Genomic DNA, 44,777 nt, shown 5'->3' on the forward strand with positions numbered 1-44,777 from the left:
CCGTCGGACCGGTCACGGACGGCGGACGGGCGGTCACCCACGCCGACCAGTGGGGGGCGGCGGCGTTCCTCGACGGTCTCGACGGCGACGCCTACGGTACCACGCCGGACCGTCTTCGGGAAGCGCTCGATGCGGTCGTCGCTCGCGAGCGCCTCTGGGTGTCGCCGGGGATCCCCTTCCTGGTCGCGTTGTTCGCGGGGCTCTGTCTCGCGCTCGTCTACGGCGACCTACTCTATACGGTCGTGGACGCGCTCGGTCTTCTGTGACCGGCGACCGCCACGGGAACGTTTAAACGGCGGCTTGACCTACGGCCCGCCGATGAAACGAACGCGTCGCACGGCGACCCCCGCCGGGGCGAGGCGGGGACGGGACGAACACGCGCCGGCCTCGCGGCCAGCAGTCGAGCCGCGGGCCCCTCACGGACTGTAGATGGAAGAGAGTATTTCGGGATTCAAGGAGCGGGGTGGATGGCACGACATCGTCGAGCACGGCGAGCGGATCACGAACGCGCTCGTGGAGTTCGGTGCCGGCGACGGCGAGGCCTTCACCGAGTGGGACGAGTGGCGACCGAAGAACCACGAGCGCCTCGACGAGGACGTCAACGAGAAGACCGCCGAGCAGGCGAGCATCGACGAAGGGGCGGGCGAGCGCGCCGGCAAGGACCCCAACGACGACCTCCGGAGCGCCGGCGAGATGCTCTCGGCGTCCGCCGCCAACATCGACGAACCGGACGAGGTCGCCGAGTCGGTCGTGGACTCGGTCGAGTACGTCGCGCGCGCGGCGGACTCGGTCGGGCGGAAGGCGATCCGCACCGTCGAGGACACGGTCTATCGAAACGTGATGACGCAGGTCGCCCCCTACTACTTCGACAACGAACTCGTGAGCGCGAACCTCCAGCGCACCGACGGCGCGCGCGACGGCGAGTACGCGGGCTACGTCTTCGAGGTCAACGTCAACGACGACGAACTCAAAGAGGAGGTCTCGGAGCGCCTCGCGGAGTACGAGGACCGGGTCGACCGCTGGCACGTCACCACCGAGAAACGGACCGAGATGGCCGAGGCCGCCGAGGGTATCGAGGCCCCCGAACCCGAACGGGACACCGACTTCACGACCAACTAATCCTCGCCGACGTCGGCTTCGACCTGGTTGGCGTCCGCCTCGTCCATCTCCGATTCGGGTAGTCGATGGACTCGTGCGGTGGTGATCCGGGTGTTCTCGACCGACTCGACGGTTATCTCGACCGCCTCGTACTCGATGGTCTCGCCCTCCTCGACCAGCCGGCCCGCCCGGTTGAAGATGAAGCCCGCGATGGTCTCGAACTCCTCGCCCTCGGGGAGTTCGATCCCGAGCGCGTCGTTGACGCCCTCGATGTTGACCTCGCCCGCCACGAGGACGGTGTCGTCGTCGATCCGCTCGATGGGTTCGCGTTCGCCGCCCTCCAAGATCTCGCCCACGATCTCCTCGATCATGTCCTCGACCGAGACGATCCCCTCGGTGGTGCCGAACTCGTCGATCACGATCGCGATCCGGAGGCGGTCGGCGCGCATCTCGCGCAGGAGTTCGTCGACGTTCTTGGACTCGGGGACGTGGAGCGTCGGCTCGATCAGGTCCCGGAGTTCGAGGTCGCGCGACTCGCCGTAGTTGTCCTCGCGAACCAGGTCGCGGATGTTCACGGTGCCGATGGCGTTGTCGAGGTCGCCCTCGTAGACCAGGATCCGGGCGTGACCGCTGTGGATACACGTCTCGATCGCCTCGTCCACGGTGGAGTCGGCGTCCACCGCGGTGACGTCGAGCCGGGGCGTCATCACCTCCTTCGCGATGGTGTTGTTGAATCGGAAGATCCGCTGGAGCATCTCGCGTTCGTCCTCCTCGATCACGCCCTCGCGGCCGCCGGTCTCGATCATACCCTGGATCTCGTCGCGGGTCACGTAGGAGGTCTCGATCGCCGTCCCGCCGCCGGTGATCCGGTTGATCTGGCGGGTGAGGTAATCGAACAGTATCACCAGCGGGAGGAGTACGTACTGGGCGTACAACAGCGGGCGCGAGACCGTGAGCGCCCACGATTCGGGGTGCTCGACCGCGTAGGACTTCGGCGTGCTCTCGCCGAAGAGGAGCACGAGCGCGGTGATCCCGAACGTCGAGACCGCGACCGCTGCCCCCTGTGAGAGGTAGATCGCGAGCAACCCCGTCGAGATTGAGGTCATCGCGATGTTGACGAGGTTGTTCCCCACGAGGATCGTCACCAGGAGTCGATGGGGGTCGGACTTGAGGCGTTGCATCGTGTCCGCTCCCGGCTTTCCCTCCTCGACGACCGCCTCCACCCGGTGGGAGGCGAGCGAGAACATCGCGAGCTCGGACGACGAGAAGAAGGCCGAGAGCCCGATCAACACCACGATGACGACGACGCCGATCGCCGTGAACGTCGTCTCCGACATGGAGAACCCGAGGATATCGACCTGGACCGGAACGGGTGACACGGACGGCACGAACCGGGTGAAACTCATCAGTGTCGCGGAGTTATCCGGGCCGGGGATTAAACGTTCGCATGGCTGAGGCGAAGGGCTTAGGCGGGTCTCGTTCCAATTCGAAGCCATGAGTCAGCCGCAGGCGACCGACCCGATCACCCTCTATCGGCTCCAGGCGTGCCCGTTCTGCGAGCGCGTCGTCCGTCGACTCCAGGAGCTCAACGTCGCGTACGAATCCCGGTTCATCGAACCGCTCCACTCCGAGCGCACGGTCGTCAAACGCGTCAGCGGCAAGCGGACCGTCCCCGCGATCGACGACCCCAACACGGGCGTCACGATGTCCGAGAGCGCGAACATCGTCGAGTACCTCGACGGCACCTACGGCGAGGGAGCCGCCTGATGCCCGACTTCGACGTGGTCGACCTCGACCCCGCCGACAACCCCGAGGCGGGCGAGGCGGCCCCCGACTTCACCCGGCCGCTCGTCAACGCGGAGTTCTGGGAGGACCGCGCGCTCTCGGAGCTCACCGACGAGGGACCACTCCTCCTGCTCTTCCACTCGATGGACGGTGCGTTCCCCGCGACCTACATCTGGAACGAGGTCCGGGACCGTGGCTGGACCGACGCGATCACCGTCGTCGGCCTCTCGATCTCCTCGCCCTACGAACACAAGCGGCTCCTCAAGGACCGCGCCGCCGACGCACGGCTGTTCTCGGATCCCGGTAACGAGGTCGCCGAACGGTACGGGATCGTCAACGACCTCGACGGGATGGCGGGGATCGAGGAGCCACGTCCCGCGGCCTTCGTGATCGACGGCGAGCGCACGATCCAGTACGCCTGGGTTGCCGCGGAGTGGCCCGACTTCCCCGACTACGACGCGATCGAGGCCGCCATCGACGACGTCTGATGGACCCAGAGCGAGTCGAACGTGCGGCCGAGAGCGCCCGGAGCGGGGAGCTGGTGGTCTACCCGACCGAGACCGTCTACGGCCTCGGTGCGGACGCGCTCTCGGAACCGGCCGTCGAACGCGTCTTCGAGGCGAAGGACCGACCGCGCGACGACCCCGTCTCGTTCGGAGTCGCGAGCGTCGAGCGCGCGGTCGAACACACCGCTCCGACCGAGCGGGAAGTCGAGTTCATCCGGGAGTTCCTCCCCGGTCCCGTCACCGTCGTGGTCGAGGCGGGCGGGGCGATCCCCGAGGCGCTGACCGGCGGGCGAGAGCGCGTCGGGATACGGATCCCGGACCATCCGGTCGCGCTCGACCTCCTTCGGGAAGCCGGCCCGCTGACCGCCACGAGCGCGAACCGGAGCGGAACCGGGAGCGCGCGAACGGTCGACGAGATCGACGACTCGGTTCGAACCGCGTGCGGCGTGGTGCTCGACGTCGGCGAGCTCCCCGGCACCGAGAGCACCGTGGTCGACGTCTCGGCGGGCACGATCCACCGTCGCGGGGCGCTCGCCGACGAGATCGCGGCGTGGATCGACGGCAACTAACCGAACCCGAGCAACGAGCGGAGCGAGCGGGTCTTCACACCGCAGTCGCCGCGATACTCACAGGACTCGCACTTCTCGGTATTGGCGAGACGCGGCGGCGGCCCGTCGATCGAGTCGAGCACGTGAACCGTGGCGCGGTAGGCGGCCTTCCGCCGGGTCGTGAGTCGGACCTCCCGGATCGTTCCGTAGGTCGGATATTCCACGAACGCACGCTCGATCGGGGTTTCGCGCTCCCACGCGAGGGCTTTCGCCGCCGCGACGGCGTGGACGATTTGGGGATGCCAGACGCCGTCCTCCGGTGGACTCCCGGCCGAGACCAGCGACGGTACCGGGGGGTCGAGGTCGAGGACCTTGTGCGCGATCCCGTGACACTCCTTGCCGTCGAGGAACACGTCACGCTCGGTGGGACGGCAGAGCTCGTCGAAGGCGTCGAAGCGGGCCTTCGCACAGGAGAGGTTCGTCCGAAACTGGGTCGGCGTGACCGCAATCGGCTCGGTCGCCAGGTCCGCCTCGTCGAGCAGCTCCTCGTATCGGAAGGCGAGTTCGCGACGCGTCTCGACCTCGGGCGGCGGGTCGCGGTCGTCCTCCTGGCGACGATAGTAGCACTGCCGCGGACAGTACGCCGCGGTCCTGAGGTCACTGAACGCGTGTTTCGACATACCGCGGGTGGCCCCGGTATCCGATATAAATCCTCGTCCACGAGTCGGCCACCGGGGACGGCTCGCGGTGTGGCGACTGGCGTCTCTCGAAGGGGGTTTGAACCCCGACCCCCGAGTCGGGGTATGAACACACGCGAGGACACCGTTCGCCTGGCGACGCGGGGCTCGGACCTCGCGCTCCGGCAGGCGAGCACCGTCAAGGACCGACTCGAAACCCGCCGCCGCACGGTCGAGCTCGTCGAGATCGAGACGACCGGCGACCAGCTCCGTGACGACCTGATCCGCCGACTCGGGAAGACCGGTGCGTTCGCCCGCGCGCTCGACGAGGCGGTCCTCGACGGCGACTGCGACGCCGCGGTCCACTCGATGAAGGACGTCCCGACCGAGGACATGGACGACCTCGTGGTCGCGGGGATCCCCGAACGCGCCGCGCCGGGCGACCTGCTCGTCACGCCCGACGGAACGTCCTTTTCCGACCTCCCCGAGGGGGCCACCGTCGGCACGGCGAGCCTCCGACGGAAGGCCGAGCTCCTCGCCGCCCGGCCCGACCTCGACGTGCTCGGGGTTCGCGGCAACGTCGACACGCGGATCGAGAAACTCCTCGCGCCGCATCGCCAGCGCGAGCACGAACGACGGGTCGAGGCGGCCGAAGAGAGCGAGGGGAACGACGACTCGGACGGCGACGACGGGAACGACGACCCGGTGGACTTCGAACGGACCCCACAGGAGTGGTTCGAGGACCTGACCGAGATCGAGCGCCGCTCGCTCGAACGCGAGGTCGAGGACGAGTTCGACGCGATCGTGCTGGCGGCGGCGGGGCTCGAACGGACCGGTCTCGACCGTCACGTCCACACGGAAGCACTTCCCCCCGAACAGTTCGTGCCGGCCCCCGGTCAGGGCGCGATCGCGGTGACGGCGCGCGACGACGCGTTCGCGACGACGCTGAACGACGCGCTCGACCACCCACGAACCAGGGTCGAGACCACCGCCGAGCGAGTCGTACTGGAGGAACTCGGTGGCGGCTGTGTCGCGCCGATGGGGGCCTACGCGGTGCTCGAAGGCGGCTACGTCCACACCTCGGTTCGGGTACTCAGCGAGGACGGCACCGAGGAGGTGGCGGCGACGCGCGACCTCCCGGTCGAACGCCATCCGGAAGCCGCGCGCGACCTCGCGGCGGAACTGGCCGACGACGGCGCGGCCGAACTGATCGAACGCGCCCGCGACGCCGACGAGGAGGCGAAACGGGCGACATGAATGGAACTGTCCACCTCGTGGGGAGCGGCCCCGGCGACCCCGAACTCCTCACGATCAAGGCTCGCCGACTCATCGACGAGGCCGACGTGGTGCTCCACGACAAGCTCCCGGGTCCCGCGATCCTCTCGACCATCCCCGAGGGCAAACGCGAGGACGTCGGCAAGCGCGCGGGCGGCGAACGCACGAGCCAGGAGTACACCAACGACCGGCTCGTGGAACTCGCCCAGGAAGGGAACGAGGTCGTCCGACTGAAGGGCGGTGACCCGTTCGTCTTCGGGCGCGGCGGCGAGGAGATGAGCCACCTCGCCGCGAACGGGGTCGATTTCGACGTCGTGCCCGGTATCTCCTCGGCCTTCGCGGGCCCCGAACTCGCCGGGATCCCCACCACCCACCGCGACCACGCCTCCTGTGTCTCGTTCGTGACGGGCCACGAGGACCCGACGAAGGACGAATCCGCGGTCGACTGGGGCGCACTCGCCGCGACTGGTGGTACCATCGTGGTCCTGATGGGTGTCGGCAAACTCCCGGACTACACCGCCGCGCTCCGCGAGGCCGGGATGGATTCTCAAACGCCCGTCGCGCTGGTCGAGCGCGCGAGTCGCCCCGAGCAGCGGGTCGTCACCGGCACGCTCTCGACCATCACCGAGGTCGCCGCGGAGGCCGAAATCGAACCGCCCGCCATCACCGTGATCGGCGGGGTCGTGGGCGAGCGCGAGACGCTCGCCACCCGCTCCTGACCATGAAGGTCGCCATCTTTCGACCCGCGGACGACCGCCTCGCCCGCGCGGTCTCGCTGCTCGACTCGCTCGGGGTCGAGCCCGTTCCCGACCCGATGCTCGCGGTCGAGGCCACGGGGGCCGCCCCGCGCGAGGACAGTGAATTCACCGTCGTGACGAGCAAGACCGGTGTGGAGCTCGCTGCCGCGGCAGGGTGGGAACCGTCGGGAACGGTGTGCGCCATCGGCGACGCCACCGCCGCGGCGCTCCGCGCGGCGGGGTATCGAGTGGACCTCGTCCCCGAGGAGTTCTCCTCGGTCGGACTCGTGGCGGCGCTCGAAGACCGGGTCGCGGGCGCGCGGTGTGAGGTCGCCCGGAGCAACCACGGCTCGCCGGTGCTCACGAACGGCCTCGAACGCGCCGGCGCGTACGTCCACGAGACGGTTCTCTACGAACTCGTCGTTCCTCCCGAGGCGGGCGAGTCGGCGACGCTCGCGGCGGCGGGCGAACTGGACGGCGCGGTGTTCACCTCCTCGTTGACGGTCGAGAACTTCCTCGCGGCGGCCGACGAACGTGGCGTTCGCGCGGCGGCGGTCGCCGGGCTGGAGGACTGTGTGGTCGGCGCTATCGGCGAGCCGACCCGCGCGACCGCCGAGCGTGAGGGGGTCTCGGTGGACGTCGTGCCGGAGTCAGCGGATTTCGAGGTACTCGCGCAGTCTGTTGTTGCGCAACTTTCGGAGTAGCAGTCTCGTTCGTTCGGGACCGTTCGTTTTTAATCCAAATCTGGAACGATAATTAATTCTCTTTTGACAAATCCCGACACAAATGAGAGACCGCCACCGCACCACCCCGCACCACACGCCTCCCCAACCGATTGCGCTCCTCGTTCGTTCGCTTCGCTCACTCCCTGCGGTGCTCATCCCTCGCACAGTGTTCGCGGTCGGTGCTCACTGTCGTTCGCACACGACCGCGAGGGCGCGCCACCGCGGACCGTGAAGCTGAAGATTTCGATGTGGAGATACGAACCGGGACCTCAGGCCGAGAGTTGGTTCTGATTCACGCGGTAGATCGTCACCGCGTCCCACCGTTTTTCGACGCTGACGCCGTCGAGACCGCTGAAGTCCACGTCGCCGTAGGCGAGGCGTTCGTTCGGGCCGACGTAGATGTAGCGGACGTCGTACTCGTCGAGGAGTCGAGCCCGTTGGGCGGGGGTACCCTCGTAGATGGTCCGGACGTCGTCGACCCGCTCGAAGTAGGCCGTCTCGCCACGGTAGCCGACCTCGTGGTCCCAGCCGACGACCGTCGGGACCCCGGTGAGGCTCGACGGCGCGTTGACCCAGTGGTAGTCCGTGAGCGCCTCCTCGTCGTTGCAGTAACAGGAGGGTACCGAGACGATGGTCGGCTGGCCCGGGCGGGCGTCGAGCCACTCGATCGCGTCGGCCTCCTCGGGGTGAGTGGTCGAGACGAACGCCAGCGCGTCGATCGTCGGGTCGTCGACCTGGGAGACGCTCTCGGTGCTCGTGAAGTGGGCCGTGAGCGCGAACGCACCGTAGACCGACGCCAGGACGACGACGAGGCCGACCAGAACGCGGCCCGCGAGCCGCCAGCGCCCCGTCAGCGCCTCGCGGGCGGCCGTCGCGTCCGGGCGGTGGGCGTCGACGAGCCACGCGCCGACCGCGCCCGCCGCGACCGCGAACAGCATCCAGACCTGGGCGTAGGTCTTGAAGACGGTGTTGAGCCGGCCCGGCCCCGCGTTGCCCTGGATGTAGACGAACTCCACGAGCAGGAGGACCCCGACTCCGGCCACGATCAGCACCGTCTCGAAGCCGACCGCGGGGAGCGGGTCGGCGTCGGTCCGAACGCCGCCGTCGGACTCCGTCGGTCGACGGTCGCTCGCGGCGGTTGACGACGGGGACCGTCCGGTATCGTGCCGGTGGACGAGCACCAACCAGCCGACGACGAGGAGCGGGGCGAGGAGCGCGAGCGCGGCGGCGTCGGCGAGCCACGCCACCGCGACCAGCCCGAGGACGACGACGAGCACGGCCTGCGTGGTGGCCGTATCGAGCAGCCGTCGCCCGCGGTCGAGGAGGTAGGGGACGAACAGCGCGAGGAACGCGCCGTGGACGAGGAGGAGCGCGCCGAGCGGGCTGCGGTCCGGGAGGAAGGCAATCGCGCGCCCGCTGGCGGAGTCGAGCCAGAACGGGACCGACCACGCGATGCCGACGACGAGGACGACGGCCGCGACGACGAGCGCGACACCGGTTCGGAGTGCCTCGCGCTCGACCCGCGACCCGCCCGTGGGGAGTCGGTCGCCGACCCGCGGGATCAGGGTTCTGGGATCGCTATCGGCGAACGTCATCGCGAGCCAGCCGACCCCGACCGAGGTGGGGAAGCTCCAGGTGTTGACCACCGTGAGGAGGCCGACGATCGGGGGCACGGCACCGAAGACGAGAAGCCGACGTCGACGGAGCGCGGCTTCGGGGGTGCGGTAGTAGGCGAACCAGCACGCGGCGGCGAGCAGCAGGAACGGTGTGCTCAGCATGTGGGCGTGGAGGTCGCCGTTGAGCCACGCGAACAGCGGGAATTCGTTGATCGCGCCCGGGATCACCCGGCTGGCGTCCCAGTAGCTGAACGCGCCGGGCGACGCCGCGAGCCCGGCGAGTTCGACGTCGAGTCGAGTGGCGACGGCCCGCGCGAGCCCGTCGGGAAGGACGAGCAGCACGGCACGGCCGGGGGTTTCGAGGTTGCTGGCGAAGCCGACGAAGAAGGCCGCGAGCACGCCCGCGACCGGGGCCGACCGACCGCGAGCCGCCGCAACCGCCCCCGCGAGACCGTAGGCCGCCGTCACGACCGCTCCGAAGAAGCCCGCGAGCGCGAGGTTGTAGGCGTAGCGTGCGGGGGTGAACGTGACCTTCATCAGCAGCGCCGTCAGCAGGTGGCCGCCGTAGTAGTACTGGACGGGTTCGCCCGCGAACCAGAAGTCCTCCGGGGGGAGTGCCTGCGTCCGAAGCAGGGACTTGAGCAGCCCGAAGTCCAGGAATTTCTCGCCGCCGCTCGGGTGTACCGCGGGGTCGACGGCCCGGATCGCGACCACGAACAGGAACGCGACCGCGAACACGACGACCGGTCCGACGAAGCGGCCGAGCTCGAAGTCGGTGCGGTCGAGGTCGCGGAGCGAGAGTGCGGAGAGACCGACGAGGACGAGGAGGCCGGCGACGAGTCCCGCGTCGAGCGAGAGGTGGCCAACCCAGTAGGCCACGACACCGACGACCGTGAGCGAGAGCGGGATCGAGAGCGTCGCCCCGCGGTCGGGGAACCCACGGAAGAGGCGGGCGGCGAGCGGGAGGGCGACCACCCCGAGACCGAGGAAGACGACGAGCCAGAGCGCCACCGGACCGTACTCCATAGCGACACCGGGGAACCGGCGTATATCCGTCTTGTGGGATTCGGTCGTCCCCCGTTTCGAACCCCTTTTACCCGCGCCGTCGGTGCCTCCTGCATGCAGCGGTCCGTCGGGGTCGTCGTGCCGGCCTACCGGCCCGACGTCGAGCGACTCGTCGAGTACGTCGATAGGATAGCCGAGCGGCTCTCGCCGGCGACGATCCGGGTCGAACTCGATGCCCCGCGCTCGGAGGTCGTCGCGGCGCTCGCCGACACGCCCGCGACGGTCGCCACGGCTCCCTACCGTCGGGGGAAGGGCCGCGCGATCACCGCCGGCTTCGAGGCGCTCGACACCGACGTGCTCGCGTTCGCCGACGACGACGGCAGCACGCCCGCGGACTCGTTCGCCGCGGTGGTTCGACCGGTTGCGGAGGACGAGGCCGACCTCGCGGTCGGGTCGCGCCGCCATCCCGATTCGCCGATGGGCCACCACCGGACGTTCGGCCGACGGCGGCTGGGCGACGCGTTCGCGTGGCTCGCCCGCCGCCTCGTCGAGCCGAGCCTCTACGACTACCAGTGCGGCGCGAAGGCCGTCTCGCGAGCGGCGTGGAACGAACTCCGCGAACACCTCTACGAACCGGGCTTCGCCTGGGACGTCGAACTCGTCGCGATCGCGGGCGCGCTCGACCAGCGCGTCGTCGAGGTTCCTGTCGAGTGGCACGACCAGCCCGATTCGACGGTCTCGCCGGTCGGCACCTCGCTCGCGCTCGCCCGCGGCGTACTCGCCGCGCGGCATCGTGCGGGGCTGATCCACGAGAGTCGACTCCACGGCGCGATCGACGCCCGGCGGGCCGAGCAGTCGAGGCTCGTCGAAACCCACGGACCGGACCGACCATGACCCACCGGGAGTCGCGGTCGTGAGCCCGTCCGGGCCGCTGACCGCCCTCCGAGCACGGCTCGCCAGGGGCGGTCGGCTCTCCCAGCGCGTACTCGCGTTGCTATCGGCGGTGCGGTTCGGGAAGTTCGTCTCGGTAGGCGTCGTCGGCGCGGTCTTCGACGTCACGACTTCGACGGTCCTCCGCGAGCTTGGGGTGTTCCCCGAACTCGCCGTCTTCGTCGGTATCGAAGTTTCCATCGTCGTGATGTTTCTGCTGAACGACGTCTGGACGTTCTCGGGCGAGCGGACGGCCGGCGGGTTCGCACGCCTCCGACGGCTGGTGCGCTCGAACCTCGTCCGCACGGGTGGCATCCTCGTCCAGCTCGTGACCTTCCACGTGCTCTATCGGATCGTCGCGGTCCAGCTCACCCTCCTCGGGATCGACGGCTGGTTCGTGGTCTCGAAGCTCGGCGGGATCGGGCTCGGGATGGTCGTCAACTACGTCGCCGAGAGCCTGTTCACGTGGCGTGTTCACAGGGGCACCGAGGATAAGTGAATCACAACCCTTAACCAGCAAACTCGGTTACGAAGAGGTAGCGGGATAGGATAGCCAGGAGATTCCGGCGGGCTCATAACCCGCAGACCGGTAGTTCAAATCTACCTCCCGCTACGTTTCTCGAATCCAACCCACGAGCGAGGAGCGCCGCGACGAGCGAGTGCTGGATTCGAGAACGGGCGACGAGTAGATTTGAAGCAGACGACGAGCGACAGCGGGAGCGACGTTGGCGTGGTTCAAATCTACCGGCCCCCACCTTTTGCTGCAGTCGCTCGCTTCGCTCGCTCCCTGGCAAAATGTGGATCAAAAGCCTCCTCCTTCCTTCCAGTCAGTCGTCGGCCCGCTCGCTCCCTCCGGTCGCTCGCGGTGCAACCTAACCTTACCGTACCGCCACGCACAGCACCGCCGAAGCCCTCGCGCTCCCTGCGGTCGCGCTCGCCCTTCATCCACCAGGAGAGCACAGCTCTCCTGAGCCTCGGCTCGCTTCCGCTCGCCGAGACGCCAGGACCGCATCCGCCACCGTGACCGCACTGCGGCCACAGCCCCATCGCCGCTATCCGTCCAGTTCGGTTGAGTAGTCCGTCAGGCAGACGCGTCGACACCCAACTCGTCGAGCAGTGTTTCCGCAGCGGCGGCCGACGACCCCGGTCCACGGGCGGTGACGAGGTCGCCGTCGACGGTCACGCTGGTGTCGGCATCGAGTTCAGCATCCCAGTTCCCGCCGGCGGCTTTCACCTCGTTCTCGACCCAGTAGGGGAGCTTTCGGCCGTCGGGCATTCGATCCTGGTCGTCGACGATGCCCTCCTCCCACTCGTTCGGGAAGCCCGTCACGTCGCGGCCGTCGACGACGTACCGGCCGTCGTCGTCGTGGGCGAACCCGAGCAGGCCGACCGCGTGACAGACCACGAGCGCCGTCCCGTCCGCGCCGGCGACCGCGTTCGCGAGCAGGTCGCGGGCGTGGCGGTCCTGGTTGACGTCCCACGCCGTGCCGTGGCCACCCGGGAACACCACGGCGTCGTAGTCGGCGGCGTCGACCGAGGCTATTGGACTCGGGTTGTTGAGCCGTTCATCCGTTTCGTCGACCTCCCGAACCCACGCCGCGGTCTCCTCGCCGACCTCTTCGGGGTCGGCCGAGCGCTCGTCCATGACCGGTGGGTCGCCGCTCGGCGTCGCCACCGTCACCTCGACGCCCGCGTCGTCGAGCGTCGTGAGCGGTTCGATACATTCCTCGCCCCAGTAGCCCTCCTCGCTGACGACGAACAGTGCGGTTGTCATCGCTATCGACTACTCTCTCCGGACCGAAAAGCCCCGTGCCGTGCGGTCGAAGGTAGTTCTACCCGTCGCCCTGCGGGTCGACGATGACGACCTCGCCGTCCTCGACGTCGACGTTGATCAGCGTCTTCACGTCGTACTGGCCGTCCTCGAGTTCGTTGCCGCCGCCGACCTTCTTGATCACCGCGACGACGTCGGCGACCTCCGCGCCGATCTCCTCCAGCGCGCCGGTGATACCCCGAAGCGTGCCGCCCGTCGAGAGCACGTCGTCGAGCAGGAGGACCTTGTCGCCCGGGTCGACGTCGTTGACGTACATCTCGTTCTCGGAGTAGCCCGTGACCTGCGAGAGCGCGACCTCGCCGTCGAGGCCGTACTGGCGTTTTCTGACGACCACCAGCGGGATGTCGGTCATCAGCGAGACCGCCGTCGAGAGGTGGATCCCCATCGCCGCGGGCGTGACGATCTTGTCGACGTCGACGTCGGCCTTCCGGATGATCTTGATCACGATCTCGCGGAGGAGGCTGGGTTCGAGCATCGGCACGCCATCGCTGATCGGGTGGACGAAATAATGATAGCCGTCCTTTTCGATGATGGGTGCCTCACGCAGCGACTCCGCCAGCTGGTTCATGCTCCGGGTATAGCCAGTCGTCGCTAAAGCCTGACGGTCCATCCGGCGAACCCCCTCGGGGGACGGCTCGACACGCTCGAAACCACCGAGGCGGGACGACTCGTGAATAGTACCTAGTCGACCACAATAAACATATGTTCTGGAGCGCGTTGGTTCGAGTATGTCTTCGTCGGATGATGTGAGAGGACCGGTTCGTGTTCTTCACGTCGACGACGAACCGGGTTTTTGCGAACTGGTCGGGCTGTTCCTCGAACGCGAACACGACGCGATCGACGTGGCGACGGCGACGAGCGCCGAGGCGGGGCTCGAACGGCTCGACGCGGCCGACGAGCCCGTCGATTGTGTCGTGAGTGATTACGATATGCCGGGGATGAACGGGCTCGACTTCCTCGAACGCGTTCGGGAGTCGAACCCGGACCTCCCGTTCGTGCTGTTCACGGGGCGCGGCAGCGAGGAGATCGCGAGCGAGGCCATCACCGCCGGTGTCAACGAATACGTGGAGAAACGCCACGGCACCGAACAGTACGCCCTGCTCGCCGACCGTATCGACCACCTCGTCGGCGAGTACCGTGCCGAGCGCGAACTCGAGGCCACGAACGAACGGCTTCGGAAACTCTACTCGGGGATCACCGACGCGGTCTTCGCCCTCGACACCGAACGGCGGTTCACCTACGTCAACGGCCGTGCCGAGGAGCTTCTCGGCCAGTCCGAGGAGGAACTGGTCGGCGGGGTGGTCGAGGAGGAGTTCTCGGTGCTCGCCGACACCAAGTTCGAGACGGAGGGCAAACGGGCCTACCGCGAGAACGAACCGGTCGAGTTCGAGGAGTACTATCCGCCGCGCGGCGCGTGGCATCGGGTTCGTGCGGTACCGACCGACGACGGGCTAACGGTCCACCTCAGCGACGTCACCCAGCGGCGGGCGCGCGAGCGAGCGGTATAGCGCCGGCGACGGCCCCCGAGCGAAGCCGACCGAGCGGGAACTTTTTGCGCCGAGCGTCCCAACCCGCGCTATGGCACAGACGACCGAGCGGTACGGCGACTGGCCGCTCAAGCGGCTGATGACCGAGGTGGTCGGCTCGGGGCACAAGTCCGCCGACGACATGACCCGCGAGCAGGCGCGCGAGGCGTTCACCCGGATCCTCGACGGCGAACCCGACCACACCACCCTCGGGGCGTTCTGGCTCGCGAACCGCTGGAAGCGCAACACCCCCGAGGAGCTCGCGGCCTACATCGACGTGATGGCCGAGGAGTCGGTCGAGTTCGCCGCGCCCGACTGCGACCCCGTCGATTGCGGTGCGAACTACGATGGAAAAGGCCGTTCGGCGATCCTCGGGGTCGGTGCGGGCCTCGTGGCCGCCGCCGCCGGTACCCCCGTGGTCACCCACTCCGGCGACCGCGTCCCGACCCAGGAGCAGGACGCCTACAAACACGTCCTCGACGAACTCGGCGTTCGAACCGACCTCGCTCCCCAGGAGAGCGCCGAGATGGTCGACGAGACGGGGTTCGGCTTCTACTACCAGCCCAACTTCAACCCCGGCATCGACGCGATCTCGGAGCGCCGTGCGATGATGGGCGTCCGGACGTTCGTCAACACCATCGAGACCCTCGCGAACCCCGCGGAGGCGAGTGTGCACCTCGGGAGCTTCTATCACCTCCCCTACGCCAAACGCATCATCGACACCTTCGCCGAGAGCGAGCACTACGACGTGCCCCGCGTGGTGATGTTCCAGGGGATGGAGGGCTACGACGACATCCGGCCCGGTTCGACGACGGTCGCAGTCGGTGAGGACGGCGACCTCGACGACTTCGAGATCAAGACCGCCGAGTACGGCATGGACTTCGACGCCGAGGACCTCGGGGTCGACGACGTGGCCGCCGACTCCGCGACCATCACCGAGGAGGTGCTCGCGGGCGAGCGCGACGACCAGTTCGCCGACGCGGTCGCGCTCAACGGCGCGTTCCGGATCTACGCCCGCGAGGACTGCGACTCGCTCGACGAGGGGCTCTCGACCGCGCGCGAGGTCATCGCCGACGGCAGCGCCGCGAGCGTGCTCGACGACCTCCGGGATGTCTGAGTTCGTCGACCGAGCGCCTATACCCGAAGTCGGCAGGGTTTTCCGCCGCGCGGTGTTTCCCCGAGGCATGACGAACGCGACCCTGCACACGAACCGCGGCGACATCGAGGTCGAACTCTACGACGAGCGCGCGCCGCGCACGGTCGAGAACTTCGTCGGGCTCGCGACCGGCGAGCGGGAGTGGGAGGACGGCGGCGAGACGGTCGAGGAGCCGCTCTACGACGACGTGGCCTTCCACCGCGTGATCGAGGGCTTCATGATCCAGGGTGGCGACCCCGACGAGACCGGGCGCGGCGGCCCGGGCTACTCCTTCGACGACGAGTTCCACGACGACCTCCGCCACGACTCGGCGGGGGTCCTCTCGATGGCGAACTCCGGCCCGAACACCAACGGCTCGCAGTTCTTCATCACGCTCGACGCCCAGCCCCACCTCGACGACCGCCACGCAGTGTTCGGGAAAGTCACGGACGGGATGGACGTCGTCCGCGAGATCGGCTCGGTCGACACCGACCGCAACGACCAGCCCCAGGAGGAGGTCGTCCTCGAATCCGTCGAAGTCCACGACTGAAGCGGAGCAAGAAACGTTACTCGATCGACTTCGTCCGACCGAACGCTTAGGTACCACTCCGCTCGAAGTATTACTCATGAGCGGTACGACTCGTGACGTCGTCAGAGTGTCGGCGAAGGGGCAGGCGACGATCCCGAAGCAACTCCGCGAGAAGTTCGGGATCGAGACCCCAGGACGGGTTCGGTTCCGCGAGAGCGAGGCGGGCGAGATCGTGGTCGAGCCCGTTCCACGACCGTCAGAGCTCCGGGGTCGACTCGCCACCGACGAGTACGAGCGGGGCGAAATCACGGCGAAGCTTCAGGAGTTTCGCGATTCCGAACGCGTCGAAGAGCGGCCGCGCGACGTGGCGAACCCGGATGGCGATGAGTGAAACCTACGTGTTTGACGCCGAGCCGCTGATCGCGTACTGCTACGACGAACCCGGCGCGGACCGTGTCGAGTCGCTGCTGACGGGGGTTTACGACGGCGATGCGACCGGTCTCATGAGCGAGGTCACTGCGACGGAGGTCACGTACAAGATCGCGTGGCTCGAAACCGATGGGCGACCCACGGCTGACGACCTCGCCACCGGTCGAACCCAGGTTCGGGATATCGTGGACGGTGGGTGCAAGCTTCGACCCACGACCGAGTCGTGGGAGACGGCGGCACGAGTGAAAGCGGGTGGTGGCATCGCCCTCGGTGATGCGTTCGCGGTGGCACTTGCCGATGCGGCCGGCGCGACGCTCGTGGTGGGTGCCGACGACGACTTCGCCGACCTCCCGGTCTCGATTCGAATCGAACGGATCCGCGACGAACCGGCGTAGCCTCGGCGCGAAACGGTGGACGATCCCATCGTGTGCCGTGGGAGCGTTCGAACGGCAAGCGCAAAGACCGTCGAGGTACGATCGAACACATGCCCGACGAACCCGTCGACCCCAGCGACATCGGCGAGCACGACGCCCCGCCGGTCGAGGAGAAACCCTACAAGATAATCTTCGAGGCCAACAAGTGTATCGCGGCGGGCAAGTGCGCCGAGGTCTCCGAGAACTGGACGATGAACCTCACCTCCGGGATCGCCCAGCCCGAATCCTACTTCATCGACGAGTCCGCGCTGGAGGACAACATCGAGGCCGCCGAGGTCTGTCCCGCGAAGAAGGACCGGGGTGTGATACACGTCGTCGATCGCCGGACGAACGAGGAGATCGCGCCCGACCCGGCGGGCGACGGCTCGCTCTCGGTCGATTGGTAGCCCGGCAGTAACCGAAACGGGTTTTCGCGCGCGGACGAACTCCCTACTGCGCGAGGGTGGCCGAGTCTGGCCAAAGGCGCTGGGCTTAAGACCCGGTCTCTTAGGAGTTCGTGCGTTCAAATCGCATCCCTCGCACTCCATTTCGACCGATCAGTTCGTCCGTTCCAGTTCACCGCCTCGAACGTCTGGACTCGGCTCGGTTCCCGGATTGCGACTTCCGGAACGATTTAGTCGCCGTCGGGCGAATTCGCGCCCATGTCAGTACCGAGCGTGACGTTGCCGAGCGGCGACGAGATGCCGATGATCGGCGTTGGCACCTGGGACATCGACGGCGAGACGGTACAGAACTCCGTCCGCGCCGGGCTCGACGGGGTCTACACCCACGTCGACACCGCCGAGGGCTACCGAAACGAGAGCGAGATCGGCGAGGTGCTCGCCGACTACGACCGCGAGGAGTTCTTCCTGACCTCGAAGGTGCTGCCCGGGAACCTCGATTACGACTCGGTGATCGAGGCCTGTGAGGACTCGCTCGACCGGCTCGGGACCGACTATCTCGACCTCTATCTGATCCACTGGCCGAACCCGGCGATCTCGCTGCGCGAGACCCTGAACGCGATGGAGACGCTCCACGACGAGGGGAAGGTCCGGAACGTGGGCGTCTCGAACTTCAGCGCCTACCAACTCAGCAACGCCCTCCACATCGCGGACGTCCCGATCGCCGTCAACCAGATCGAGTTCCACCCCTGGTTCCAGCGGCCCGAGCTCGTCGAGTACTGCCGGGAGAACGACGTGGCCGTTGAGGCCGCGGCCCCGCTCGCCCGGACGGACGTCCTCGGCGACGACACCGTCGAGGATATCGCCGAGAACTACGACAAGACCCCGGCCCAGGTCGTCCTCCGGTGGGCGGTCGAGGAGAGCGTGGTCGTGATCCCGAAGTCGTCCTCGCCGGACCACATCGAGTCGAACGGCCAGCTCTTCGACTGGGAACTCGACGAGGACGACCACCAGCGCCTGAACGGGATCGACCGCGACCAACCCGTCTACGACCACCCGGCGAAGGACTGGACCGGCGACGTCTACGGGATCGCCGAGTAACGCCCGAGAGCAGATCGAATCCTCGGGCGTCGCCGTGCCGTCGGAACGACGATTTTATCACGATTCCCCATGTCGGTCCGACCAATGGCTTCCACACTCCTCGTCGAGGACGTCGCCGACCAGGTCGTCACCGCCGCCCGCACCGCAACCGGCGACCGCCTCCGGTCGGTGACCTACTTCACCCGCACCGACTACGACCAGCTCTACCTCCGAGATGACCTCGAACGCGACGCCGACGTGATGAGCTTCATCGGCCACGAGTGGCACGACTTCAAGAACACCCGCGACGCCTATCGGAGCTCCGAACTCGGGGCCTACCGCCACACCATCCGGGTGTTCGAGAACGGCTACCTTCTCCGGATCACCACCGACCGCGACGGGGTGTTCGTCACGACGGATGGTCTGACGATGAGCGACTTCGAGGCGGTCGCGAGCGCGGTCGTCGCGGTTCTCGAAGACCGCTGACCGCTGGTGAAATCGAGTGACGACGCGTTTTTGCCGCCGACCGCCGAACGCGGGGTATGACCGAGACACACGACGCGTTCGCGGCCCACGACGCCTACGAGCGCGACGGCGAGTGGTACGAGCTGACGACGACGCCGTTCGACGCGCGAGCGGCCCCCGCCAGCGACGGCTATCGGGTCCAGGTCATCGTCCCGACGCTCGACGGCGCGACCGAGGAGCCGGTCGAGGACGTTCTCGACGACGGCTGGTTCGAGACGTTTCGCCTCCGCCTCGACGACGCCGACGGCGCGGCTCGTTCCGACGTATCGGTGCCCGAACCGACCGTCGAACGTGAGGACGGCCTCGTGGTCGTCGAGTTCGCGTTCGACCACGAGGAGCCGCGGGTGGCCGCCGAGACGGCGAAGGTGCTCGCCGAGTACGTCGAGGGAACCTACGTCGAGGGGATCGTTCCGGGCTTTTCGTACCTGCCGCCCGTCGCGGGGCTGCTCGCGCGTGCTCGGACGCAGGGGGACAGCGAGGGTGAGGGCGACCGCGGGCCGATGCCGCTCTAGGCGGACGCGCGCTCGCCGACCACGACCTGCCGGACGTCGCCGAGGACGTCGAAATCCGCGAGCGCGACGAGGCGGTCGCCGACTTCGAGCGAGTCGTCCTCGCGGGGGAGCCCGAGCTGTTCGTCGGCCTTCCCAAACGCGAGGAGGTCGGCGTCGCCGGGGAGTTCGAGCTCGCTCATGGTGTAGCCGAGCATCGGCGAGTCGTCGGTGACGGTGAACTCCACCAGCTGCAGGTTCTGTGCGATGTCGGCGATCGCACGGATCGAGCCACCGACGAGGGCGTTCTTCGCGCCGATCGCGCCGAGGCGTTCGGGGTAGACCACCTCGTCGACGTCGCTGGCGTACTTCCGGTAGATGTCCTGATAGTAGTCGTCGTCCGAGCGCATCACGGTGCGACAGCCGTGGGCTTTGGCGATCATGCAGGCGACGAAGTTGGTGGTGAGGTCGCCGGTGAGCGCGCCGACCGCATCGGCGTCCTCCAGCCCCGCCTCCAGCAGGTCCTCCTCGCGCGAGCCGTCGCCGTCGACGACGTCGACGATCTCGAGACGGTCACCCCAGAGCCCCTGGAGGCGTTCGGGGTCGTTGTCGATCACGGTCGCCTCGTGGCCCTCGTCGGCGAGCACCCTCGCGGTACGGAGTCCGACCCGGCCAGCGCCCACGATGACGAATTGCATATCACCTCTTATAGCGAGGACGGTCAATAGCTTTACTCACCGAATCGAGCCACAGTCCGAACGGGATCGCCCGACCAGCCGCCGTCGACCCGTTCCGACATCCGGAAGGTGGTTCGGGCCAGAGAGACGACATGGTCTCGGTCGTCGACCTCGTCGGGCTCCTGGCCGTGGTGGTGGTCAACACCGGTATCGCGGCGGTCGGCACCCGCATCCTCCGGGCCACGCTCGCCACCTGGTGGGGGGTCGCGGCCTACACGCTCGTGCTCGTTCCCACCGTCGAGACGGCGGTGGCGCTCGTCCTCACCGGTCCGGTCGGACTCGGCCCGAACCTCGGCACCCCGACCGCCGTGGTGGCCCTCGTGGTCGCGCTGCCGTTCGCGCTCGGGGTCGCCATCGACGTCTTCTGGATGCCCGCACCCGACGAGGTCGACCTCCCCGACGGGTTCGACGGGTGAGAAATCAACCGAGCAACGAAACACAGCCCCCGGCGACGATCCGCGCCACCTCGACCACCTCGTCGGTGTAGACGAACTCGCCGGCCCCGTGGATGTTCTCGCCGTCGGGCCCGACGATAACGGTCGGAAGGTCCGCCCGGTGACCGAAGTAGTTGAAGTCGCCGACGCTCGAGAAGTAGCCGATGGCCGGTTCCTCGCCGGTCACTGCTTCGACGCCGCTCGTGAGCGCACCCACGAGCGGTTCGTCCGGGTCGGTGACGTACGGCCCGTAGCGGACGTCCGGTGCGGGCGCTTCCCGAAAGTCGATCTCGACGTCGGAGCCGAGGTCGAGGTCCTCGACCAGCCGCTCGGCGTCGGCCCGAACCACGTCCTCGGTCTCCCCGACGACGACGTGGCGGTCGACCAGTAATCGACAGGCTTCGGGAACGGAAAGCGTCTCGCCGCCGCCCTCGATCTGTAGGGGACAGACCGAGCCGTCGCCGAGCTGCTCGTGGGAACCGACCGCCAGGTCCTCGAACGCGGCCGCCAGCCGCCCCGCGTCCGCCACCGAGTTGACCCCCTTGTCGGGCTGCGAGCCGTGTGCAGCCTTGCCAGCGACCGAGATGTCGTAGAGGAACCGGCCGCGCGCGCCGAGGAGGAGCGCGGGGTTCTCGATATCCTCCTGGGCGAGGATCGGACCGGGTTCGGTGACGACCGCGGCGTCGCACTCGTCGGTAATACCATCCCGGAGCAACTGGTTCGCGCCGAGACCGTAGGGCCCCTCCTCGTCGACGACAGCCGTGAAAATCACGCTTCCCGCCAGATCGGCATCGGCGAGCGCGTCGAAGGCGGTCATGATCCCCGCGAGCCCACCCTTCATGTCGCACGCGCCCTGGCCGTAGAGCTTGCCGTCCTCGACGCGCCCCGAGAGCGGGTCCTCCTCCCACGCCTCGACGATCTTCACGGTATCCATGTGGGCGTTCAGGAGGAGCGTCGGCGCGTCAGGGTCGGAGCCGTCAAGCCGCGCGAGCACGTTGTTCCCCTCGAAACCAGTGAGGGCGGGTTCGCTCACGGGGTGGCGTTCGGGGTCGAGGTTTCGAGCGTCGAGCCAGTCGAAGACGAACTCGCTGATCGCGTCCTCCTCGAAGTAGGGGCTCCGGATCCGCACGAGTTCTCGGAGGAGATCGATCGTCTCCTCGTGGTCGATGCGCTCCGTAACGGTCCGGATAGCGTCTTCTTCTCCGTCGGTAGCGTCGCTATCGGCGGTCTCGCGGCTGCTCGGATCAGTCATCGGCGGTCGTCTCCTGGATATCCGGGTCGTACTCCGCGGAGGGAACCCCCGGGAGGGTGTCGAGGATCGCCCCGACGTCGGTGCCGGCCTGGCGACCCCGGTACCAGTAGATCCCGAACACCACGAGCCCGACGAGTAGCCACGGGACGTAGATCGCGAGCGAGCCCTGGTAGGCCTGGGTGAACAGCGCGAGTGCACCGAGCGCGCCCACGGCTCCGGAGAGGTACAGGCCACCGCCGAGGTCGAAGCCCGCCCGTTCGACCACGTCGGGGCGGGTGAGACGCGCGTACAGCAACGTCACCGAGACCGCAAAGTAGGCGATGAGGTAGCTGAAGGTGGCGATCTTGATGGCCTGGTCGAGCCCGGCCGAGTAGAACGTCAGCGCCGAGGAGACGACGTAGAGGGTGAGCAACGACCAGTGTGGCGAGCCGAAGCGGTCGTTCACGGCCGAGAACCACCGCGGGAACACCTCGTCCCACGACCACGAGTACGGCATCTTGATCCCCGCCGCCATTATCGCGTTCACGCTCGACGCCGTAGCGAGCAGCCCACCGATAGCGACGATGGCCGAACCGTTCGCCCCGAGGAAGGTCTCGGCGGCGTCGGCGAGCGGGCGTGCCGAGTCCGCGAGGATGGTGTAATCCGCGACGACACCGTAGATGACCGCCGCGGTCCAGATGTAGAGCAGGGTGAGCACGAGGGTGCCGCCGACCATCGCGAGCGGGAGGTTCCGGGAGGGGTTCTTGACCTCCGCCCCCATCTGCCCCGCGACCGCGATGCCGATGTAGGCGTAAAAGAGCGGGACGGCGGCTGCGAGGAAGCCGTCCGCGCCGCCCGTGAAGAAGGGCTGGTAGTTCGCGGTCTCGATGTGGAGGGTTCCTGGGATGACGAGCACGAGGATCGAGACCACGAGCAGCCCGAAGATGACGTTCTGTGCGATGCTGTAGCCACGCGAGCCGACGAGGTTGACGAGGAAGAGCACGGTGAGCAGCCCGAAGCCGACGAGCGCGATCTCGCCCTCGCCCGCGATGAGGTCGGGGAAGAACACCTGGAGGTAGCTCCCGAACCCGATCGCGAGCACCGCGTCGGCGGCCATGTAGCCGAGCCACTTCGACCACGTCACCAGAAAGCCCGGCAAGCGGTTCCCGAGCGTTCGCGAGACGTAGGCGTACGACCCCGCGGCCCCCGGAAAGACGGTCGCCATCCAGCTGTAGTTGACCGCGATGGCGGTCGCGAGCAGTCCGGCGACCACCACCACGAGGATGACGCTCGGCCCGGTGGTCGAACTCGCGGTGCCGAGCGTGACGAACAGCCCCGCGCCGAGCGTGCCCGCGACCACCGTGCTCATCGCCCCGAGCGCGCCGATGTCGCGCGAGAGGCTCCGGTCGTCGTTCCCACCGCTGTGTGCCATACGGTACCACGCTAGTGTGGAGGCATAACACGACCCCCTATCATGAGAGGATCAACGTCCGAGGAGTTTGGCCTCGGCCTTCCGGAGGTGTTCGAGGAGGGTGGCCTTCGAGACCCCGAGTTCGGTCGCGAGGTCGGCGGCGCTCACGTCGCGCGGCCAGGTGTAGTAGTTCCGGCGGCGTGCGAGGTCGAAGACCTCGCGCTGGCGTTCGGAGAGGTCGTCGAGAGGCAGGACGCCGGTGGCGCTGTAGGCGACGGCGATGTCCTCGATGCGAACCTCGGCGTCCATCTCCTCGCGAACGGCGGCGATCCGCGCGGCGACCGTCTCCCGGTCCGCGTCGACCAACACCGTCCAGTACTCCCGCCCGTGGTGCATCCTGACGGGTTCGTCCGGGATGAAGCCGCGTGAGACGAGCGCGTCGTTGATCGAGTTCTCGATCTCGTACCGGACCACGATCCCCCGACTCGCGTTCCCCGGAACGGGTTCGTCGACGGCGTGGAGCCCGGCGACGTGTGCGCCGTCGGTCTCCCAGACGGAGTCGGTGAGGGGGGAGGCCCGTACCGCCTCGACCAGCGCCTCGGTCTCGGCGTCGGTCTCGCCGTAGACGGTGAACCGGCCGGTCGCCGAGCCGTCGATGGTGTAGACGCCGTGTCCGAGGAGGCCGGCATCGCTGTCCTCGGTGACCGCGAGCGTCCAGCAGTCGGGGTGCCAGATGTCGAGCGTCACCCGCAGACCCGTTCCCTCCCGAGGCGTCATCGAGGTCGGTAGAACGACGAACCGCAAAAGCCGTTCGCCGGTCCGGGGGCGGATCCGAGCTTATATCCCCCCGCGCGGGACTCCCCTACCAATGGCACGGCTCGCGCGGGTCTCGCTCTACCCCATCAAATCACTGGACCCGACGACCGTCCCCGGAGCCGAGGTTGGCGAGAGCGGCGCGCTCGACGGCGACCGTCGGTACGCTATCCTCGACGCCGAGGGCGAGTACGTCAACGGGAAACGAACCCCCGCCGTCCACCGGCTCCGGACGTCGTTCGACCGCGTGGCGAACGAGGTGGTGGTGCGACGACAGGGTGGCCCCGAGGCGCGCCGGTTCGACCTCGACGCCGACCGGGACCGGCTGGAAGCGTATCTGAGCGAGCACTTCGGGCTCGACGCCCAGCTCGTCGATGCCGACGGCGGGAGCTATCCCGACGACACCGACCTCGCCGGACCGACGGTGATCTCCACCGCGACCATCGAGACGGTCGCGTCGTGGTACCCCGGACTCACGACGGAGAACGTCCGCCGTCGGTTCCGTGCGAACCTCGAAGTCGACGGCGTTCCGGCGTTCTGGGAGGACAGGCTGGTGGGCGACCGCGACCACGGGGTCGCGTTCGCGGTCGGCGACGTCACGTTCACGGGGGTCAACCCCTGCCAGCGCTGTGTCGTCCCGAGCCGGGATCCCTACACGGGCGAGGAGATGCCCGAGTTCAGACCGACGTTCATCGAGCGGCGCGAGGCGACGCTTCCCGACTGGGTTGACACGACGCGGTTCGACCACTACTTCCGGCTGATGGTGAACACGACCGTGTCGCCCGCCGAACGCGGCGGCGAGGTTCGCGTCGGCGATGAAGTTCAGATAGTCGGTGAGGAACGGCTGTAGCCCGCTGGGGACTCGAACGAAGGGGAAGCCGGTCGCCGACCCGCACAAACGTTATTCACCCTGCCGCCCCAGTTCGGACAGGATGTGTATCTACTGTAGCTACGACATGGAGGGCTGGTCGAAGCTCCTCGAGTACGACGAGGTCTACCAGAACGCGACGAAACGCGAGCGCGAGGCCGAGTCGAACTACGGCTTCAACGAGTCGTGGGACGAGCTCCGTGACCAGGTTTCGCCGTAGCGCTCGACACCGCTACGCCGTCGGGAACGGATCGGCGAACGAGTCCCCGCGCTCCTCGTCGCCGACGAGACAGTCGTCGAGCGCCGAGACGATCTCGTCTCCGTTCATTTCGGTGCCGATGAAGACCAGCCGGGTTCGTCGGTCGTCGTCCGCGCGCCAGGTCCCGATCGGCCCCGCCTGCACCGACGGCCCGGCCTGGTTGAGCCCCATCACGTCCTCGCGACCCGCGAGCCGGAAGACCCCCTTCGCGCGTACCACGCCCTCGTCCCAGGCGTCGAGCCACGCGTCGAGCCGTTCGGGGTGGAAGGGCCGCTCGCGTTCGTAGACGAACGACGAAACCCCATGTTGCTCGGCCGCCGATTCACCCTCGTGGTCGTGGCCCGCGAGCGTGCGCTTCCAGCCCGCCGACCGGGTCGCGGCCTCGAAGTCGAACAGACCCGTGTCGAGAACCCGTTCGGGCTCGATGTCGGCGTGGGTGGTCCGGACGATCTCGGCACGGGGCTGGAGGGTTCGAAGGGTCGCCTCGATCGCGTTCAGCTGCTCGTCGGGCACGAGGTCGCACTTGTTCAACAGGAGGACGTCACAGAACTCGATCCCCTCGACCAACACGTCGGCGAGCGGGCGGTCGGTCTCGGGGTCGGCCGAATCGGGGAGCGACGCGCCGGCGTCGAACTCCTTCCAGAAGCCGTAGGCGTCGAGCACCGTCACCATCGTATCGAGTTGGTAGTACGCCGTGGGGTCGACGTCGCTCTCGTCGGTACCCTCGGTGAACGTCCGCGCGACCGGGACGGGTTCACTGATCCCCGAGGATTCGACCACTAGCGCGTCGAACTCGCGCTCCTCGGCCAGCCGAACGACTTCGGTCAGGAGGTCGTCGCGGAGCCGACAGCAGATGCAGCCGTTCGAGAGGTCGACGATCCCCGAGTCGTCCGACGACCGCGAGAGGAGGTCGGCGTCGACGTTGATCTCGCCCATGTCGTTGACGACCACCGCGACCTCGCGGTCGCCGGGGTCGGCGAGCAGGCGGTTGAGGAGCGTGGTCTTGCCCGCGCCGAGCGTGCCGCTGAGGACGGTCACGGGGATCGGGTCGGTCGTCATACTTCCTCCAGGAGTTCGAGCACCAACAGTCTTCCAACGACATCGGGTGTAGCGACGGCGCGCGGGTTCCGTTCCGGGACCCACACCGCTTTGCGTGACCGGTGACGAGGAGGGTCGTGGCAGGAAGGCTGGTCGCCACGTGGCGGCGTGTGCTCGCGCTCGCGTGGCCCGTGATGGTCTCGCAGGTGCTCCGGACGCTGATGCGCACGGTGGACGTGCTCGTCACCGCGACGTTCTCGCCGGCGGCGGTTGTCGCCGTGGGGCTCGCCGACCTCTACGGTCGGATCCCGCTGCGGATCGGGCTGGGCTTCGGGAGTGCCGCGATCGCGCTTTCGAGTCAGGACACCGGTGCAGGGGCCGACGCCAACCGCGCCGAGGCGGTGTCGAGCGCGCTTTCGATGGGCTTGGTCGCGGGCCTCCCGATCGCCGCCGTCGGGGTCGGCTTCGGGGGGCCGCTCATCCGGCTGTTCGGCGCGCGGGGAACGGTCGTAACGCTCGGTGCGACCTATCTCGGTGTCGTGCTCGCCACCGCACCCGCCCGCCACGTCTCGCTGGTCGCCGCCCGCGCGCTCCAGGGGGCCGGCGACACCCGGACCCCGATGTACGTCACCGGCCTCGCGAACGTCACCAACATCACCGGGTCGGTGGTCTTCGGGCTCGGACTCTTCGGGGTTCAGCAGTACGGCGTGCTCGGCGTCGGCGGCGCGACGGCGGTCTCGAACGTGCTCTCGGCCGGCCTGCTCGTCGCCGCCATCCGAAGTTCCCGCACCGACCTCCGGCTGGTCCGGCCCACGGACCCGACCGTCGCCCGCCAGCTCGTCGTCGTCGCCGCCCCGAAGGTCGCCGAGGGGCTGGCCGCTACGGTCGCCGAGTTCCCGTTCAACGCCCTCCTCCTCGGCTTCGGCCGGCCGGTCAACGCGGGCTTCCAGATCGGTCGCCGGGTCTACCAGCAGGTCACGGGCCCGCTCTCGCGGGGCTATCGCACCGCCGCCAGCGTTCTCGTGGGCCAGGCGCTCGGCGACGGCGACCCCGGCACGGCGCGGTATCGCGGCTGGGCGACGACGGGGTTGAGCACGATGACGGTCGGCATCGTCGGCGTGGCGCTGTTCGTCCTCGCACCCGACGCCGTCCGACTGCTCGCGAGTGGCTCGCCCGACGCGCTCCCCTACGCGACGGGGTTCGCTCGCGTCTACGGCCTCAGCGCCGTCTTCCTCGCGGGCTTCATCGTACTCTCGGGAGCGCTCTCCGGCGCGAGCGAGACCCGGATCCCGCTGGTCGCCCGCGTCACCGGCGTTTTTGGCATCCTGGTCGGTGGGACGTGGCTCCTCGGTGTCGAACTCGGTTGGGGCGTGCAGGGTGCTTACGCCGCCGTCGCCGGCCAGTACGTCTGGATGACCGCGGTCGTGTTCGTCGGCTTCGCCACCTCCCGGTGGGCGAGCCGCGCCGTGGGGATGATGGCCGCACGCGACACCGCCGACGACTGACGGCACCGTATCCCCGTCTTCGTTCCGAAGCTCTGGGGTTCTAACCCCCGATCCAGCCGAACCGGCGATTTCGATGTGTTCGTATATCTCACGTCGCTCGTATGGTGTGTGTTGGCAACCACCGACGGCCGGTCGCGGAACCGGAGGTGGCGGCCGTGGGGCTGACCGTGACAATCCAGGTCATCCCGCACTCGACGACCGACGCGGAACCGGCCTCTTCTTCTTCCTCGTCGAGAACGCCGACGCAGGGACCGTCTATCGGATCCGTCACCCGCCGGGGACCAAACTCGTCTCACCGGCGGCGCTCGAACTCGGCGGGCTGATGCTCGACGCCGTGAGCGACGGTCGGGGATGGGTGATTCGGGTGCAGTTCACCGACCGAGAAGCCCTCTCGGGGCTCTGGGACGCCTGTGAGAGCGACGGCATCACGTTCGACTTGCGGCGACTGTTCCGTCATCAGCCCTTCAGGACGCTCGGCATCGACGACGCTGACCGACGCCCAGCGCGACGCGCTGCTCGCGGCCTACGAGAGCGGCTACTTCGACGAACCACGCGGGATATCGCTCGCCGAACTCATCGAGGCGGTGCTGGTCGAGGGGGAAGTAATCGGCCCGGCACCGCCCGCGGAGAACCGCTTCCTTCCGCACTCGCGTGAATCCTCGCGGACGGGGATGGATCCCGCTTTTCGGCCATCCTAAAACAGAACGGCTATTACGCATTAGGCTCGCCTAAAAGTATGGCGGACAGTGACCCATCGAGCGGGCGACCGACGCGTCGGGAGTACGTGAAGTACGGCGGTGCCATCATCGGCGGCGGGCTTCTCGCGGGGTGTAGCGGGCAGTCGAACGGTGGCTCGGGCTCGACGGAACAGGCTGGTAGACCGACGTCGACGGGGGAAGCAACCGGATCGTCGGCGACGGCATCCGGCACCGATTCGACGTCGACCGGGGAGGCGACGGGGTCGACGGCGGCCGAAACCGGGACGGCGTCGGGGTCAAGCTACACCGCCGAGCTGTCGCCGGTCGGGACCGTCGCGCTCGACGCGCCGCCGGAGAACGTCTTCACCCACTTCCCGTGGTTCCCGGACATGGCCAGCGCGCTCGGGCAGGGTGACACCATCAACAACCTCTGGTGGGACGGCACGGCCGAGGGGCTGGCGTACTTCACTGGCGAGTTCGACGGGTTCGAGATCGAGTGGGCCGACGAGGCCGGGGAGTACGGATTCTCGAAGGAGCGGCTCTACGAACTCGACAGCGACCTCCACCTCGTCGACCCCGCGTGGGTGACCACGGAGGACAACTGGTCCCGAAGCGACGTCGAGGAGGTCACGAACAACGTCGGCCCGTGGTTCGGGAACTACTATAGCAGCTATCACGCCACGCCCCCGAAGGGCTGGACCGACGGCTACGAGTACACCACGCTGTGGGAGCTGTTCGACCGCGTCGCGAGTCTGTACGGGGCGCGAGAGCGCTACGAGGCGCTCGCGTCCGTCCACGACGACCTCCTCGGGACCGTCGAGGAGGGGATCCCGCAGCAATCGGAGCGGCCGAGCGTTGCGTACATCTCCGTTACGGAGGACCTCGCCGACATCTACCGGCTCCGGCTGAACGCGCCCGGCTACTGGAACGCCCACACCCGTCCGCTCGGCGCGACCGATGCCTTCGGCGACGAGGGGTTCTCGGGGCCGTTCAGCCAGATCGACCTGGAGGCGCTGTTGGCGGCCGACCCGGACGTGATCCTCGCGCTGTGGACGGTCACGGAGACGGTCGATTTCGGTGCGTTGAAACGAAACCTCGAAAACGACCCCGTCGGAGGCGAGCTGACCGCCGTCGGGAACGACCGGGTCTACCCGCAGGGGACGCGGTGGCAGGGCCCGCTGATGAACCTCTTCCAGACCGAGATGACCGCAAAGGAGCTCTACCCCGACCAGTTCGGCGAGTGGCCCGAGTACCGGGACGGCGATCCCTATCCCGAGTTCGGTCCCGACGAGCAGCTGTTCGACCACGGGCGGGTCGCGAACGTCCTCACTGGGAACGACTGACCGAGCCGTGTCCCGGCCACGGAATAAGCGGTTGAGATAATGCACCTCGGGATTTATGTCCCGAGGGACGGCAGTCGAGGGGTATGAGTACATGGAACACGCTCCCGGACCGGTCGAGATCCGGGGACCGGTCGTATCCCGCGACGGTACGCGACGAACCGCTGTTCGACCCCGACAACGAGAAGACGATCCGATGACCACCACGAACCACACCGACAGATGACCGACCAGCCTTCGGAGACCGTCACGTTCGCCGACATCGAGCGCGCCCGCGACCGCCTCGACGACGACTCGGTCGTGAAGCACACCCCGGTCGAGCGGAGCACGTCGCTCGATACGATGACCGGCGGCAAGGTCTCGCTGAAGATGGAGCACCTCCAGTGGACGGGCTCGTTCAAGACCCGCGGGGCGTACAACACGATCGCCCAGCTCGCGGCGGACGGCGGGACCGAACGGGTCGTCGCCGCCAGCGCCGGCAACCACGCTCAGGGGGTGGCGCTCGCGGCGACGAGGCTCGGGATCGACGCCACCATCGTGATGCCGACCGACGCCCCGCAGGCGAAGGTCGACGCGACCCGGGGCTACGGTGCCGACGTCGACCTCGTCGGCCGTGACTTCCAGGCCGCGATGGCCCACGCCCAGGGCCTGGTCGACGACGACGCGACCACGTTCGTCCACGCCTACGACGACCCCGCGATCGTCGCGGGCCAGGGCACCCTCGGGATCGAGATGTGTGAGGACCGCGACGTGGATACGGTGGTGGTACCGATCGGTGGCGGTGGGCTCATCTCCGGGATCGCGACGGCGTACAACCATCTCTCACCGGAGACCCGAGTGGTCGGGGTCCAGGCCGAGGGGGCCGCGACGGTCCACGAGAGCCTCGACAAGGGGATCCCGGTGACCCTCGATTCGGTGAGTACGATCGCCGACGGCATCGCGACCGGCGGGATCTCGGAGCTCACCCTCTCGCTGATCGACGAACACGTCGACGAGGTCGTCACCGTCTCGGACGACGAGATAGCCCAGGCGGTGCTCCTGTTGATGGAGCGGGCGAAACAGGTCGTCGAGGGGGCGGGTGCGGCGTCGGTCGCCGCGCTCCTCGGCGAGGAGCTCAACGTCGAGGGCGAACGGGTGTTCGCGCTGCTCTGCGGTGGCAACCTCGACATGACGATGCTTCGAACCGTGCTCGTCCACGCGCTCACCGACCGCCAGCAGATCCTCCGGCTCCAGGTCCGGATCGACGACCGCCCCGGCGAGATGGGCTGTCTCTCGAACATCGTCGCCGACCACGGCGCGAACATCCGCACCGTGCGCCACGACCGCTCGGCCCCCGAACTCGACGTCGGCGAGGCGTACCTCCTCTTTCGGGTCGAGACCAGCGGCGCGGGTCACGCCCGCGCGATCATCGACTCGATCCGCGAGGAGGGCTACGAGGTGAGCCACGAGAACGCCTGAGAGCCCTCGGTGATCGCTCTCGTCCGTCGAACGCCGGCCGGCGCGTCGAAACACCCATTACACAGCGTGTTGGACGGTCTCGTAGAGCAATCGCGATGTACGACCGAATCCTGATCCCGACCGACGGGAGCGACGAGGCCCGGAAGGCGGCCGAGCACGGTATCGAACTCGCGGCCGCGCTGGACGCGACGGTCCACACGCTCTACGTGATGGACCTGCCGGGCGTGCCGCGTGCCCTCTCGATCCGCGACGACGAGGAACAGGTCCGCGAGGAGTACGAGGCCTACGGCAAGCGCGTGACCGAGGAGGTGCGCGAGATGGCGGCGGCCGCCGGGGTCGAGTGCACCACGGCGGTCAAACCCGGCACCGTCCACGAGCGGATCGTCCGGTACGCCGACGACGAGGGCCTCGACGCCATCGTGATGGGGACCGGCTATCAGGGCCGGTTCGGCGCGCTGCTCGGCACCATCGTCGAGAAGGTCGTCCGGACCTCGGCCGTCCCGGTCATCTCGACGAAGGTGACCGAGGCCGAAGCCCGTCGGGCCGAGACGGGCAGCGACTGACCGATCCGGTCTCAGGAGAGCGCCACGTCCGTCGCGTCCTTGTCGTAACCGAGCCAGACGCTGAGGAGACACGCGACCACGAGCAGCGCGACCGGCAGCCCGAGCACGGCGACGAGAGCCGCCTCGAAGACCGCCAGCACGCCGAGCCAGATGAGCGTTCCGAGGCTCGCGAGCGAGACCGTCGCGACGGTCGTGATACCGAGGGAGAACGCCGCTGCCGCGTCGGGACCGGGTGTATGTCGAAGAGAGGTCATCGGCCGAACCGATGGACTCGGGGAAAGTGAACGCCACGGTCGACATCGACCGTGGTTCGGGCTCACGTCCACCGTTCGCGGGCGTATATCACGATGCTCGCGCTCAGGAACAGCGCCCCGGCGAGCCCGAATCGCTCCGCCGTCATGAGCGCCACCCCACCGGCCATCGTGAGGGTGGCCACGACCGCCAACCCGACCGAGACGAGGCGGGTCAATCGGTCGAGGTCGCGTCGTCACTTCCCGAGACGTCCGTGACGACGTCGCCACCGGAGGAGGTCACGGCCACGTCCTCGTCGCTCCGGATCTCCTCGATGTGGTCCATGAACTCCTCGGATTCGAGGATCTCGTACTCGTTTCTGAGCCCGAGATAGACCGTATAACACATCACGAGGAGTATCACGGCGAAGGGGAGTCCCGTCGAGATCGCCGCCGCCTGGAGCGCGGTGAGACCGCCACCCCAGAGCAACACCGCCGCGACGATGCCCTCGGTGCTCGCCCAGAAGATCCGCTGGGCCTTCGGGACGTCATGTTTCCCGCCCGAGGTGAGGTGGTCGATCACCAACGACCCGGAGTCAGACGAGGTGACGAAGAAGCTGATCACGAGCAGCGTCGCGAGGATCCCCGAGACCGCACCCAGCGGGAACTGTTCGAGGAGCGCGAACATGGCGACGGTCTGGCCGACCTCGTTGTAGGCCGCGAGCACCGCGCCGTTGCCGGTCAGGGCGTTCGCGATCGCGCCGCCGCCGAACGTCGAGAGCCAGACGGTCGAGAACAGCGTGGGCAACACCAACACGCCGAGCACGAACTCGCGGACCGTCCGCCCCTTCGAGATCCGCGCGATGAACATCCCCACGAACGGCGACCACGCGATCCACCAGCCCCAGTAGAAGACCGTCCACCCCGAGACGGTTGGCGCGAGCGTGTTGCCCGCGCCCGCGCCGATCGTGCCGGTGAAGAAACTCAACGCGAGGAAGTTCCCGAGGTACGTACCGAACCCCTCGACCATCCCACCGACGATGTAGAGCGTCGGCCCGACGACGAAGACGAACCCGAGCAGGAGGAACATCAAGTAGAGGTTGACCGTACTCAGGCGTTTGACGCCGCCGTCGAGCCCCGCCGCGACCGACGCCACCGCGATGAGGGTGATCCCGGCGATGAGGAGTACCTGGGGCACCGTCCCGACCGGGACGTCGATGATCCCGAGCATGTCGCCACCAACGTAGGAGATCCCTTGGTTCACCTGCGAGACGCCGAGCCCGAGGGAGGTACAGAGCCCGAAGAGGGTGGCGAACACCGACACGAGGTCGATGACGTGGCCCGGCCAGCCGTAGATCCGTTCACCGAGCAGCGGCCAGAAGATCGACCGGAACGTGAGCGGCAGGCCCCGATTGAACGAGAAGAAGGCGAGCCCGAGCCCGACGAGCCCGTAGATCGCCCAGGGCGAGAGCCCCCAGTGGTAGATGGTCTGTGCCAGCGCCGCCGTCCCGGCCGCGGCGGTCCCGGACTGGGCACCGAAGAACTCCGGGGGGCTCCCCATGTAGACCATCGGTTCGGCGACGCTGTAGAACATCAGCCCGATCCCCATGCCGGCGCTGAACAGCATCGCCATCCACGAGAACCGGCTGAACTCGGGTTCGGCCTTGACCCCGCCGATCCGGATCGAGCCGTACTTGCTCACCGCGAAGTAGACGATGGTTATCAGGAAGACGTTCACCGCGAGCAGGTAGAACCACCCGAACGTGGATTCGATGAACGATTTCGTCCCGTCGAAGACGGCGGTCGCCTGCTCTTGACCCAACAGCAACGTGATCGCGACGAACAACACGATGAGCGCAAGCGCGCCCGGGAAGACGACCGGGTGGACGTCGAATCGACCCCCGAGGAGTTCGTGGTTCGTGTCCCCCGGCTCGCGGTCCGAGTCGGGGTGGAACAGCTCCACTTGGAGCCCACCGGACATCTCCCCGGTCGTGTCGTCGGATTCAGCCATTCACCCGTCCTCCGTGGGATTCGCGTTTCGAGCCGTCGAGTTCGTATCGTCGTACAATCATGATCTATGTGTTCGATCGTGTGGATACTCGCTTATAATCGTTCCCGATACCGGCTGGAGCGGGTCGTCACCACCGCGACGCGAACCAATTGGTATCGATACTCATGATAATAGCTACCAGTGTGACTTATAACTTTTCAGGTTGAGTACGACACTCTATATAACTGAATCGGTCGCGGTCATCGTTGACCAGTCCCGGTACCCGTGCGTCGTGGCTCCCGAGCAGCGGGTAGATTTCCGGGGTCGGGCGGTCCGGGTGTGGCGCTACAGCCCCGTCGGCCGGTCGACGAACGTCGTCTCGATCCCCCACCCATCGGCGAGGGCCTGAAGCGAGCGTACGCCGAAGGTCTCGGTGGCGTAGTGCCCCGCGAGGTAGACGTGAACCCCCGCCTCCTTCGCCTCGTGGTAGACCTGCTGTTTGCCCTCCCCGGTGACGAACGCGTCCGCGCCCCGCTCGACGGCCTCGTCGAACCAGTCGGCGGCGCTCCCGGTGGCGACCGCGACCTCCTCGATCGTGTCGGGACCGAAGTCGAGGTGCTGGACGCCGTTTTCCGGGCCACACGCCTCGGCGAGCGCCGTTCGGAGGCCGTCCGGTGTGAACCCCTCCGGGGCGGTTCCCGCGATCCCGATGTGTTCGGCCCCGAGCGCGGCGAACGGCTCCTGGGCTTCGAGTTCGAGCGCGTCCGCCACCCCCGCGGCGTTGCCGAGGTCGGGGTGGCTGTCGAGCGGGAGGTGGGCGGCGTAGAGCGCCAGGTCGTGCTCGAAGAAGGGTGCGAGCCGGTCGTAGCGCGCGCCGGTCGCCCGGTCGAAGCCGCCCCAGAACAGGCCGTGGTGAACGACGAGGACGTCGGCTCCCACCTCGACCGCCCGCTCGGCGGTCTCGATGGCGGCATCGACCGCGAACGCGGCGTGGTCGATATCGGCTGGGGAATCCACTTGGCGGCCGTTGGCGCTCGCGTCGAGGTCCGCGAACGCGTCGGTACGGAGGCGGTCGTCGAGCCGGGCCGCGAACTCGTCGAGGTGCATACCGGCGGTTCCGCCGCCACGGTTAAGAACGTGTGTGACCTCCTTCCCGCGGAGGTCGATTCTATGAGCAAGCTCTCGAAGATCACGAAAGCGTGGCGACGACTCCCGAACGAGACACAGGGACGGATCAAGCGGAAGGCCAAACGGCTCCTCCGCCGCGGCAAGGACTCGAAGAAATAACTCCCCTCAGTCGGCGGTTCGGGACGCGTGCGTGAAGACGAACTCCCGGAGAAGCTTCGCCCCGAGCGCCGCGGCCTGACCGTCGTCGCGGTCGGTGACCTCGACGACGTCGAACCCCACGCACTGCGGCGCGATCGCACGGACCACGTCCCTGAGGTCGCGGGGCACGAGACCGAACGGTTCCGGGGTGCCCGTGCCGGGCGCGAAGCCGGGGTCGGCGGCGTCAATGTCGACGCTGAGGTAGACCGATCCATCGAGATCCGGACTCCAGTCCGGCACCGACGCCGGCGGGACGGCGGTCACGTCGTCCGCTTCGGCGCGCTCCCACTCGGCCTCGCTCCCGGCCCGTGCCCCGAGAATCACCGCTCGGTCGGCGTGGTCGAGAACGCGACGCGTCGCTGTGGCGTGGCTCAGTGGATTGCCCATGTATTCTTCTCGAAGATCGAGGTGGGCGTCGAGGCAGACGTAGACGTCGGGTTGGGTCGCGCGAACCCCCGCGACACTTACGGTGTGTTCACCGCCGACGAGCAGCGGCAGCCGTCCGTCGTTCGCCGTATCCGAGAGGTCACCCGCGAGGAAGTCGAGATACTCACCGACGTCGTTCCAGGGAGCGATGTCCCCGGCGTCCTGGACGCCGAGGGTGGAGAAGGTTCGATCCGTGCGGTGGTCGTAGTCCTCGAACGGTTCGGCGGCGTGACGGAGTTCACGGGGCCCGAAACGCGTACCGGGTCGGAAGGAGGTCGAGACGTCGAGGGGGGCACCACGGAGGACGTAGTTCGCGCCCTCCTCGTCGGCTCGCGCCCCCGGAAAGCCCATCAGACGACCTTGCGCTGTTCGTCCATCTCGAGGTACTCGATCTCGTCGTCGGGCGAGAGGCTGGTGCCGTCGGGGGTCTTGATGGTGAAGGTCTGATAGGTCTCGAGGTCCATCACCTGGGCGACGCTGTCGGACTCCATGCTGACGACCTGGCCCTGCTTTCGGTTGATGATCGGGACCCAAACCTTCGCGTCCACAGGTTGCGTGAAGTTGCGCTTGTTCTCGTCGAAGACGCCCTTGCCCTCGACACGGGCCTTCGCGCTACCGTGCTTGCCGGGTTTGGCGGTGCTGTAGGCGGTGATTTGACACGGCGTATCGTCGATCATGACGTAACTTCCCTCGTCGAGTTCGCGAACTTGCGTCTGCTGTCTGGCCATGTCCGTGGTTGTTAATCCGGGGGTATAAACGGTTTGGAACCGCTCGTCTACGCTCCGCCGTGGGTCTCGATGACCCGTTCGACGCGTTCCAGTCCATCGGTGAGCGCCGGGGTCGGGAGCCCGAACCCGATCCGGAAGCGGTCGTCGTGGTCGAAGACGCTGCCCGGAGCCAACACCACTGACTCTTCCTCAACGACGGTGCGACAGAACGCCTCCGAGTCCGCGAACCCGTCGGGGATCGTCGGGAAGCCGTTCACCCCGACCGGTTCGAGCCAGTCGAGGTCGTGCTCCTCGACGAACTCGGCCACCATCTCCCGGTGCTTCCGCGCGAGTGCCCGATTCTCGTCGAGGATCGCCGCCTCGTCGGCGAGGGCCTGGCGGGCGACGTGCTGGCCGAAGATCGAGGGCGAGATCGTGGTGTAGTCCTTCCAGTTCCTGACGCCGTCCATCACCTCGGACGGTCCACAGACCCAGCCGAACCGCAGGCCGGCGAGTCCGTAGGCCTTCGTGAGGCTCGTGGTACTGATCCCGTGGGGACCGAGACTCGCGACGGGAGCCTGCGGTTCGTCGGCGAGCAGACGGTAGACCTCGTCACAGAGCAGGTAGGCGTCGTTGTCGGCCGCGAGGTCGTAGACCGCCTCGACGCGCTCCCGTGGGTGGTAGCGTCCCGTGGGGTTGTTGGGGTTGTTGACGACGACGAGTTTCGTCTCAGGGCGGATCGCCTCGGCGACGGCGTCCGGGTCGAGCCGCCAGTCGGGTGGCGTGAGTTCCACCGTCGTCACCTCGGCGAACGTCTCGGGGAGGGTCCGTAGCGACTGGTAGGTCGGGGTGACGACCACCGCGTGGTCGTCGGGGTCGAGCACGGCGCGCGTCGCCAGGAAGTTCGCTTCTTGGGTCCCACAGGTGAAGACCACCTCGTCGGCCGCCCGGCCGTAGCGTCCGGCGACCCGTTCTCGGAACTCGGGGTCGCCGTCGGTCGGGATGACGTAGCCGAGTTTTCCAGGATCCGTGTCGAAACGCGAGGCGTCGAGGCTCCGGATGCCGCTCTCGGCCAGCATGACGTCGGCGTCGTGTTCGTACGCGTCGAACCAGCGTTCGAGCGCGAACGGTTCGATCTGCATGGTCCGAGTACAGAGGGAGGAATGATAACCGCGCGGTTCGTAATCGGTGCTGAATCGCTGGAGCCATGACTAGAAACCCGCGTATTGCGTCCATTCCAGCCGAAGAGGGCGTCCTCTCGCTGTCGGAGTATCTCGCCATGCAGCGCGCGATCGGTGAGGAGACACGGTATCGAGTACTGACGACGCTGCTCGCCGAGGGCGAATCGAGCGCGACGGAGCTCGCGGAAGCGCTCGAAATCCCGTCGAATCGGCTCCACTACCACCTCGACAAGCTGGAGTCGGTCGGGCTGATCGCGAACCGGAAGCGGAAGGAGCGCGATGCAGATGGCTTGTATTCGTACTACGCGGCGACGGCGCTCGGCGAGGGAATCATGACTCACGGTGTCGGTGAGCTGATCGCCGAGGAACGCGACCTCCTCGAACGCTACGGATAGACCGTTTTTTGCCCCCGGCCGTCGAGCGCTTCGCATGGCCAAACAGCCACACCTGCTCGTCGAACCGGGCGACCTCCACGATATCGTGCTCCTCCCTGGCGACCCCGACCGCGTCGACCGGATCGCGGGCCACTGCGAGGACGGCGAACTCATCACTCACAATCGTGAGTACAAGATCATCAACGCGACCTACGAGGGTACTGATGTGACGATCTGCTCGACCGGCGTCGGCTGTCCGTCGGCGGCGGTGGCGATCGAGGAGCTCGCGAACGTCGGCGTGGAGACGTTCATCCGGGTAGGCACCATCGGGGGGCTCCAGGCCGACATCGAGGTCGGCGACGTCATCGTGGCGACCGGCGCGGCGAAGGACGAGGGCACGACCCGGCGCTACGAGGCGGATACGGTCCCGGCCGTCCCGGATTTCGACGTGCTGTCGGGCCTCGTGAATGCGGCCGAGAGCCGCGAGGAACCCGTTCACGTCGGGCCGATAGCCTCGGACGACGCCTTCTACGCCGAGACCGACGAGTACGTCGACGCGTGGGAGGCCGCGGGCTTGCTTGGTGTCGAGATGGAGGCCGCGGCGGTGTTCTCGCTCGCGCGCCGGAAGGGGCTCCGGGCGGGGGCGATCTGCACGGTGGATGGGAACCTCGTCGCGGGTGCGCAGAAGGGCGAGACCGAGGACAACGAGGAGCTGCCGGAGAAGGCGAAGAACAACGTCGCGCGCGCCATCGACATCGCGCTCGACGGTGCCGTCTCGCTTTAGGCTCCGTTATCCGCCAGTCACCGGTGGGAAGGCGGCGAGTTCGTCGTCCTCGTCGAGTCGGGTGTCGAGCCCGTCGCCGTCGGTGAACGGGTCCTCACCGTTTCTGAGGAGGTTGATGTGGTCCCGGACCGTGCCGTCCTCGACGATCTCGGCTTCGAGCGCGGGGTGGCGCTCGAACAGCGCGGCGAGCGCGTCGGCGAGCGTGGCGTTCGGCTCTACCTCGACATCGACTTCGCGTTCGCCAGCGGTCTCGGCGAGGGTGGCGAAGAGCTTCCAGTGCATGGTTCGAGAAGGGTCGGCGGGCACAAATGCGATCCGGCGATCACGGTGCGGCGGTTGCGGTGCGGTCGTGGCGGTGCGGCGGTTGCGGTGCGGCCGCCGGGCGGTCGCGGTGCGGCTGCGGTTCCCTGGTGGATGAAGGGCGAGGACGCTTCGCGTCCGAGGGCTTCGGCGGTGCTGTGCGGTTGCGGAGAGGGTGGTGATTATACCGCGAACGAGCGGAGCGAGTGAGCGGGCCAAGGAACCCCTGAACGGAGTGAAGGGGTGACGCAGGCTTTTGATCCACATTTTGCCAGGGAGTGAGCGAAGCGAACGAGCGCAGCAAAAGGTGGGGACGCGAAAGGTGGGGACGGTAGGGGCCTATGACCGCCAGTACGCCGGCGTGAGGAGCACGAGCACGGGCAGGATCTCGAGCCGGCCGATCCACATCAGGAACGTCATGAACAGCTTCGAGGTGGCCGGGAAGTCGAGGTAGCTGTTCATCGGGCCGACGCTGCCGAAGCCCGGGCCGACGTTGCCGAGCGTGGCGGCGACGGCGCTCATCGCCTCGAAGGCCGTGACCTCGTAGCCCACCCGCCAGGCGTCGGTGGCGACGACGAGCGTGGCGACGACGAAGAAGACGAGATAGAGCAGCGTGAAGGCGTAGATCCCTCGGATGGCGCGGTCGTCGATCACCCGACCCCCGAGGCGAACGGGCGAGACGGCCTCGGGGTGGACGGTGGAGAAGAGTTCGCTGCGGAGGGACCTGAGGATCACCAACCATCGGATCACCTTGATTGAGCCACCGGTCGAGCCCGCCGAGCCGCCGATGAACATCGCGAAGAGCAGGAGGTACTGGGCGGGGTCGCTCCAGGTGTTGAAGTCCATGTTGGCGTAGCCCGTCGTGGTCACGATCGAGACCACGTTGAAGAGGGCGTGGCGCACCGAGTCCTCGAGTTCGCCCGCGATCGGTGGAATGCCCTGCTGGACGGTCTCGATACCGGTCCCGGCGAACAGGAGCCCCGCGACGACGGCCGTCAGCACGCCGATGACACCTAAGTAGGAGCGGAACTCGGCGTCACGCGTCAGTCGATGGGGTTCGCCGTCGAGGACGCGCCAGACCAGCGCGAAGTTCGTCCCCGCCGCGACCATGAACGGGATGATCACCCACTGGACGGCGCTCGAAAACGCCTCGATCGAGCGGGCCTCGGGCGAGAACCCACCAGTCGGCATCGTGGTGAGACCGTGGGCGACCGCATTGTAGAGGTCCATGTTCGGCGCGAGGCCGGCGAGGTGGAGCCCGTAGAGGAGGGCCATTTCGAGCACCGTCAACCCGAGGTAGGCCAACCAGAGCACCCGCGCGGTCTCGGCGATCCGCGGGGTGAGCTTCTGGATCCCGGGCCCCGGCGCTTCGGCGTCCATCAGCTGTGCGCCGCCGACGGAGAGTTCGGGGAGGATCGCGACCGCGAGCACGACGATCCCCATCCCGCCGAGCCACTGGGTGAGCTGTCGCCAGAGCAGGATGGCGTGGGAGTGGCGCTCGAAGGAGATCTCGCCGACGACGGTCGCCCCGGTCGTCGTAAACCCACTCATCGACTCGAACAGCGCGTTCGTCGGGTCGGCGAGGGTCGACTCCGTCCCGCCGACGCCCGCGATGAGGTAGGGTATCGCGCCCACGACCCCGACCGCGAGCCACGTCAGTGCCACCATCAAGAAGCCCTCGCGGGCCGAGAGGTCGGGGTCGGGGTCGACGCGTTCGAGCGCGAACCCGATCCCGGCGACGAGAACGATGGCGATGGCGAAGGTGACGATGTCCCGGCCGTAGAAGAGCGCGACCACGAGCGGGATCGCGAGCGTCACCGAGAGGTACTTCACGACGGTGCCGACGAGGCCCACGCTCGCACGCCAGTCGACCCGTAAGCGGCTCGTCCGGGTCACGTCCGTCTCACGCCCGATCGCTATCGCGTCGAACGATTAATCCACCGCTTCGGCTACGACCGCCAGAACGACGGTGTGAACAACACGAGCACGGGTACGATCTCGATCCGGCCGATCCACATCATGACCGTCATCACGAGTTTGGTGGTGACCGGAAAGCCCTCGTAGCTCCCGTAGGGGCCCGCGAAGCCGAACGCCGGCCCGATGTTCAGGAAGGTCGAGGCGGCCGCGCCCATCGCCGCGAACTCGCCGATCTCGACGCCCGCGCGTGCGGCATCGGCGACCACGAACACCGTGAGCGCCGCGAAGAGGACGATGCTCGCGAGGATGAAGACGTAGCTGTCGCGGATCGTTCCCTCGTCGACCGCCCCGCCCGAGATGCGAACCGGAACGACCGCACTCGGGTGGATCGCGGTGAAGAGGTCGCGCCGGAACGTCTTGGCCACGACCAGCCATCGCACCGTCTTGATCGAACAGGTGGTCGAGCCCGCCATCCCGCCCATGAACATCCCGAGGAAGAGGACGTGACGTGCGCCCGTCGACCACGTGTCGAAATCCACCGTGGCGTAGCCCGTCGTGGTGATTATCGAGACCACGTTGAAGAGGGCGTGGCGCACCGTCTCCTCGGTGGTGGCGAACTGGCCGTCCAGCGCGAGCACGCCCGCGACGATGACCGCCGCGAACGCCACGACACCGATGTAGAACCTGAACTCCTCGCTCCCGCGGAGCCGGCTCGAATCGCCCTGGAGGAGGAAGTAGATCAGCACGAAGTTGGTCGCACCGACGATCATGAAGACGATGACGACCCACTGGACCGCGGGCGAGAACGCGCCGATGCTCGCGGCCTCGGGCGAGAACCCCGCGGTCGAGACCGTGGTGAGGGCGTGGGCGACCGCGTTGTAGAGGGTCATGTTCGGCGCGAGGCCAACGAGTCGGAGCCCGAGCAGGACGAGCACCAACAGACCGGTCAGCCCGGCGTAGATGCCGCCGAGCAGCCGGGCGGTGCGGGCGATCCGGGGGGTGAGCTTCGTGACGTTCTGGTTCTGGGTTTCGGTCTCCATGAGCTGCGCGCCGCTGACCGAGAGGCCCGAGAGCACGCCGACCGCGAGCACCAGGATCCCGAGACCGCCGAGCCACTGGAGCACGCTCCGCCAGAGCAGTATCGACCGGGCGTGGATCTCGAACGACCCCACTACGGTCGCGCCGGTGGTCGTGATCCCGCTCATCGACTCGAACAGCGCGTTCGTCGGGTCGGCGAGCGTTCCGACGCCGGCGATCAGGAACGGCACCGCGCCGACGAGCGCGATCGAGAGCCACGCCAACGCCACCAGCAAGAACGCCTCGCGGGGACCCGGATCGCCGCGTTCGAGACGTGAGAGCCCGACCCCGACGACGAGCGACCCGGTGGCCGGGATCACGAACGGCGCGATGGGCTCGCGGTAGAGGAGGGCGACGACGGCGAGGACGGCGAGCGGACCGGCGAGCGCCGTCAGGACGCGGCCGAGCAGGTTCGCACTGGTTCGGAGGTCGACCCGGACCGGCATCTATACCCGCGCCGCGACCGCGTCGATCGAGCGAGTTTCGACGAACAACACGACGTGGTCGCCGACCTCGATCACGGTGTCGCCCCGTGGGATGACGTAGCGGCCGTCGCGCGTTATCGCCCCGATCGTCACGCTCTCCGGGAGGTCGGCGGCGGAGTCACGGATCGGCCGGTCCGCGAGGACGCTCTCGGCGTCGACCTCGATCTCGAGCACCTCTGCCCGGTCGTCGTCGATGATGGCGACGTTCTCGGTCTGCCCCTCGCGGCTGAACCGGATGATCTCCTCGGCCGTCGCGTCGCGCGGGTTGATCGCCGCGTCGACGCCGACCGCCTCGAAGAGAGTGGCGTACTGGGCGGTCTCGACGAGCGCGATGGTTCTGTCGACGCCGATCCGGTCGGCGAGCAGCGAGGCGAGCAGGGTCTTCTCGTCGGAGTCGAGCGCCGCGACCACCACGTCGGCCTCGTCGATGTGTTCGCGCGCGAGGAACTCGCGGTCGGTCGCGTCGCTCGACAGCACGGTGGTGTGGGGCAGGCGCTCGGCGAGTTCGCGGGCGCGCTCGGGGTCGCGCTCGATGAGCCGCGGGTGGAGACCGCGGTCCTCGAGGATCACGGCGGTCTGGAGGGCGACCTCGCTGCCGCCGACCACCACGACGTCCTTGCCCTCCCCCTGCTGGTCCGGCGTGAGCTCGCCCGCGAACGCCCGGATACCTTCGGGGCTACCGATCGCCACCAGATCGTCGCCGGCGGCGAGCGTCGTCGCGCCCTTCGGGATGATGACCTCGTGTTCCCGGAGCACCGCCGCGAGCGTGACCTCGTCGAACCGGTCGACCTCCGCCACGGTGCGGTCCACGAGCGGGCTCTCCGGGGGGAGCGAGAACTCCGCCATCAACACGCTCCCGTCGGCGAAGGTGTCGACGTCGCGCGCCGCCGGGAGGCCGATGACGCGGGCGACGGTCTCGGCGGCCAGCAGGTCGGTCGAGACCATGAAGTCGACGCCGAACGCGCCGCCGGCCTCCTGCCAGGTGTCGAGGTGGGTGGTGCCGCGCACCCGTGCGACGGTGAACGCGTCGCTCACGGTCTTCGCGGCTGCGCAGGTGACGATGTTGGTCTCGTCGTCGTCGGTGCTCGCGATCACCATGTCCGCCCGCTCGACGTCGGCCTCGCGGAGGGTCGGGAGCGCCGCCCCGTTGCCCTCGATGGCGAGCACGTCGTAGGAGTACATCAGGTTCTCGACGCGGTCGTCGTCGATGTCGACCACGACGACCTCGTGGTTGGCATCGAGGTTCGCCGCGATCGTCGAGCCGACCTGGCCGGCCCCGACGATTATCACCCGCATCTACCGCAGCCCTCGCTCATGGCCGTGTCTCGGGGGGTGTCGATAAGTGGATTCCCCTTTCTACTCTCCGCCGGTGCCCGCGACCGCCTCGGGGAGTTCGTGGCGTTCGATCGGGAGTCCGAGTTCGTCGAGGGCGGTCTCGACGTGTTCGTCCTTCGCGTACTCCGCACCGGCCTCGACCCGGGCGCGCTGGGCCGCCGCGAGCACCTCGCCACGGCGGTCGTCGGGGATGTCGTACTTGTCCGTCGCGAGTTCGATCGTGAGGCCGTTGTGGTCGTGGGTGTAGAGCGAGTGGAACACCCCGCGGTCGAACTCGTTGTAGCGGTGGCCGATCCCGTCGAGGGCCTCCTTGGTCTCGACGAAGCGGTCGGGCGCGATGGAAAAGGCAAGGTGGTGGACCGCGCCGATCCCCGGTCGCTGGGGGCCCTGGTGGGAGTCGTACTCGTCGGAGACGAAGAAAGTGAGCATCCGACCGTCGCCCGTATCGAAGAACAGGTGAGTCATCTCGGGGGCGTCGAGGTTGGGCTGGCGGAGCACCAGCGGCATCCCGAGGACGTCGCGGTAGAACTCCACCGTATCCTCCTCGTTGCTCCCGATGAGGGTGACGTGGTCGGTGCCCGTGGTGCGGAGGGTGCTCTCCGGCAGCTCGGCGGTGACGTCGGTATCGTCCATACCGAAACTACGCTCTCCGGGTACTTGAGCCTGTGTCTCGGAACAGTGACAGCGTACGGCGGTTCCGGCAGTCATAGCGGGAAAGGTCGGCGTCTCGGCGAGCGCGGTGCGGGCCTGGTGGATGAAGGGCGACGGCGCGAGCGAAGCGAGCGCCGGAGGGCTTCGGCGGCGCGGCTGCGGTGCGGAGGCGGAGCGGGTGCGGAAGCGGTCGGCGGATGCGGGAGGGAAGTGGTTGTACCGCGAGTGAGCCGAAGGCGAACGAGCGGGCGCGAGGGTGACCAACGGGAACCCGACGCGCTTTTGATCCACATTTTGCCAGGGAGGCCGCTTCGCGGCCTCCCTAGCAAAAGGTGGGTATTAGTCACTCGCGGGCCGGTCGGCGCGCGAGTGACTAATAC

Annotated in this window: 51 protein-coding genes and 2 tRNA genes; 31 read left to right on the forward strand and 22 right to left on the reverse strand. The window is 67.9% G+C overall.

The window, feature by feature from the left end:
- On the forward strand, window positions 1-266 hold a 266-nt coding region (locus D3261_RS15560; protein ID WP_304999781.1), incomplete at its 5' end, for an A24 family peptidase C-terminal domain-containing protein.
- Between the two features lie 163 nt (window positions 267-429).
- Window positions 430-1,119 carry a DUF5828 family protein gene (locus D3261_RS15565; RefSeq protein WP_120073938.1) on the forward strand — a complete coding sequence of 230 codons (690 nt, stop codon included), beginning with the start codon at window positions 430-432 and terminating at the stop codon, window positions 1,117-1,119.
- On the opposite strand, the gene D3261_RS15570 is transcribed toward D3261_RS15565, so the two are convergent.
- Window positions 1,116-2,504, reverse strand: a complete 1,389-nt coding sequence (locus tag D3261_RS15570; RefSeq protein WP_120073940.1) for a hemolysin family protein — start codon at window positions 2,502-2,504, stop codon at window positions 1,116-1,118. The two genes, D3261_RS15565 and D3261_RS15570, sit on opposite strands and share 4 nt — an antisense overlap.
- Before the next feature lie 88 nt (window positions 2,505-2,592).
- Here D3261_RS15570 and D3261_RS15575 point away from each other — a divergent pair, with 88 nt between their 5' ends.
- Genes D3261_RS15575 through D3261_RS15585 form a run of 3 tightly spaced genes read left to right on the forward strand, consistent with a single transcriptional unit; the run spans window position 2,593 to window position 3,958 of the window.
- On the forward strand, window positions 2,593-2,865 hold the full coding sequence (locus D3261_RS15575; RefSeq protein ID WP_120073942.1) for a glutathione S-transferase N-terminal domain-containing protein: 273 nt from the start codon (window positions 2,593-2,595) through the stop codon (window positions 2,863-2,865).
- Entirely contained in the window at window positions 2,865-3,371 is a 507-nt protein-coding gene (locus tag D3261_RS15580; protein WP_120073943.1) for a redoxin domain-containing protein, read from the forward strand. Before D3261_RS15575 ends, D3261_RS15580 begins: the two co-directional genes overlap by 1 nt.
- Complete coding sequence (locus tag D3261_RS15585) at window positions 3,371-3,958, forward strand: L-threonylcarbamoyladenylate synthase (protein WP_120073945.1); 588 nt, start codon at window positions 3,371-3,373, stop codon at window positions 3,956-3,958. The genes D3261_RS15580 and D3261_RS15585 overlap by 1 nt, the downstream gene beginning before the upstream one ends.
- Here the strand turns inward: D3261_RS15585 and D3261_RS15590 are convergent.
- A complete protein-coding gene (locus tag D3261_RS15590; protein WP_120073947.1) occupies window positions 3,955-4,617 on the reverse strand; it encodes a hypothetical protein in 663 nt (220 codons plus the stop codon). The genes D3261_RS15585 and D3261_RS15590 overlap by 4 nt on opposite strands.
- A gap of 123 nt (window positions 4,618-4,740) precedes the next feature.
- On the opposite strand from D3261_RS15590, the gene hemC reads away from it, so the two are divergent.
- Genes hemC through D3261_RS15605 form a run of 3 tightly spaced genes read left to right on the forward strand, consistent with a single transcriptional unit; the run spans window position 4,741 to window position 7,330 of the window.
- Window positions 4,741-5,871: a hydroxymethylbilane synthase gene (gene hemC, locus D3261_RS15595; protein ID WP_120073949.1), complete on the forward strand. Its 1,131-nt coding sequence runs from the start codon at window positions 4,741-4,743 to the stop codon at window positions 5,869-5,871.
- Complete coding sequence (cobA, locus tag D3261_RS15600) at window positions 5,868-6,608, forward strand: uroporphyrinogen-III C-methyltransferase (RefSeq protein ID WP_120073950.1); 741 nt, start codon at window positions 5,868-5,870, stop codon at window positions 6,606-6,608. Before hemC ends, cobA begins: the two co-directional genes overlap by 4 nt.
- Before the next feature lie 2 nt (window positions 6,609-6,610).
- Entirely contained in the window at window positions 6,611-7,330 is a 720-nt protein-coding gene (locus tag D3261_RS15605) for a uroporphyrinogen-III synthase (RefSeq protein ID WP_120073952.1), read from the forward strand.
- A gap of 290 nt (window positions 7,331-7,620) precedes the next feature.
- On the opposite strand, the gene D3261_RS15610 is transcribed toward D3261_RS15605, so the two are convergent.
- A complete protein-coding gene (locus D3261_RS15610) occupies window positions 7,621-9,993 on the reverse strand; it encodes a DUF2298 domain-containing protein (protein ID WP_120073954.1) in 2,373 nt (790 codons plus the stop codon).
- Between the two features lie 93 nt (window positions 9,994-10,086).
- On the opposite strand from D3261_RS15610, the gene D3261_RS15615 reads away from it, so the two are divergent.
- The 3 genes from D3261_RS15615 (at window position 10,087) to D3261_RS15625 (ending at window position 11,515) form a co-directional block, all read left to right on the forward strand.
- A complete protein-coding gene (locus D3261_RS15615; RefSeq protein ID WP_120073956.1) occupies window positions 10,087-10,866 on the forward strand; it encodes a glycosyltransferase in 780 nt (259 codons plus the stop codon).
- A gap of 19 nt (window positions 10,867-10,885) precedes the next feature.
- Window positions 10,886-11,401: a GtrA family protein gene (locus tag D3261_RS15620; RefSeq protein ID WP_120073958.1), complete on the forward strand. Its 516-nt coding sequence runs from the start codon at window positions 10,886-10,888 to the stop codon at window positions 11,399-11,401.
- Window positions 11,402-11,440: 39 nt separating this feature from the next.
- Window positions 11,441-11,515, forward strand: a tRNA-Met gene (locus D3261_RS15625).
- A gap of 468 nt (window positions 11,516-11,983) precedes the next feature.
- Here the strand turns inward: D3261_RS15625 and D3261_RS15630 are convergent.
- Both D3261_RS15630 and hpt read right to left on the reverse strand, forming a co-directional pair.
- Window positions 11,984-12,676 carry a type 1 glutamine amidotransferase domain-containing protein gene (locus tag D3261_RS15630; protein ID WP_120073960.1) on the reverse strand — a complete coding sequence of 231 codons (693 nt, stop codon included), beginning with the start codon at window positions 12,674-12,676 and terminating at the stop codon, window positions 11,984-11,986.
- Window positions 12,677-12,734: 58 nt separating this feature from the next.
- Window positions 12,735-13,301, reverse strand: coding sequence for a hypoxanthine/guanine phosphoribosyltransferase (gene hpt / locus D3261_RS15635; protein ID WP_120073962.1), 567 nt, complete (start codon window positions 13,299-13,301; stop codon window positions 12,735-12,737).
- 160 nt (window positions 13,302-13,461) lie between these two features.
- Between hpt and D3261_RS15640 the strand changes: the two genes are divergently transcribed.
- The 10 genes from D3261_RS15640 to D3261_RS15685 all read left to right on the forward strand — a co-directional run bounded on the left by D3261_RS15640 (window position 13,462) and on the right by D3261_RS15685 (window position 19,283).
- A complete protein-coding gene (locus D3261_RS15640; protein WP_120073964.1) occupies window positions 13,462-14,241 on the forward strand; it encodes a response regulator in 780 nt (259 codons plus the stop codon).
- Between the two features lie 70 nt (window positions 14,242-14,311).
- The gene (locus D3261_RS15645) at window positions 14,312-15,376 is read left to right on the forward strand and encodes an anthranilate phosphoribosyltransferase (RefSeq protein WP_120073966.1); all 1,065 of its coding nucleotides are present in this window, start codon (window positions 14,312-14,314) and stop codon (window positions 15,374-15,376) included.
- 67 nt (window positions 15,377-15,443) lie between these two features.
- Entirely contained in the window at window positions 15,444-15,944 is a 501-nt protein-coding gene (locus D3261_RS15650; RefSeq protein WP_120073968.1) for a peptidylprolyl isomerase, read from the forward strand.
- A gap of 76 nt (window positions 15,945-16,020) precedes the next feature.
- Window positions 16,021-16,314: an AbrB/MazE/SpoVT family DNA-binding domain-containing protein gene (locus D3261_RS15655; protein WP_120073969.1), complete on the forward strand. Its 294-nt coding sequence runs from the start codon at window positions 16,021-16,023 to the stop codon at window positions 16,312-16,314.
- A complete protein-coding gene (locus tag D3261_RS15660; protein WP_158589408.1) occupies window positions 16,307-16,747 on the forward strand; it encodes a PIN domain-containing protein in 441 nt (146 codons plus the stop codon). Before D3261_RS15655 ends, D3261_RS15660 begins: the two co-directional genes overlap by 8 nt.
- A gap of 89 nt (window positions 16,748-16,836) precedes the next feature.
- Window positions 16,837-17,172 carry a ferredoxin gene (locus tag D3261_RS15665; RefSeq protein WP_120073973.1) on the forward strand — a complete coding sequence of 112 codons (336 nt, stop codon included), beginning with the start codon at window positions 16,837-16,839 and terminating at the stop codon, window positions 17,170-17,172.
- A gap of 50 nt (window positions 17,173-17,222) precedes the next feature.
- Window positions 17,223-17,307, forward strand: a tRNA-Leu gene (locus D3261_RS15670).
- Between the two features lie 120 nt (window positions 17,308-17,427).
- Window positions 17,428-18,267, forward strand: a complete 840-nt coding sequence (locus D3261_RS15675; RefSeq protein ID WP_120073975.1) for an aldo/keto reductase — start codon at window positions 17,428-17,430, stop codon at window positions 18,265-18,267.
- Window positions 18,268-18,351: 84 nt separating this feature from the next.
- Window positions 18,352-18,732, forward strand: coding sequence for a hypothetical protein (locus D3261_RS15680; protein WP_120073977.1), 381 nt, complete (start codon window positions 18,352-18,354; stop codon window positions 18,730-18,732).
- A gap of 56 nt (window positions 18,733-18,788) precedes the next feature.
- Window positions 18,789-19,283 carry a DUF5813 family protein gene (locus D3261_RS15685; protein WP_120073979.1) on the forward strand — a complete coding sequence of 165 codons (495 nt, stop codon included), beginning with the start codon at window positions 18,789-18,791 and terminating at the stop codon, window positions 19,281-19,283.
- Here D3261_RS15685 and D3261_RS15690 read toward each other — a convergent pair.
- Window positions 19,280-19,957: a TrkA family potassium uptake protein gene (locus tag D3261_RS15690; RefSeq protein ID WP_120073980.1), complete on the reverse strand. Its 678-nt coding sequence runs from the start codon at window positions 19,955-19,957 to the stop codon at window positions 19,280-19,282. The genes D3261_RS15685 and D3261_RS15690 overlap by 4 nt on opposite strands.
- Window positions 19,958-20,088: 131 nt before the next feature.
- Between D3261_RS15690 and D3261_RS15695 the strand changes: the two genes are divergently transcribed.
- Window positions 20,089-20,412, forward strand: a complete 324-nt coding sequence (locus D3261_RS15695; protein WP_120073982.1) for a hypothetical protein — start codon at window positions 20,089-20,091, stop codon at window positions 20,410-20,412.
- 4 nt (window positions 20,413-20,416) lie between these two features.
- Here the strand turns inward: D3261_RS15695 and D3261_RS15700 are convergent, their stop codons facing one another.
- Genes D3261_RS15700 through D3261_RS15710 form a run of 3 tightly spaced genes read right to left on the reverse strand, consistent with a single transcriptional unit; the run spans window position 20,417 to window position 23,849 of the window.
- Window positions 20,417-21,682: a M20 family metallopeptidase gene (locus D3261_RS15700; RefSeq protein ID WP_120073984.1), complete on the reverse strand. Its 1,266-nt coding sequence runs from the start codon at window positions 21,680-21,682 to the stop codon at window positions 20,417-20,419.
- Window positions 21,675-23,093 (reverse strand): APC family permease, encoded by a 1,419-nt coding sequence (locus D3261_RS15705; RefSeq protein WP_120073986.1) that lies wholly within the window; start codon window positions 23,091-23,093, stop codon window positions 21,675-21,677. The genes D3261_RS15700 and D3261_RS15705 overlap by 8 nt, the downstream gene beginning before the upstream one ends.
- 51 nt (window positions 23,094-23,144) lie before the next feature.
- On the reverse strand, window positions 23,145-23,849 hold the full coding sequence (locus tag D3261_RS15710; protein ID WP_120073987.1) for a helix-turn-helix domain-containing protein: 705 nt from the start codon (window positions 23,847-23,849) through the stop codon (window positions 23,145-23,147).
- 91 nt (window positions 23,850-23,940) lie between these two features.
- On the opposite strand from D3261_RS15710, the gene D3261_RS15715 reads away from it, so the two are divergent.
- Both D3261_RS15715 and D3261_RS20420 read left to right on the forward strand, forming a co-directional pair.
- On the forward strand, window positions 23,941-24,735 hold the full coding sequence (locus D3261_RS15715) for an MOSC domain-containing protein (RefSeq protein ID WP_120073989.1): 795 nt from the start codon (window positions 23,941-23,943) through the stop codon (window positions 24,733-24,735).
- Window positions 24,736-24,817: 82 nt separating this feature from the next.
- Entirely contained in the window at window positions 24,818-24,973 is a 156-nt protein-coding gene (locus D3261_RS20420) for a hypothetical protein (protein WP_192928014.1), read from the forward strand.
- A 12-nt stretch (window positions 24,974-24,985) separates the two neighbouring features.
- On the opposite strand, the gene D3261_RS15720 is transcribed toward D3261_RS20420, so the two are convergent.
- Window positions 24,986-26,071 carry a GTP-binding protein gene (locus D3261_RS15720; protein WP_120073991.1) on the reverse strand — a complete coding sequence of 362 codons (1,086 nt, stop codon included), beginning with the start codon at window positions 26,069-26,071 and terminating at the stop codon, window positions 24,986-24,988.
- A 173-nt stretch (window positions 26,072-26,244) separates the two neighbouring features.
- Between D3261_RS15720 and D3261_RS15725 the strand changes: the two genes are divergently transcribed.
- The 5 genes from D3261_RS15725 to D3261_RS15750 all read left to right on the forward strand — a co-directional run bounded on the left by D3261_RS15725 (window position 26,245) and on the right by D3261_RS15750 (window position 31,614).
- Window positions 26,245-27,555, forward strand: coding sequence for an MATE family efflux transporter (locus D3261_RS15725; protein WP_199694035.1), 1,311 nt, complete (start codon window positions 26,245-26,247; stop codon window positions 27,553-27,555).
- A 410-nt stretch (window positions 27,556-27,965) separates the two neighbouring features.
- Window positions 27,966-28,253 (forward strand): helix-turn-helix domain-containing protein, encoded by a 288-nt coding sequence (locus tag D3261_RS20730; protein ID WP_233554017.1) that lies wholly within the window; start codon window positions 27,966-27,968, stop codon window positions 28,251-28,253.
- A gap of 38 nt (window positions 28,254-28,291) precedes the next feature.
- Window positions 28,292-29,596: an ABC transporter substrate-binding protein gene (locus D3261_RS15735; RefSeq protein WP_120073995.1), complete on the forward strand. Its 1,305-nt coding sequence runs from the start codon at window positions 28,292-28,294 to the stop codon at window positions 29,594-29,596.
- 219 nt (window positions 29,597-29,815) lie between these two features.
- Window positions 29,816-31,051, forward strand: coding sequence for a threonine ammonia-lyase (gene ilvA / locus D3261_RS15745; RefSeq protein ID WP_120073996.1), 1,236 nt, complete (start codon window positions 29,816-29,818; stop codon window positions 31,049-31,051).
- Between the two features lie 95 nt (window positions 31,052-31,146).
- Window positions 31,147-31,614, forward strand: a complete 468-nt coding sequence (locus tag D3261_RS15750; protein ID WP_120073998.1) for a universal stress protein — start codon at window positions 31,147-31,149, stop codon at window positions 31,612-31,614.
- 11 nt (window positions 31,615-31,625) lie between these two features.
- Here the strand turns inward: D3261_RS15750 and D3261_RS15755 are convergent, their stop codons facing one another.
- The 7 genes from D3261_RS15755 to D3261_RS15780 form a co-directional block, all read right to left on the reverse strand.
- On the reverse strand, window positions 31,626-31,868 hold the full coding sequence (locus tag D3261_RS15755; RefSeq protein ID WP_120074000.1) for a hypothetical protein: 243 nt from the start codon (window positions 31,866-31,868) through the stop codon (window positions 31,626-31,628).
- A gap of 62 nt (window positions 31,869-31,930) precedes the next feature.
- On the reverse strand, window positions 31,931-32,083 hold the full coding sequence (locus D3261_RS20110) for a hypothetical protein (RefSeq protein WP_158589409.1): 153 nt from the start codon (window positions 32,081-32,083) through the stop codon (window positions 31,931-31,933).
- Complete coding sequence (locus tag D3261_RS15760; protein ID WP_120074001.1) at window positions 32,080-33,855, reverse strand: BCCT family transporter; 1,776 nt, start codon at window positions 33,853-33,855, stop codon at window positions 32,080-32,082. Before D3261_RS15760 ends, D3261_RS20110 begins: the two co-directional genes overlap by 4 nt.
- 324 nt (window positions 33,856-34,179) lie before the next feature.
- A complete protein-coding gene (locus D3261_RS15765) occupies window positions 34,180-34,941 on the reverse strand; it encodes a Nif3-like dinuclear metal center hexameric protein (RefSeq protein ID WP_120074003.1) in 762 nt (253 codons plus the stop codon).
- A gap of 186 nt (window positions 34,942-35,127) precedes the next feature.
- Window positions 35,128-35,937, reverse strand: coding sequence for an agmatinase (gene speB, locus D3261_RS15770; RefSeq protein WP_120074005.1), 810 nt, complete (start codon window positions 35,935-35,937; stop codon window positions 35,128-35,130).
- The gene (locus D3261_RS15775; RefSeq protein WP_007695398.1) at window positions 35,937-36,314 is read right to left on the reverse strand and encodes a translation initiation factor IF-5A; all 378 of its coding nucleotides are present in this window, start codon (window positions 36,312-36,314) and stop codon (window positions 35,937-35,939) included. Before D3261_RS15775 ends, speB begins: the two co-directional genes overlap by 1 nt.
- Window positions 36,315-36,361: 47 nt before the next feature.
- Window positions 36,362-37,435: an aminotransferase class I/II-fold pyridoxal phosphate-dependent enzyme gene (locus D3261_RS15780; protein WP_120074007.1), complete on the reverse strand. Its 1,074-nt coding sequence runs from the start codon at window positions 37,433-37,435 to the stop codon at window positions 36,362-36,364.
- 65 nt (window positions 37,436-37,500) lie between these two features.
- Between D3261_RS15780 and D3261_RS15785 the strand changes: the two genes are divergently transcribed.
- Window positions 37,501-37,869: a helix-turn-helix domain-containing protein gene (locus D3261_RS15785; protein WP_120074009.1), complete on the forward strand. Its 369-nt coding sequence runs from the start codon at window positions 37,501-37,503 to the stop codon at window positions 37,867-37,869.
- Between the two features lie 34 nt (window positions 37,870-37,903).
- Entirely contained in the window at window positions 37,904-38,632 is a 729-nt protein-coding gene (locus D3261_RS15790) for a nucleoside phosphorylase (RefSeq protein ID WP_120074010.1), read from the forward strand.
- Window positions 38,633-38,638: 6 nt separating this feature from the next.
- Here the strand turns inward: D3261_RS15790 and D3261_RS15795 are convergent, their stop codons facing one another.
- The 5 genes from D3261_RS15795 to D3261_RS15815 all read right to left on the reverse strand — a co-directional run bounded on the left by D3261_RS15795 (window position 38,639) and on the right by D3261_RS15815 (window position 44,379).
- Window positions 38,639-38,914 (reverse strand): ubiquitin-like small modifier protein 1, encoded by a 276-nt coding sequence (locus D3261_RS15795; protein ID WP_120074012.1) that lies wholly within the window; start codon window positions 38,912-38,914, stop codon window positions 38,639-38,641.
- A 357-nt stretch (window positions 38,915-39,271) separates the two neighbouring features.
- Window positions 39,272-40,828, reverse strand: a complete 1,557-nt coding sequence (locus D3261_RS15800; protein ID WP_120074014.1) for a TrkH family potassium uptake protein — start codon at window positions 40,826-40,828, stop codon at window positions 39,272-39,274.
- Window positions 40,829-40,881: 53 nt separating this feature from the next.
- Window positions 40,882-42,372: a TrkH family potassium uptake protein gene (locus tag D3261_RS15805; protein ID WP_120074016.1), complete on the reverse strand. Its 1,491-nt coding sequence runs from the start codon at window positions 42,370-42,372 to the stop codon at window positions 40,882-40,884.
- Window positions 42,373-43,707: a Trk system potassium transporter TrkA gene (trkA, locus tag D3261_RS15810; protein WP_120074018.1), complete on the reverse strand. Its 1,335-nt coding sequence runs from the start codon at window positions 43,705-43,707 to the stop codon at window positions 42,373-42,375.
- A gap of 60 nt (window positions 43,708-43,767) precedes the next feature.
- Window positions 43,768-44,379, reverse strand: a complete 612-nt coding sequence (locus tag D3261_RS15815; RefSeq protein WP_120074020.1) for a VOC family protein — start codon at window positions 44,377-44,379, stop codon at window positions 43,768-43,770.
- Window positions 44,380-44,777: the final 398 nt, after the last annotated feature.

The organism is Halococcus sp. IIIV-5B (genome assembly GCF_003602035.1).
GTDB lineage: Archaea > Halobacteriota > Halobacteria > Halobacteriales > Halococcaceae > Halococcus > Halococcus salsus.

Excerpts from the sequence above, each read along its gene's own strand:
- trkA (WP_120074018.1), bottom strand. The coding sequence starts at position 43,707 with ATGCGGGTGATAATCGTCGGGGCCGGCCAGGTCGGCTCGACGATCGCG.
- D3261_RS15690 (WP_120073980.1), bottom strand. The coding sequence starts at position 19,957 with ATGCAATTCGTCATCGTGGGCGCTGGCCGGGTCGGACTCCGTACCGCG.
- D3261_RS15790 (WP_120074010.1), top strand. The coding sequence starts at position 37,904 with ATGGCCAAACAGCCACACCTGCTCGTCGAACCGGGCGACCTCCACGAT.
- D3261_RS15710 (WP_120073987.1), bottom strand. The coding sequence starts at position 23,849 with ATGACGCCTCGGGAGGGAACGGGTCTGCGGGTGACGCTCGACATCTGG.
- D3261_RS15665 (WP_120073973.1), top strand. The coding sequence starts at position 16,837 with ATGCCCGACGAACCCGTCGACCCCAGCGACATCGGCGAGCACGACGCC.
- D3261_RS15760 (WP_120074001.1), bottom strand. The coding sequence starts at position 33,855 with ATGGCTGAATCCGACGACACGACCGGGGAGATGTCCGGTGGGCTCCAA.
- D3261_RS15585 (WP_120073945.1), top strand. The coding sequence starts at position 3,371 with ATGGACCCAGAGCGAGTCGAACGTGCGGCCGAGAGCGCCCGGAGCGGG.
- D3261_RS15785 (WP_120074009.1), top strand. The coding sequence starts at position 37,501 with ATGACTAGAAACCCGCGTATTGCGTCCATTCCAGCCGAAGAGGGCGTC.
- D3261_RS15570 (WP_120073940.1), bottom strand. The coding sequence starts at position 2,504 with ATGAGTTTCACCCGGTTCGTGCCGTCCGTGTCACCCGTTCCGGTCCAG.
- D3261_RS15590 (WP_120073947.1), bottom strand. The coding sequence starts at position 4,617 with ATGTCGAAACACGCGTTCAGTGACCTCAGGACCGCGGCGTACTGTCCG.
- D3261_RS15615 (WP_120073956.1), top strand. The coding sequence starts at position 10,087 with ATGCAGCGGTCCGTCGGGGTCGTCGTGCCGGCCTACCGGCCCGACGTC.
- D3261_RS15715 (WP_120073989.1), top strand. The coding sequence starts at position 23,941 with ATGGCACGGCTCGCGCGGGTCTCGCTCTACCCCATCAAATCACTGGAC.
- hemC (WP_120073949.1), top strand. The coding sequence starts at position 4,741 with ATGAACACACGCGAGGACACCGTTCGCCTGGCGACGCGGGGCTCGGAC.
- speB (WP_120074005.1), bottom strand. The coding sequence starts at position 35,937 with ATGGGCTTTCCGGGGGCGCGAGCCGACGAGGAGGGCGCGAACTACGTC.
- D3261_RS15580 (WP_120073943.1), top strand. The coding sequence starts at position 2,865 with ATGCCCGACTTCGACGTGGTCGACCTCGACCCCGCCGACAACCCCGAG.
- D3261_RS15805 (WP_120074016.1), bottom strand. The coding sequence starts at position 42,372 with ATGCCGGTCCGGGTCGACCTCCGAACCAGTGCGAACCTGCTCGGCCGC.
- D3261_RS15685 (WP_120073979.1), top strand. The coding sequence starts at position 18,789 with ATGACCGAGACACACGACGCGTTCGCGGCCCACGACGCCTACGAGCGC.
- D3261_RS15650 (WP_120073968.1), top strand. The coding sequence starts at position 15,444 with ATGACGAACGCGACCCTGCACACGAACCGCGGCGACATCGAGGTCGAA.
- D3261_RS15605 (WP_120073952.1), top strand. The coding sequence starts at position 6,611 with ATGAAGGTCGCCATCTTTCGACCCGCGGACGACCGCCTCGCCCGCGCG.
- D3261_RS20420 (WP_192928014.1), top strand. The coding sequence starts at position 24,818 with ATGTGTATCTACTGTAGCTACGACATGGAGGGCTGGTCGAAGCTCCTC.
- D3261_RS15755 (WP_120074000.1), bottom strand. The coding sequence starts at position 31,868 with ATGACCTCTCTTCGACATACACCCGGTCCCGACGCGGCAGCGGCGTTC.
- D3261_RS15725 (WP_199694035.1), top strand. The coding sequence starts at position 26,245 with ATGGTCTCGCAGGTGCTCCGGACGCTGATGCGCACGGTGGACGTGCTC.
- D3261_RS15675 (WP_120073975.1), top strand. The coding sequence starts at position 17,428 with ATGTCAGTACCGAGCGTGACGTTGCCGAGCGGCGACGAGATGCCGATG.
- D3261_RS15680 (WP_120073977.1), top strand. The coding sequence starts at position 18,352 with ATGGCTTCCACACTCCTCGTCGAGGACGTCGCCGACCAGGTCGTCACC.
- D3261_RS15795 (WP_120074012.1), bottom strand. The coding sequence starts at position 38,914 with ATGCACTGGAAGCTCTTCGCCACCCTCGCCGAGACCGCTGGCGAACGC.
- D3261_RS15735 (WP_120073995.1), top strand. The coding sequence starts at position 28,292 with ATGGCGGACAGTGACCCATCGAGCGGGCGACCGACGCGTCGGGAGTAC.
- D3261_RS15630 (WP_120073960.1), bottom strand. The coding sequence starts at position 12,676 with ATGACAACCGCACTGTTCGTCGTCAGCGAGGAGGGCTACTGGGGCGAG.
- D3261_RS15780 (WP_120074007.1), bottom strand. The coding sequence starts at position 37,435 with ATGCAGATCGAACCGTTCGCGCTCGAACGCTGGTTCGACGCGTACGAA.
- hpt (WP_120073962.1), bottom strand. The coding sequence starts at position 13,301 with ATGAACCAGCTGGCGGAGTCGCTGCGTGAGGCACCCATCATCGAAAAG.
- D3261_RS15565 (WP_120073938.1), top strand. The coding sequence starts at position 430 with ATGGAAGAGAGTATTTCGGGATTCAAGGAGCGGGGTGGATGGCACGAC.
- D3261_RS15655 (WP_120073969.1), top strand. The coding sequence starts at position 16,021 with ATGAGCGGTACGACTCGTGACGTCGTCAGAGTGTCGGCGAAGGGGCAG.
- D3261_RS15610 (WP_120073954.1), bottom strand. The coding sequence starts at position 9,993 with ATGGAGTACGGTCCGGTGGCGCTCTGGCTCGTCGTCTTCCTCGGTCTC.
- D3261_RS15705 (WP_120073986.1), bottom strand. The coding sequence starts at position 23,093 with ATGGCACACAGCGGTGGGAACGACGACCGGAGCCTCTCGCGCGACATC.
- ilvA (WP_120073996.1), top strand. The coding sequence starts at position 29,816 with ATGACCGACCAGCCTTCGGAGACCGTCACGTTCGCCGACATCGAGCGC.
- D3261_RS15695 (WP_120073982.1), top strand. The coding sequence starts at position 20,089 with ATGGTCTCGGTCGTCGACCTCGTCGGGCTCCTGGCCGTGGTGGTGGTC.
- D3261_RS15700 (WP_120073984.1), bottom strand. The coding sequence starts at position 21,682 with ATGACTGATCCGAGCAGCCGCGAGACCGCCGATAGCGACGCTACCGAC.
- D3261_RS15815 (WP_120074020.1), bottom strand. The coding sequence starts at position 44,379 with ATGGACGATACCGACGTCACCGCCGAGCTGCCGGAGAGCACCCTCCGC.
- D3261_RS15640 (WP_120073964.1), top strand. The coding sequence starts at position 13,462 with ATGTCTTCGTCGGATGATGTGAGAGGACCGGTTCGTGTTCTTCACGTC.
- D3261_RS15575 (WP_120073942.1), top strand. The coding sequence starts at position 2,593 with ATGAGTCAGCCGCAGGCGACCGACCCGATCACCCTCTATCGGCTCCAG.
- cobA (WP_120073950.1), top strand. The coding sequence starts at position 5,868 with ATGAATGGAACTGTCCACCTCGTGGGGAGCGGCCCCGGCGACCCCGAA.
- D3261_RS15775 (WP_007695398.1), bottom strand. The coding sequence starts at position 36,314 with ATGGCCAGACAGCAGACGCAAGTTCGCGAACTCGACGAGGGAAGTTAC.
- D3261_RS15750 (WP_120073998.1), top strand. The coding sequence starts at position 31,147 with ATGTACGACCGAATCCTGATCCCGACCGACGGGAGCGACGAGGCCCGG.
- D3261_RS15660 (WP_158589408.1), top strand. The coding sequence starts at position 16,307 with ATGAGTGAAACCTACGTGTTTGACGCCGAGCCGCTGATCGCGTACTGC.
- D3261_RS15765 (WP_120074003.1), bottom strand. The coding sequence starts at position 34,941 with ATGCACCTCGACGAGTTCGCGGCCCGGCTCGACGACCGCCTCCGTACC.
- D3261_RS15645 (WP_120073966.1), top strand. The coding sequence starts at position 14,312 with ATGGCACAGACGACCGAGCGGTACGGCGACTGGCCGCTCAAGCGGCTG.
- D3261_RS15720 (WP_120073991.1), bottom strand. The coding sequence starts at position 26,071 with ATGACGACCGACCCGATCCCCGTGACCGTCCTCAGCGGCACGCTCGGC.